Source organism: Burkholderia sp. FW306-1C-G01B (assembly GCF_058781685.1).
In genome coordinates this window covers 57672-115342 of record NZ_JBYSWZ010000008.1, presented here as the reverse complement: position 1 = coordinate 115342, position 57671 = coordinate 57672, and the positions used below count along the sequence as shown (strand labels likewise).

The window sequence follows — 57671 nt, the reverse complement described above, 5'->3', positions numbered from 1 at the left end:
GCGCGGCTCCTCGTGCAGCAGCGCGATCGCCTCGTCGGCCGCATCGGCCTCGACGAGCATCGCGCGGCAATGCGCGTAATAGGTCTGGCCGACGTCGGTAACCGTGAAGCGGCGCGTCGAGCGCTGGATCAGCCGCATCCCGAGCCGCGCCTCGAGCAGTGCGACGCGACGGCTCAGCTTCGATTTCGGCATGTCCAGCGCGCGCCCGGCCGGCGCGAAGCCGCCATGCTCGACGACCTGCACGAAGTAGTAGAGATCGTTCAGATCTCGTTCTTTATCGTTCATGAAATGGAACGCTGAGTGCGATTTTGGCAGTCTACCGGATCGGTCGTTCCACCTCTATATTCATGCTCAGGATGCGAAACACGTGTTTCGCCGCAATTTGGAGAGGGCAATGAAGAAGATCCAGGGTGTGTACAGTGCACCGCGCGGCCATTGGGTCGGTGACGGTTTCCCGGTGCGTTCGATGTTCAGCTACCAGTCTCACGGCGCGCACCTGAGCCCGTTCCTGCTGCTCGACTACGCGGGCCCCGCGACGTTCGAGCCGGCTTCGGCTCCGCGCGGTGTCGGCGAGCATCCGCATCGCGGGTTCGAAACGGTGACGATCGTCTATGACGGCGAAGTCGCGCACCGCGACTCGACCGGCGCGGGCGGCGTGATCGGCCCGGGCGATGTGCAGTGGATGACGGCCGCGAGCGGGATTCTGCACGAGGAATTCCACTCGGAGGCATTCACGAAGCGTGGCGGCCCGCTCGAGATGGTGCAGCTGTGGGTGAACCTGCCCGCTGCGGACAAGATGGGCGCACCCGGCTACCAGACGCTGCTGAACGCGGACATCCCCGTGGTCGAATTGCCGGACGGCGCGGGGCGTGCGCGGATCATCGCGGGCGAACTCGACGGGCGGCGCGGCCCGGCCCGCACGCACACGCCGATCGACGTGTGGGACGTGCGGCTCGTGGCAGGCGGCCATGCGCGGTTCCCGGTCGCCGACGGGCGCACGCTCGCGGTGGTCGTGCTGAGCGGCACGGTGCAGGTGAACGGCGAGACGGTCGCCCGCGAAGCGCAGTTCGTGCAGCTGGGTCGCGACGGCCGCGACGTCGAGATCGAAGCGAACGGCGACGCGAAGCTGCTGATCCTGAGCGGCGAGCCGATCGACGAGCCCGTCGTCGGTTACGGGCCGTTCGTGATGAACTCGCAAGCGGAGATTCGTACCGCGATCGAGGATTTCAACAGCGGCCGCTTCGGCAAGATGCCGGCATGACGGACCGACCCCGCGCAATGCGGGGCCTTTTTTGCGCGCGGGCGTTACGCGCGGGCGGACGGTCGCGCGTCGCGCGTGCTTCGAGGCATAATCAGCGGTTGCCGCGCGCCGGCCGGCGCGCCCGAATCAGGACCGCACATGAACGCATCCGCACCCGCCGCATCCCCGAGCGCCGCCGATCTCGACTGGCGCTGGAAATCCTTCGACGCGCTGACGGCGCGCGAAATCTATTCGATCCTCGAAGCGCGCAGCGCGGTGTTCGTGGTCGAGCAGAACTGCGTGTATCGCGACATCGACGATGCGGACCAGGCCGCGTGGCACCTGGCCGCATACGATCCGGCCGGCCGCCTGGCTGGCTATCTGCGCGTGCTGCTGCCCGATGCGCAGAACACCGACGTGCGCATCGGCCGCGTGCTGACGACCGCCGCGTTTCGCGGCGCGGGCCTCGGCAACGGGCTGCTGTCGCGCGCGCTCGAGCATATCCGCGCGCAGTGGCCGGATACGCCCGTGAGCCTGCATGCGCAGGCCCACTTGCAGCGCTTTTACGGCGCATTCGGCTTCACGCCGAGTTCGGACGTGCACGACGAGGACGGCATCCCGCACGTGTGGATGAGCAGCACGCGCGCGTGATGCGCGCCGCGCCGCGCGGCAGTCAGTGCGCGGTGCGCGCCACCGATGGCTGGTCCGCGCGCTGCACGGCCCGTTCGCCGATCAGGCGCCCGCGCGCGGACAGCCGCAGCCAGTGCCGCAGCGCGATCAGCGCGCCGATCACGCTCATCATCGAGCCGGGAATCCACAGCAGCAGGCCGCCGATCTGCTGGTCGCGCAGCGGGCTCAGCCACGTGAACGCGCGGCCGCAGATCGAGTAGATCGGATACAGCTCGTGCGGCGTGAAGAAGATCAGCGCGCCGAGCGCGATCTGCGGCGGGATCGCCGCGACGACGATCAGGATCCGGCGGCCGGGCGACAGCCGCGCGGGCGGCGCGGGGCGCGGATCGACGACGAGCCACCAGAACAGCAGCCCGTCGATCACCATGCTCCAGTTCATCACACGATAGAGGCGCCAGTCGAGCATCGCGATGAAGTGGATCGGCGACAGCAGCCAGAAATAGATCAGCCCGACGAACAGCACGACCGCGACGACGGGATGGAACACCACGTCGAGCGTCGCGCGCACGGGCGCCCACGCGAGCGCGGGGCGCACGAAGCGCTGCCGCCAGCGAAACGGGATGCCCGCGCGAATCGCCGCGCCCGGATAGGACAGCGCGATGAAGAACGGCCCGAGGTGGTGCAGCACGAGGTGCTGCGCGCGGTGCAGGAAGAACTCGTGCTCGAAGAAATAGTCGAGCCGCGTATGCAGCGCGATGTAGAGCGCCGTCAGCCCGAACCAGAACGAGAACTGCCGTAGCGGCGACACCTTCGCCTTCTTCACGCCGCGCGCGAACAGCACGGCGGCCGTCAGCACCGCGATGACGACGGTCGGCGACGGTTCCCACGGATCGAGCCAGTACAGGAGGTTCATCGCGCGCGCATCACTTCGCCTGGGCCGGCGACTTCACGGCGAACGGCGTGTCGACGGTTTCGCCGTCGGAGAATTTCAGGCGCAGGTGCACGGTGTCGCCCGGCTTGATCGCGTGCTTCGGCTCCTCGAGCATGAAGTGATAGCCGCCCGGCGCGATGTCGACCTTGCCGCGCGCGGGGATCGTCAGCTTGTCGACCATTTCCATCTTCTGCGTCGAGCCGTTCGAGACGGTCTGGTGCAGCATCGTCATCCCGTAGTCGGGGCTGTCGACATCGACGAGATCGACCGGCTTGTCGCCCGTGTTCACGAGCGTCACGTAGCCGCCGGCCGGCAGCTTGTTCGGCAGCCACCGCACCCACGCGTTCTGCGCGGTGATCGTGCCGGCGGCATAGGCCTGGGCGCTGGCGCACAGCGCAGCGAGTAGAGCGAACGTCTTGAGGGTCGTCTTCGTCTTCATGTCGGAATGCATTCAGGTAGTGGAGGCGGTGTCGATGATCCGGCGCACATCGGCGGCGATGGCGTCGGGCGAGTCGCGGTCGGTCGCGAGCAGGCGCGCGCGGCCGCTCGCGTCGAAGATGTAGACGGCCGAGCTGTGCGTGACTTCGTAGCCGCCGGACGGATCGCGTTTTTCCATCTGGTACGCAACGCGATAGCGCTTTGCGAGCGATTCGATCTGGCGGTCGGTGCCGGTCAGGCCGCGCGCATGCGCGGGGTCGAACGCGGCGACATACGACTGCATCGCCTGCGGCGTGTCGCGCGCGGGATCGACGGAGACGAACAGGATGCGCGCGTCGTTCGCCTGCGGGCCGAGCTTCGCGAGCACTTCCATCAGCCGCGCCATCGTTTCGGGGCAGACATCGGGGCAGTGCGTGTAGCCGAAGTAGACGAGCGCGACGCGGCCGCGGAATGCATCGGCTTCGACGGGATGGCCGTCGCCGCCCGTCAGCGTGAACGACAGGTCGGGCAGGTGGCCGGTGACGTTGGTCAGGTTCCAGCGCGGCTCGTCGTGCGTGCACGCGGCGAGCGCCGCGGCGGCGGCGAGGGCCGCGGCCGTGCGGATGAAACGGGAGAAGCGCCGGCGCGGCGCGGGACGGGCAGACGGCATCCTGGGGCTCGATCGGACGGAATGGTGTGGCCGGCCGGCGCGGCGCCATGCGTCGCGCGGCAGGCGGTTGCGACTGTAGCGCAATTCGCGCGCCTGCGTCCTTTCGAAACCGGTACGGCGCGGGCGAGCGGGGCAATATGTCGCAGTTGACGCGGCTGGCGGCGCGCTGCTTGCGATGCGCCGGTTTCGCCCAACTCGATGCGCAGGCGCGGTAAGATGCGCACAATTCCATTCGCGCAGCGGCAGCCCGGCGTTTGCCGGCCGCCCCTCACATTATCGAATCGATGCAATCCGTTCCGGCTTCCCTGTCCCTGACCGATACCGCGTTCTTCTTCGACTTCGACGGCACGCTCGTCGAACTGGCGCCGACGCCCGACAGCATTCACGTTCCGCCGTCGCTGCTGACGCTGCTCGACGAGCTGCGCCGCCGCTCGCACGGCGCGGTCGCGATCGTGTCCGGGCGCGGCATCGACAACCTCGACACGTTCCTGAAGATGCCCGGCCTGCCGATCGCCGGCCTGCACGGCGCGGAGCGCCGCGATGCGAACGGCGACACGCAGCGCATCGGCTTCAACGACGAACGTCTGCTGCGCATCGAGCGCGAGCTCGCGGCCGTCGTCGACCGTCATTCGGGCATGCTGCTCGAAATCAAGGGCGCGGCCGTCGCGCTGCACTATCGCAACGCGCCCGAGCGCGAGGCGGTTGCGCGCGAAGCGGCCGAGCGCCTCGTCGCCGAATACGCGGATGCGTATGTGCTGCAGCCCGGCAAGATGGTGTTCGAGATCAAGCCGAAGGGTGTCGACAAGGGGCGCGCGCTGGCCGCGTTCCTCGACGAGCCGCCGTTCGCGGGCCGCATGCCGCTGTTCGCGGGCGACGACCTGACCGACGAGAAGGGCTTCGCGGTGGTCAACGCGCGCGGCGGCCTGTCGATCAAGGTCGGCGCGGGCGAGACGTCCGCCCGCATGCGGCTCGACTCGGTCGACGCGCTGCACGAGCAGATCGCGTGCTGGCTTGGCGCGGGGCTGCCGCACGCATGAGCCGGCTCATCATCGTTTCAAACCGCGTCGCCCCGATTTCGGAAGGCGAACCGGCGGCGGGCGGCCTCGCGATCGGCGTCTACGATGCGCTGAAGGAGACGGGCGGCATGTGGTTCGGCTGGAGCGGCGAGGTCGTCGCCTCCGGCGCGCCGCAGATCCGCATCGAGGAGCGCGGGCCCGTGACGTTCGCGACCGTCGGCCTGTCGCGCCGCGATTACGACCAGTATTACCGCGGCTTCTCGAATGCGACGCTGTGGCCCGCGTTCCATTACCGCGCGGACCTGATCCAGTACGACCGCCACGAATTCGACGGCTATCGCCGCGTCAACGTGTGGCTTGCGCAGCAGCTCGTGCCGCTGCTGCAGGACGACGACGTGATCTGGGTGCACGACTATCACCTGATCCCGTTCGCACGCGCGCTGCGCGAGGCCGGCGTGAAGAATCGCATCGGCTTCTTCCTGCACATCCCGTTTCCGGCCGCGCAGGTGCTCGTCAACGTGCCGCCGCACCGCGAGCTCGTCGAGTCGCTGTGCGCGTTCGACCTGCTCGGTTTCCAGACCGAGCCCGATCTGCGCGCGTTCTGCGACTACGTCGAATTCGAGGCGGGCGGCGAAGTCGAACGCGACGGCCGCACGGTGCGCGTGCGCGCGTTCGGCCAGACGCTGCGCGCGGCCGCCTATCCGATCGGCGTATATCCGGACGAGATCGCGACGCTCGCGCAAGCGGGCGAGCACGGCAAGGCCGTACGCACGCTCGCGACGTCGTTGCGCGGGCGGCAACTGATCATGAGCGTCGACCGGCTCGATTATTCGAAGGGGCTCGTCGAGCGGTTCCGCGCGTTCGAGAAACTGCTCGAACACCAGGCGTCGATCCGCAACCGCGTGTCGTTCCTGCAGATCGCACCGTCGACGCGCGCGGACCTGCGCGCATACCAGGACATCCGCCTGCAGCTCGAAGCGGAGTCGGGGCGCATCAACGGACGTTACGCGGAGCTCGACTGGGCGCCGATCCTCTACATTCACCGCCAGTACGACCGCCAGGTGCTGGCCGCGCTGTACCGGCTCGCACGCGTGGGTTTCGTGACGCCGCTGCGCGACGGGATGAACCTCGTCGCGAAGGAGTACGTTTCCGCGCAGAATCCGGACGATCCGGGCGTGCTCGTGCTGTCGCGCTTCGCGGGCGCCGCGCGCGAGCTGACGGGCGCGCTGATCGTCAATCCGATCGATATCGACGGGATGGCCGATGCGCTGTCGCAGGCGCTGACGATGCCGCTCGCCGAGCGGCGCGCGCGTTACGCGGACATGATCGCGCAGCTTCGCGAGAACAACGTGTCGGTGTGGCGCGACAACTTCCTGCGCGATCTGCAGCATGGCTAGCCGGTAGGTCCGACGCATCGCGCGGCGCATTCCGCGTCATGCCGTGCGGTCGTTCCCGATGCAATGAAAAAAGCCGCAGTGCGTGAAGCACTGCGGCTTTTTTTATCGGCTGCGCGCAAACGCGTCAGGCCACGCGTTCGCCGGTCGGCGTGCTGCCGTCGGGTGCCGCGTGATGGCGGCCGTGCTGCTTCGCGAGCAGGTCGCGATACAGGCCGGGGCGGTTGCGCAGTACTTCGGGGCTGCCGTCGTCGATCACCTTGCCGTTGCTCATCACGATGATCCGGTCGAAGTTGCGCAGCGTCGACAGGCGGTGGGCGATCGCGATCACCGTGCGGCCGACCATCAGGCGGTCGAGCGCGCTCTGGATCGCTTCCTCGGATGCGCTGTCGAGCGCCGACGTCGCTTCGTCGAGCAGCAGGATCGGCGCATCCTTCAGGATCGCGCGCGCGATCGCGATGCGCTGGCGCTGGCCGCCCGACAGCTTGACGCCGCGGTCGCCGACGATCGTGTCATAGCCTTCCGGCATCGCCTCGATGAACTCCGCGCAGCGCGCGTCGCGCGCGGCGGCGAGCACTTCGTCGCGGGTCGCGTCGGGGCGGCCGTACGCGATGTTGTCGTAGATCGTCCGGTGCAGCAGCGAGATGTCCTGCGGCACGAGCGCGATCGCGTGGCGCAGGCTGTCCTGCGTGATCGCCTTCACGTCCTGGCCGTCGACCTTCACGACGCCGTCCTGCGTGTCGTAGAAACGCTGCAGCAGCGCGAGCACGGTCGACTTGCCGGCGCCCGACTTGCCGATCAGGCCGACGCGCTGGCCCGGTTCGATATGGAGATCGAAGTGGTCGAGGATCGCACGGCGGTGCGGATACGCGAACGTCACGCGCTCGAAGGCGACGCGGCCGCCCTTGGCCGACAGCGGCTGCGCATCGGAGCGGTCCTGCATCCCGTGCGGCTCGAGCAGCGTCTTCACGGCTTCGGACAGCCGTGCGACGTGCTGCGTGACGTCGACGAGCGCAACCGCGAGATCGCGCGTGCCGTGCAGGATCGTGAAGCCGAGCGAGCTGACGAGCACGATGTCGCCCGACGTCGCGCGGCCCTGGTCCCACAGCCACAGTGCCCAGCCGAGCAGGCCGGCGGACAGCATCGCGGTGATCACCGCGTGCAGCAGGCGCAGTTTCTCGAGATAGAGCAGGCTCTGCTGGCGCGCGTCCATCTCGGCCTTGACCGTCGCGCCGAAACGTTTCTGCTCGCGCAGCGTCATCCCGAACGCACGCACGAGGCCCATGTTGCCGATCACGTCGACGAGTTCGCCGTCGACCGCCGCGGCCTTTGCCGCGAACGCATGGTGGCGGGCCGAGCCGCGCCCGGCAAGTTTGAACAGGATGACGGACAGCACGGCCGAGCAGCCGAGCAGGCCGGCGGCCATCAGCGGATTGACGACGATGATCATCAGGATCGCGCCCATCACCGCGATGCACGGCGGCAGCACGTTCCACGCCATCGTGTTCTCCGACGTGTAGACCGCGTTCGACGTGGCCGTGATGCGGCTCGCGAGCGTGCCGGGCTGTTTTTCCGAGTAGTAGGTCGGCGAATGGCCGATCAGGTACTGGAACAGGTCGCGCCGCAGGTCGCCGGTGACCGCGACGAACGTGTGCGCGGCGACCCAGCCGCCGACCCGCCACAGCAGGTTGTCGGCCGCGATCAGCCCGACGAGCAGCGCGAACGCGCTCCACAGCGGGCCCGGGTGATGGCGCCCGGTCGCCAGCACGTCGATCAGGTGCTTGATCGCGTATTGCGAGCCGAGTGCGCAGCCGACGGCGGCCAGCACGCTGCAGAGCACGATGAGGTGTGCGACGGGATGCAGGCGGATGTAGCGGAACAGGAACGCGATCGGCCGGTGCGCGTAGCTCGACAGCTTCGCGTTGTGGGCGTTGCGCTGGGCAGGGGTGAGAGATTCCAAAATATGCGTGCGGTGATTCGGTGGTTGAGCGTTGCGGCTGGATCGCATGCCGGCGTTCGCCCGGACTGAATAATCCGGCATTGTAAACAACGCATGCGCTGCGCTGCGCGAATCTTGCCTTGGCCAGGGGCTCGCGATCGATTTTGAGATAAAATCCGGCATCCCGTCCTGCCTCATCTGCCGGAATCACGCTGCCGGCAGTCACGGGTGACCAGGATCGCCAAAAGGGCCTTCCACTCTAGAACGGACACCCAAGTCCGCGGGTTGCAAAGTGTTGCGCCTTTGTAACAAAGTAAAGTGTTTGAAATGTTGTGCGCCGTATCGGGATTAACCCTAGATAATCGGCTCCGGGTTCGATTCCAGGTTTTTTTACGAACCCCTGTCAACGGGTCTTCGTTTCAAACGTTCTATGCCTGTCGCGTCGCCGACGCTCCTTGAGCAGCGCGGGTTCGACGCCCCCGGCAGGCTGATTCGTCCGATTTTTCGGACGAAATGCATCCAGCCCGGACCGCCGGCAGGTTGCCGACCCAACCTGGTTTTTAGCCGATTTTTTAGGAGTTACGCATGCGAATCGCCCAAATCGCTCCGTTGCACGAAGCAGTTCCCCCGAAGCTGTACGGCGGTACCGAGCGAGTGGTGTCCTACCTCACCGAAGCACTTGTCGAGATGGGGCATGACGTCACGCTCTTCGCGAGCGGCGATTCGCAAACCTCCGCGAAGCTCGAAGCGTGCTGGCCGCAGGCGCTGCGCCTCGACCCGACGATCCGCGACGTGATGGCACCGCACATGCTGCTCCTCGAGCAGGTGCGCCGCCGCGCGGAAGAGTTCGATGTCCTGCACTGCCACATCGACTACTACCCGTTCTCGCTGTTCTCGCGCCAGCCGGTTCCGCATCTGACGACGATGCACGGCCGTCTCGACCTGCCGGAACTGCAGCCGATCTTCAACGCATTCAGCGACGTGCCGGTCGTGTCGATCTCCGACAACCAGCGCATCCCGCTGCCGCAGGCGAACTGGCTGTCGACCGTTTATCACGGCCTGCCGGAAAACCTGCTGACGCCGATCCCGAACGTGAAGCCGAGCTATCTCGCGTTCCTCGGCCGCATCTCGCCGGAGAAGCGCGTCGACACGGCGATCCGCATCGCCGAGCAGGCCGGCCTGCCGATCAAGATCGCCGCGAAGCTCGACAAGGCCGACCGCGCGTACTACGAAGAGAAGATCAAGCCGCTGTTCGCGCTGCCGCACGTCGAGTACATCGGCGAAATCAGCGAGTCCGAAAAGACCGAATTCCTCGGCAACGCGCACGCGCTGCTGTTCCCGATCGACTGGCCGGAGCCCTTCGGCCTGGTGATGATCGAGGCGATGGCATGCGGCACGCCGGTGATCGCGTTCAAGCGCGGCTCGGTGCCGGAAGTGATCGACAACGGCGTGTCGGGCTTCGTCGTCGAAGACGAACTGTCGGCCGTCGCGGCGCTCAAGCGCCTCGATACGCTGCCGCGCGAGAAGGTCCGCGCCGCGTTCGAAGCACGTTTCTCGTCGAAGGTGATGGCGCAGAACTACGTGAAGGGCTACGAGGAACTGCTGCGCCAGAAGCGCCGCACCGTGCTCCGCGAAGTCAACGCAAGCTGATTCGCCGGCCGCCGCCGCGCGGCCGTCATCGACGCCCCGTCCGGGTTCCCGGCGGGGCGTTGTCACATCTGCGGCGCGGATCTGTTGTATTCTCGCCGCGCCCGATGCCGCGAACGGCCCATGAAGCGGCCGGGCACGCCATCCGGCCGTCTGTCCAGACGGTAATGTCCCTATAATGGCCGTGCCGTGAAATCCGGCCCCGCACGATCATCCAGAGGAGAGCAGTCTTGGCGAGAACGAAAACCACGCGCGCAGCGCCGGCTCCCGGCGCCGGTGTGATCTTCGCGTTGCGCGCGATCGGTCTCGTGCTGCTCGCGCGCTGGCTGTTCTCGATGTCCCAGATGGGCTATCGGGCGTCGCTGTCGGCGATGGTGTCGTCGCCGTGGGCGTTCGTCTACCTCGTGCTGATCTTCCTGCTGCTCGCGTTGCCGGGTGCCGTCGCGCGCGCCGAGCGGCCGTTTCATCCGCTGCCGCAATGGCTGCGCCAGGCGCTGCGCGTCTTCGCGCTGATCGGCTTCCTGTTCGCCGTCTGGTCGATCGGCGCGTTCGCATGGGCGGCCGGCTGGCGCCGCGCGTTGCATGCGGTGACGGCGACCAACGGCTGGCTCGTCGCCGCGCCGGCGCTCTATGCGGCGATCGTCTGGATCTGCCGTCCGCGGCCGCTGTGGCGGACCAACGTGGCGGCACGCCGCTTCGCGGTCGGCCGCTACGCGATTTCGCTCGACGTGCTGACGCGTACCGCGATCGTCTGGATGGAAAGCCGCAAGGTCGGCCAGTACGACGCGCGCGAGCTGTCGGTGCGCTGGCCCGGCCGGGCGGCGCCCGTCGCGGGCGATCTGGGCGCGCCGGACGCGCAGCCGGCGGCCGTGCCGCCACGCCGCGGCGGCCTGTTCCGGCGGCCGAAGGTGGAGTTGCTGTGGGATTCGCCGGCAGCCGTCGGCCATAACCGGCAGATCGTGATGCGCGCGCCGCTTGCGACCGAGGGCGACCGCGTCGCGGTGCTCGCGCTCGACGCGGCGCTCAAGCAGATCGTCTGACACGGCTCGCGCACCGGGCGCGGGCGACAAGGAGGTGCAATGATCGTCCGTTGGTTGCTGGCTGCCGTTCACCTGAGCGCGTTCGCCGTCGCGTTTGCCGCGATCGCGGGACGCAACCGCGCATTTCGCCGGCTCATCGCGTCGGCGCAGGCGGCCGACTTGCCCGCCGTATTCAAGGCCGATGCTGCCTGGGGGCTGTCGGCGCTCGTGCTGATCGTGACGGGGCTGATGCGCGCGTTCGGCGGTTTCGAGAAAGGCACCGCGTACTACCTGCACGAACCGCTCTTTCATCTGAAGATGACCGCGCTCGTGCTGATCCTGCTGCTCGAGGTCGTGCCGATGCTCGGGCTGATCCGCTGGCGTGTCGCCGCGCGGCAGCAGCAGATGCCCGATATCGGCCGCGCACGCACCTATGTGCGGATCGGCCATTGGCAGGCCGTGCTGCTGGTCGTCATCGTGTTCGCCGCATCGGGGATGGCGCGGGGGATTGGGGCGGCCGGCTAGGGATGGCCGGGTAGCGGTAGCTGGATAGGTGCGGCCGGCCAGGTGCGGCCGGCGAGGTCTGGCTCGGCAGGTCCGGCATAGCCGCAAGCAACCGTCCGGATCTCGTTCCACCTGCACCGCCTCTCCAGCCCGACATCAGCCGGGCCGGCCTCGAACTGCACCATTCCTTCGGATTTCGTCCCGGCCGGGCGAGGCCGTCGCCCGGTCCGTCCACGCTCAGCGCACGAGGCAGGGGCGCTTGTTGTTGAACGTCCAGCCCGGAATCAGATACTGCATGGCCGCCGCGTCGTCGCGGGCGCCGAGTCCGTGCTGCTGGTACAGCTCGTGCGCGACCGCGACCGCATCCATGTCGATGTCGATGCCGAGCCCCGGCCGCTTCGGCACGTCCACCAGCCCGTTCTCGATCTTCAGCGGTTCGCGCGTCAGCCGTTCGCCGTCCTGCCAGATCCAGTGCGTGTCGATTGCGGTGACCTGGCCCGGCGCGGCGGCCGCGACATGCGTGAACATCGCGAGCGATACGTCGAAGTGGTTGTTCGAGTGCGAGCCCCACGTGAGACCCCAGTCGCGGCACATCTGCGCGACGCGCACCGAACCCTGCATCGTCCAGAAGTGCGGATCGGCGAGCGGGATGTCGACAGCCTGAAGCTGCACCGCGTGACCCATTTGCCGCCAGTCGGTCGCAATCATGTTGGTCGCCGTCGGCAATCCCGTCGCGCGACGGAATTCGGCCATCACCTCGCGGCCCGAGTAACCGTTCTCCGCACCACACGGATCTTCCGCATAGGCGAGCACGTGATGCTGGTCGCGGCACAGCCGCACAGCCTCGTCGAGCGACCACGCGCCGTTCGGATCGAGCGTCACGCGCGCGTCGGGGAAGCGTTCGGCGAGCGCCGTCACGGCCTCGATCTCGCTCGCGCCTTCGAACACGCCGCCTTTCAGCTTGAAGTCGTTGAAGCCGTAGCGCGCATGCGCGGCCTCGGCGAGCCGCACGACCGCCTCGGGCGTCAGCGCCGGCTCGTCGCGCACGCGGGTCCAGTCGTCGGTCGCACCGCTGCCGTCGCGATAGGGCAGCGCTGTCTTCGTGCGGTCGCCGACGTAGAACAGGTAGCCGAGCATTTCGACGCGCTCGCGCTGCTGGCCTTCGCCGAGCAGCGCGGCGACCGGCACGCCGAGATGCTGGCCGAGCAGGTCGAGCAGCGCGGCTTCGAGCGCGGTGACCGCGTGGATCGTCGTGCGCAGGTCGAAGGTCTGCAGCCCGCGGCCGCTCGCGTCGCGGTCGGCGAAGGTGCGCCGCACGTCGTTGAGCACCGCGTGGTAATTGCCGACCGGCTGGCCGACGACGAGCGCGCGCGCATCGTCGAGCGTGCGGCGGATGCTTTCGCCGCCCGGCACCTCGCCGACGCCGGTCCGGCCCGCGCTGTCCTTCAGGATCACGAGGTTGCGGGTGAAGAACGGGCCGTGCGCGCCGCTCAGGTTGAGCAGCATGCTGTCGTGGCCGGCGACCGGAATCGCTTGCAGGTCGACGATGCGCGGCGTGTCGTGGGAAGGCGAGGCTGTGACGGCGTTCATGGGCGGCGATGGCGAAAGGGTGGGCAATGCCGTGCGGCAAAAGCTTTGCCGCGCGCGGCGGGAGGTGCGATCATTCGACAACCGACGTGCGCGGCGCGCAAGGCCCGCATGTCGACAGCAAACCCGGAACGGGGTGGGAGCGACAACCGGACCAGCGAAGCGCAGAACGCGAACGCTGGCTGATCGAACGCATGGGACCGGGCAGGCGCCGGAACGCCGGCTTGAGTCGACAGGAGATCCATGCGCCAATCATCAGTCGTCGGATGACTTGTGACGCAGTATAATGAATCATCGGCTTTCGCTCAAACCCCGCGTAAACCCTCGGCTCACATTACGATCATTCTAAAAGGAACCGGCCTCATGTCCGTGCCTACGTTTCCCGCAGCGCCGCGCCGTCGCGCACGCAGCCTCGCACAAGATGTCGTCGACGCGCTGACCGCGCAGATCGAAAACGGCACGCTGCGTCCCGGCGACAAGCTGCCGACCGAAACCGAAGTCATGGCGGCGCAGGGTGTGAGCCGCACGGTCGTGCGCGAGGCGATCTCCCGGATGCAGGCGAGCGGCCTCGTCGAAACGCGCCACGGCATCGGCAGCTTCGTGCTGGAGCCGTCGCGCCGCCAGGCGCTCGGCATCGATCCCGCGACGATCACGACGCTGCGCGACGTGCTCGCGGTGCTCGAGTTGCGCATCAGCCTCGAGAGCGAGTGCGCGAGCCTCGCCGCGCAGCGCGCGAACGATACCGACCTCGCCGCGTTGCGGCGTGCGCTCGACGCGATCGCGACGGGCGCGGGCGGCGGCCGCGACACGGCGCAGCTCGACTACCAGTTCCACCTGCAGATCGCGCAGTCCACCGGCAACCGCTACTTCGTCGACATCATGACGCAGCTCGGCACGTCGATCATCCCGCGCACGCGCGTGAATTCGGCGCGCTTTGCCGGCGACGACCTCGAGCGCTACGTCGGCCGGCTGAATCACGAGCACGAGGATATCTACGAGGCGATCGCGCGCCACGACCCGGAGGCCGCCCGCGCCGCGATGCGCACGCACCTCACCAACAGCCGCGAGCGGCTGCGCCGCGCGCACGAGGCGGCCGAGGCCGAGCGCGACACACAGGCCAATTGATGCGCCGAGCAGTGCGGCCCGCGTTGCCGCGGGCCCGATTGCATCGCGCCAACATCAGTCGTCATATGAGATCGACGTAACTTCGCCGGTCTCCGGGGCCGGACGGCGTTTCCACCGCCGGCCGCCGACACCGCCGATCAGCCTCCCTTCGTCACGATCGTCTTCCACGCGCCGCTCTTCACCTGGTACAGCGTCGACATCCCGCTCTTCAGCGAGCCGTCGTTCGCGAACGAGATGCGGCCGGTGACCCCTTCGAAGTCGACCTTCTTGAGCACCGGGCGATAGACCTTCGGGTCGGTCGAGCCGGCCGCCTGCATCGCCTTGATCGCCGCCCAGGCCGCGTCGTAGCCGAACTGCGCGTACGACAGCACGTCGACGCCGAAGCGCTTCTTGAAGCGCTGTTCGAAATCCTTGCCTTGCGGCAGTTCGTCGAGCGGCCGGCCGTATTCCCACGCCATAGCGCCTTCGGCAGCCGGGCCCGCGATCTTGATGAACTCGTTGTCTTTCACACCGCCGCCGCCGACGAACTGCGCGTTCAGCCCGAGCTGGCGCATCTGCTTGACGAAGTTCGCGGCGAGCGAATCGAGGCCGCCGAAGAAGATCAGGTCGGGGTTCTTGCCCTTCAGGCTCGTGATCTGCGCGCGAAAGTCGACCGCCTGGTTGTTGGTGAACTCGCGGCCGATGATCGTGCCGCCGGCAGCCTTCACGGCCTTCTCGAACTCGTCGGCCTCGCCCTGGCCGAACGCGGTGCGGTCGTCGATGATCGCGATGCGCTTCGCCTTCGTCACGTCGACCGCATACTTGCCCGCGTTGCCGGCGTTCTGGCCGTCGGTCGCGATCACCATGAACATGTTCGCGAGCCCGCGCGACGTGAGCGTCGGGTTGGTCGCGGCGGGATCGATCACCGGGATGCCGGCCTTGTCGTAGACGACCGACGCCGGAATCGTCGTCCCCGAGTTGAAGTGGCCGACCACGACCGACACGTTCTGGTCGACGAGCGCCTGCGCGGCCTGCACGCCGATGCGCGGGTCGGCCTGGTCGTCCTGCACGACGAGATTGAAGTGCACGGGTTTGCCGGCGATCTGCACCTTCTGCGCGGCGGCGTCATCGAGCGCGAGCTGCACGCCGTTCTGCAGGTCCTTGCCGTAGCCGGCGTTCACGCCCGTGAGCGGCGCGGCGAAGCCGACCTTCACGTCGGTTGCGTCGGCGGCGCGGGCGGCCTGTTGCGAGAGGAGGGCAAGCGCGGATGCAATCGACACCGACAGCAGGGAATGACGGAATTTCATGTGGTTCCTCTTGTTCGATACCTGCGAGTGGGTACCGCACGCGCTCGGGCGGGCCGGGCGCGTGCGACGGGCGGGCGGTTCGACCGCTTCTCGGAATCGGGCGGGGAGGTCGGCATCGTGATCCTCGGAAGATTCTCCCGTCAGGCTCCGCAAAGAGCCCCGATCGCTTCGATATATAGGTCGCCGATATGCACGGGTCTTGGCAATTTGCCGCGCATTCGATGAGGATTTGCGCACAGCTTCCGCGCGTGCGGTGGCGGCCGGTATCGGGAGTTTCCCGTCGCGAACGGAACGGGCGGGGAGGAGGGAGAGCGGGGCAGGGCTAAGACGCGGCACGGCCCGCCGGGGCCGCGCCGCGTGTGGGACACCGTCAGTCGGACAGCGCGTCCGATGCGGCCTCGGCGTCGCTGTGCGACGACGTCGTGCGGATCGCCGGGTCGCTCGTGCTCGGGCGGCCCGTCTCGACGTGGCCGGCGAAGCGGCGCTGGAAGCCGAGCGGCTTGCCGTCGCTGACGGTCAGGTCGTACCAGCCATGGCTGCCGCGCAGGTCCCAGTAGTCGTCGACCCGCGCGCCCGGTGCGAGGTCGAACGTGCGCGCGTGGCCGTGGCCGTAAGCGTTCGTGACCTTGAGCCGCACGGCCTTGTGGCCGCGGTTCATCAGGCGCAGCGTGATGTTGCCGTTCGCGACGTCGTAGCCGTAGATCACCTCGGGGTTGACGCTCGCGGGGCCGACCGCCGACGCGGCGGGGCTGCGGAAGTGGCAGTAGAAGCCGTTCGGGCCGTACACGTCGAGGTCATACAGGCCGAGCGACGGCGCGGGGCTCCACGTGTCGGAGATCCGCTTGCCGGCGTCGACCGTGTAGGTCCACGGGCCGTCGACGCGGTTGCGCGCCTGGACCTGGAACGCCGCGCCGGCGGCGCCGGTGTTCGCGAAGGTCAGCCGGAACTGGCCGCTCGCGTTGTCGATCCGCCCGTGCACGAACAGTTCGTACGGCAGCGCGCGCGCCGGACGCAGGCCGTGCTCCTGCTTAGGCAGATGCTGGACGACCGGCGGCACCGGGATATAGTCGGGGTGACGATTGCGGTCGGGCGGCGCGTAGCCGGTCGTGTCCGGGAGTTGCGGCCAGCTTGCGTCGGGCGTCGAGAAGTCGAACGCGGACGTCAGGTTGCCGCACACCGTGCGGCGCCACGGCGACACATTGGCCGCGGTGACCGCATACTGCGCGCCGAACCGCGCCTCGATGAATTGCAGCAGCGACGTGTGATCGAAGGTCTGCGAGCAGACCCAGCCGCCCTTGGTCCACGGCGACACGACGAGCATCGGCACGCGCGGCCCGAGCCCATACGGGCCAGCCATGTGCGACGCGTCGCCGGCGAACACCTCGTTGGTCGTCTCGACGGTCGACAGCCCGTTGTCGCGCGATTGCGGCGCGAACGGCGGCGGCACGTGGTCGAAGAAACCGTCGTTTTCGTCGTACGTGATGAACAGCGCGGTCTTGCTCCACACGTCGGGATTCGACACGAGCGCCTTCAGCACCTGCTCGATGTACCACGCGCCGTAGTTCGCGGGCCAGTTCGGGTGCTCGGAATACGCTTCCGGCGCGCAGATCCACGACACCTGCGGCAGCGTGCCGTTCTTCACGTCCTGCTGCAGCACGTCGAACAGCGTGCCGCCCGCGCTGATGTTGGTGCCGGTGCGCGCCTTCTCATACAGCGGCGTGCCGGGCAGCGCGGTGCGGTACTGGTTGAAGTAGAGCAGCGCGTTGTCGCCGTAGTTGCCGATGTACGGGTTTTGCGTCCAGCCCCACGAGCCGTTCGCGTCGAGCCCCGTGCCGACGTCCTGGTAGATCTTCCACGACACGCCGGCCTGTTCGAGCACTTCCGGATAGGTCTTCCAGCCGTAGCCCTTTTCCTCGTTGCCGAGCACCGGGCCGCCGCCCGTGCCGTCGTTGCCGACGTAGCCCGTCCACATGTAGTAGCGGTTCGGGTCGGTCGAGCTCGGGATCGCGCAGTGGTACGCATCGCAGATCGTGAACGCGTCGGCGAGCTGGTAATGGAACGGGATGTCGTCGCGCTTCAGGTAAGCCATCGTCGTGGTGCCCTTGTTCGGCACCCACTGATCGTAGCGGCCCTTGTTCCACGCGGCGTGCATGTCCTGCCAGCCGTGCGGCAGGTCCTGCAGGAACTGCAGGCCGAGCTTGTCCGCGCCGGGGTGGAACGGCAGCAGCTCGGCCGGGCCGACCGGCTGGTGGAACACCGACTTGCCGTTCGCGAGACGCAGCGCGCGCGGGTCGCCGAAGCCGCGGACACCGCGCATCGTGCCGAAGTAGTGGTCGAACGAACGGTTCTCCTGCATCAGGATCACGATGTGTTCGATGTCGCGGATCGTGCCGGTGCGGCGGTTTGCGGGAATCGCAAGCGCATCGCGGATCACGGGCGGAAACAGGTTCAGCGCGGCGGCGCCGGCGGTGCCGGCGGCGACGCGCAGGAAGTCACGACGGTTCGATCGGGTCATGGTCGTTATCGTGCGGTAAAGAGGGGAGCCGATTGGCGGGACCTACGGGAAGGGCGCGTCCGGGTCGCAGGATGCGGCTGCGCGGGGGCGTGCCGACGCGAGCATAGCGAGGAATCGGTGTCATTCATGTGAAGTCCGGAATCGTTTGCACATGCATCGGGCCGGCATCGGGATGCGTATCGCCGGCGGTTATGGTGCAGCAGGGAAAGCAGGGAAAGCAGGGAAAGCAGGAAAGCAGGAAAGCAGGGCGGCGCGCATGCGCGCCGGCGAAGCGGAGGTCGGTGCGGGCGCGTCAGGCGTCCGTCACCCACGCGCCGAACCATTCGCTCGGGCGTGCGATCTCGTCCTGCGCGGCGACGAGTTCGAGTTCGTAGCGGCGCGCATCATAGGTGGCCTTCACGACCGCGTGCACGGCCGCGAGCGTATGCTCGAACGCGGCGCGCACGGAGTCGCCGCGCAGCCGGCGCGCGACGAACACCGCGCTGGTGAGGTCGCCGACGCCGACCGGATGGCGCGGAAATGCGTATAACGGACGCTGGCCGATCCACGCTTCGGTTTCAGTGACCGCGAGCATGTTGAAGCGGTCGGCCGGGCTGTTGCGGTCGTGCAGGTGCTTGACGAGGATGATCTGCGGGCCGCGGCGGATCAGCGCGCGGCACGCGTCGACGGCTTCGGCGACGGTCTCGATGCGCCGCCCGACGAGCTTTTGCAGTTCGGTGTGGTTCGGCGACATGCCGTCCGCGAGCGCGGGCACCTCTTGGACCATTAATTCCTCGACGCCCGGCTCGGGCCGGATGCCGCCCGTCTGGCCCATCGCCGGATCGCAGAAGTACCACGCGTCCGGATTCATCGCCTTCACCGTGCGGACGATCTCGACTGCCGCGCGCGCCTGCGGCGGCGAGCCGAGGAAGCCGGACAGCACGGCGTCGCAGCGCTTGAGCGCGCCGATCGCGGCGATCCCGTCGACGAGCTGCTCCATCTTCGCGGCATCGATCGCGCTGCCGGCCCAGTGGCCGTACTGCATGTGGTTCGACAACTGGACGGTATTGAGCGGCCAGACGTTGACGCCGAGGCGCTGCATCGGGAACACGGCCGCACTGTTGCCGGCATGGCCGTAGATGACGTGCGACTGAATGCTGAGGACGTTTTTCATGGGAATCCGCCTGCAGGCGTTCCAGGGTCACGTCACACGATACCCGAGTTCGTCGCGCACGCGGAAGTCGCGCGGCCACCGAGTGTTGCGCGCCGTCGTCAGCCGACCGCGTAGAATCGCGGGGCGCGGCGCCGTCCGGCTGCCCGCGTGCGTTTCCAATCACCGTGACCGCCATGCCTTCGATTTGCAAGATGTTGTCCGTCGCGCGCGCCGCCCTGCTCGGCGCCGGCGTTGCCTTCGCATGCGCGACCGCCGCCGCCGAGGCCACCCCGGTGCCCGCCGGCAACGACGGGCCGGCGTACGGCCCGCGCCTGGAAGGCTTCACCTACCCGGAACCCCTGCACCGCTACGCGTTCGCGTCGCAGCGTGAAACCCTCGAGATGATTTACATGGACGTGCAGCCGGCGCACCCGAACGGCCGCACCGTCGTGCTGCTGCACGGCAAGAACTTCTGCGCGGGGACCTGGGAAGACACGATCGGCGTGCTGAGCCGCGCCGGCTATCGCGTGATTGCGCCGGACCAGATCGGCTTCTGCAAGTCGTCGAAACCCGATCGCTACCAGTACAGCTTCCAGCAGCTCGCGCGCAACACGCACGCGCTGCTGGAATCGATCGGCGTGAAATCGGCGACGATCGTCGGCCACTCGACGGGCGGGATGCTCGCGATGCGCTACGCGCTGATGTACCCGAAGGCGACCGACCAGCTCGTGCTCGTGAATCCGATCGGCCTGGAGGACTGGAAGGCGCTCGGCGTGCCGCCGCTGTCGGTCGACTACTGGTATGCGCGCGAGCTGAAGACGACGGCCGACGGCATCCGCCGCTACGAGCAGAGCACGTACTACGCGGGCAAGTGGTCGCCGTCGTACGAGCGCTGGGTGCAGATGCTCGCCGGGATGTATCGCGGCGCCGGCCGCGACGCGGTCGCGTGGAACTCCGCGCTGATCTACGACATGATCCTCACGCAGCCGGTGGTCTACGAATTCGGCGCGATCCGCGTGCCGACGCTGCTCATGATCGGCGACAAGGACACGACCGCGATCGGCAAGGATGTCGCTCCGCCCGACGTGCACGCGAAGCTCGGCCGCTATCCGGAACTCGCGAAGCGCACGCAGGCGGCGATCCCCGGCGCGCAGCTCGTCGAATTCCCGGCGCTCGGGCACGCACCGCAGATCCAGGATCCGGACGCATTCCACAAGGCGCTGCTCGACGCTCTGGAGGCCGCGCACCCGCAGTGATGCGGCGCGCGTTCGCGCCGTCAGCGCGTTTCGTTCGCGAGTTCGTCGCGGATCTGCGCGGCCAGTTCGAACGAGCGCAGCCGCGCGGCGTGATCGTAGATCTGCGCGGTGACGATCAATTCGTCCGCCCCCGTCTGCGCGATGCGATCGCGCAGCTTGTCGCGCACCGTGTCGCGCGAGCCGACCGCCGCGAAAGACAGCGAATGCGCGACGTTCGCGAGTTCGAGCTCGTTCGCCTCGAGCACGTCGACGGGCGGCGGCAGCTTGCCCGGCGTGCCGCGCCTCAGGTTGATGAACTGCTGCTGCAGCGACGTGAACAGGCGCCGCGCCTCGTCGTCGGTATCGGCCGCGAACACGTTGACGCCGACCATCGCGTGCGGCTTCGGCCATGCGGCCGACGGCCGGTACTGCGCGCGGTAGATCTCGAGCGCGCGCATCAGGTAGTCCGGCGCGAAGTGCGACGCGAACGCGAACGGCAGCCCGAGCATCGCGGCGAGCTGCGCGCTGAACAGGCTCGAACCGAGCAGCCACACGGGCACGTCGAGCCCCGCGCCGGGCACCGCGCGCACGCGCTGGCCGGGCGCCGGCTCCGCGAAATAGCGCAGCAGCTCGGCGACGTCGTCCGGAAACGAGTCGGCGCTGCCGATCAGGTCGCGGCGCAGCGCGCGCGACGTGGTCTGGTCGGTGCCGGGCGCGCGGCCGAGGCCGAGATCGATGCGCCCCGGATACAGCGACGCGAGCGTGCCGAACTGCTCGGCGATCACGAGCGGCGCGTGGTTCGGCAGCATGATGCCGCCGGACCCGACGCGGATCGTCTGCGTGGCGCCCGCGACATGGCCGATCACGACGGCGGTCGCCGCGCTCGCGATGCCGGGCATGTTGTGATGCTCGGCGAGCCAGTAGCGCTGGTAGCCCCAGCGTTCCGCGTGCTGCGCGAGATCGACGGTGTTGCGGAAAGCCTGCGAGGCGTCGGCGCCGGTCGGAATGGGGGCGAGATCGAGTACGGAAAACGGAGTCATCGGGTGGCCTTCGAAAGGGGCGCGCGGTGATGCGCTTACGCAACAAATGCCAAGGATTTTGCCAAAGGGTTCCGGAACGTGCTGGGCGCGCGCCGATACCCATGCGCGTCGCAGGGATGCAGGGTCGGATTCGATGATTGTTGCAAAAATCAATCCAATCGTTGGTTAATTACCAATCTTTACGGTAATTGGACGTGAATCCGCATCGACCGACAAATTTGCACGAAACGTTTGATTTTCAAGACTGCAATACGCCTGCAAAGTGCTTACGCTAACGTAAACGCGGTTGCGCCTGAATGGTTCGCCGGCCGCCCAGCTTTGCTGAAATTGCACCAGTCCGTTTCTCGTAGTGCCGAGCGCGGGGTGCCGCAGGCTGATAAAATCCGGCGCCTGCCCATGTTGTGCCGACGGTAGCCATTCGAGTCTTCCCGCATGCCCGTCCGGGCGTCGCGCGGAGATGCGCCATACGAAGCCGGGCATGGCAACACCCGAAGGCGGGTCGTGCCTCCCCCATATACAGACGCTGCTGGAACAAGGAGTCGGGTCGTGCCCGCGTTCGTCGCTGTCCGAATACCGCATCACGCTCAATCACGCTCAAGCGTTCGCCGTGGCGTTCAGGTCGCCGGGAGGCGTCGCGCATGACGCCGACCGCAACGCTGCTCGACTGGCTCCTGATCGCGTTCACGCTGGCCGCGGCCGGTTATGCGCTCGTCGCCGCGTTCGCGCCGCAGCCGCGCATGCCGCGCACGGCCGCGCGCGACGGCTACGAGCCGGTCAGCGTGCTCAAGCCGCTGTGCGGCGCGGAGCCGCACCTGTACGAAAACCTCGCGACCTTCTGCGAGCAGCGCCATCCGCGCCATGAAGTGCTGTTCGGCGTCGCGTCGGCGGCCGATCCGGCCATTGCCGTCGTCGAGCGGCTGCGTGCCGACTATCCCGAGTGCGACATCACGCTGGTGGTCGACTCGCGCGTGCACGGCAAGAACCTGAAGGTCAGCAACCTGATCAATCTCGCCGAGCGCGCGAAGTACGGCCGCATCGTGATCGCGGACAGCGACATCGCGGTGAAGCCCGATTATCTGGAGCGCGTGACGGCGCCGCTCGCCGACGTATCGGTCGGCGTCGTCACGTGCTTGTATCATGCGCGCAGCGTCGGCGGGTTCTGGACGCGGATCGGCGCGCAGTTCGTCGACGCCTGGTTCGCGCCGTCGGTGCGGATCACGCACCTCGGCCGCTCGAGCCGCTTCGGCTTCGGCGCGACGCTCGCGCTGACGCGCGACACGCTCGACCGGATCGGCGGCTTTCTCGCGCTGAAGGACGAGCTGGCCGACGATTTCTGGCTCGCCGAGCTGCCGCGCCGCCTCGGGCGGCGCACCGTGCTGTCGGAGGTCGACGTCGCGACCGACGTGATCGAGCCGTCGTTCGGGCCGCTGTGGCACCGCGAGACGCGCTGGCTGCGTACGATCCGGTCGCTGAACCCGGCCGGCTTCGCGTTCCTGTTCATCACATTTACCGCGCCGTGGCTCGCGATTGGCGCGGCGCTCGCGCTGCGTCTCGACGGAACCTTCGCCGGCACGCTGGCGGGCGCGGCGGCCGCCGTCGGCGCATTCGGGCGGCTCGTGCTGCACGCGCGCGGCGAGGACGGCTGGCGCGCGTTCTGGCGCGACCTGCCGCTCGTCGCGGTGCGCGACACGCTGCTCGCGCTCGAGTGGCTCGCGGCGGTGTTCGGCACGCACGTCGTGTGGCGCGGCGCAAGGATGACGGTCGTCGGCGGCGAACGCGCGACGGCGGCCGTGGAAGGGGTGGACGGCCGCTAGGGCCGCTCCCGGACGAACCCGGCCCGAGGGCCGAGACGCGCTGTGCGGCGAAGCCGCGCGGCGCGACATGACAGAGAGGCGGGCGCCGGCAGGGCGGCCCGCGGTTTTTTGACTGAATCGTTGAATCGAATCGAACTATGCAGGCTACCGGAGCATTCATGAAAACGCTGTTCTTGCAGGCCCCTTCGTATGACGGCTTCGACGGCGGAGCCGGCTCGCGCTATCAGGCGAAGCGCGAAATCCGTTCCTTCTGGTATCCGACGTGGCTCGCACAGCCGGCCGCGCTCGTGCCGGGCAGCCGCGTCGTCGACGCGCCGGCCGACGGCCTGTCGGTCGAGGAGACGCTGAAGATCGCGAACGACTACGATCTCGTGATCATCCACACGAGCACGCCGTCGTTCCCGACCGATGCGATGTTCGCGCAGGATCTCAAGAAGATGAAGCCGTCGATGCTGGTCGGCATGGTGGGCGCGAAGGTGATGGTCGATCCGCACAACTCGCTCACGGCAAGCGAGGCAATCGACTTCGTGTGTCGCGAGGAATTCGACTACACGTGCAAGGAAATCGCCGAAGGCAAGCCGTTCCCCGAGATCAAGGGCTTGAGCTGGCGCGCGAAGGACGGCTCGATCGAGCACAACGAAGCGCGTCCGATCCTCGAGAACATGGACGAACTGCCGTTCGTCGCGCCCGTCTACAAGCGCGACCTGAAGATCGACAACTACTTCATCGGCTACCTGAACTACCCGTACGTGTCGATCTACACGGGCCGCGGCTGCAAGTCGCGCTGCACGTTCTGCCTGTGGCCGCAGACGGTCAGCGGCCATCGCTACCGCACGCGCTCGGTCGAGAACGTGCTCGCGGAAGCGAAGTGGATCCGCGACAACATGCCGGAAGTGAAGGAACTGATGTTCGACGACGACACCTTCACCGACGACCTGCCGCGCGCCGAAGCCATCGCCATCGGTCTGGGCAAGCTCGGCATGACGTGGTCGTGCAACGCGAAGGCGAACGTGCCGTACAAGACGCTGAAGGTCATGAAGGAAAACGGCCTGCGCCTGCTGCTGGTCGGCTTCGAATCCGGCGACGACCAGATCCTCGTGAACATCAAGAAGGGCGTGCGCACGGATTTCGCGCGCCGCTTCAGCGCGGACTGCAAGAAGCTCGGCATCAAGATCCACGGTACCTTCATTCTCGGCCTGCCGGGCGAGACGCAGGAGACCATCAAGAAGACGATCGAGTACGCGAAGGAAATCAATCCGCACACGATCCAGGTTTCGCTCGCCGCGCCGTACCCGGGCACGACGCTCTACAAGCAGGCCGTGGAAAACGGCTGGATGGAAGAGAACAAGACCATCAACCTGGTGAGCAAGGAAGGCGTGCAGCTCGCGGCGATCGGCTATGCGCACCTGTCGCGCGACGAGATCTATCACCACCTCGAGCAGTTCTATCGCGAGTTCTACTTCCGTCCGTCGAAGATCTGGGAGATCGTCCGCGAGATGCTGACGAGCTGGGACATGATGAAGCGCCGCCTGCGCGAAGGCGTCGAGTTCTTCCGCTTCCTGCGCGCGCACGAGGCCTGATTCGTGGCGACGCAGCGGGCGGCGCGGGCGCTGATCTTCACCGCGGACGACTTCGGGCTGCACCCGCGCGTCAATGCGGCGGTCGAGCGTGCGCATCGCGACGGCGTGCTGAACGCCGCGAGCCTGATGGTCGGTGCGCCCGCCGCGCAGGATGCGATCGAACGCGCGCGGCGGCTGCCGTCGCTCGCGGTCGGCCTGCACCTCGTCCTCGCGGACGGGCCGACCACGCTGCCCGCGCATGACATTCCCGCGCTCGTCGGCCCCGATGGGCGGTTCGGCGACGCGATGGCGAGGGACGGCTGCCGCTTCTTCTTCCTGCCGCACGTGCGTGCGCAACTGCGCCGCGAGATCCGCGCGCAGTTCGACGCGTTCGCGGCGAGCGGCCTGCCGCTCGACCACGTGAACGCACACAAGCATTTCCACCTGCATCCGACCGTGCTGTCGATGATCATCGAGATCGGCCGCGACTACGGGTTGCGTGCGGTGCGGCTGCCGTACGAGGCGAGTGCGCCCGCGCTGCTCAAGCCGTGGATCGCGCTCGTGCGCGCACGGCTCGACCGCGCGGGGCTCGCGCACAACGACTACGTGGTCGGGATCGAACACACGGGCGCGATGGACGAGGCCGTGCTGCTCGACGCGCTCGCGACGCTGCCGCCGGGCGTCGGCGAGATCTACTGCCATCCGGCCGAGGCCGGCGACGGCCCGATCACGCCGACGATGGCCGGCTACCGTCCGGTGGACGAACTCGATGCGCTGCTGTCGCCGCGCGTCGCCGCCGCGCTGAAGGCGGCGGGCGTCGCGACCGGAGGCTTTGCCGACGTGTTCGGCCAGCGTGCGGCCAAGCGCGGCGCATATGCACCGCGCGCACCGGGAGCGCGACCGTCATGACCAGGTGGATCAAGTGGCTCGGCTGGCCGATCGGCATCGGCATCCTGCTCGCGCTGGGGCTGCACGAAGGCGTCGGCGACGTGTCGCAGATGCTCGCGCGCGCCGGTTACGCGCTGCTGTGGCTCGTGCCGTTCCATGCGCTGCCGCTGCTGCTCGATGCGTATGCATGGCACCTACTGCTCGAGCGGCGCAGCTCGCTGCCGTTCCTGTGGTGGATCGCGACCGTGCGCGAGGCCGTGAACCGGCTGCTGCCCGTGGTCGGGATCGGCGGCGAGCTGGTCGGCATCCGGCTCGCGCGCTGGCAGGTGCCCGACGCGAGCCGCGTGACGGCGTCGGTGATCGTCGAGGTGCTCGTGACGATCGTCGTCCAGTATGCGTTCGCGGCGCTCGGCCTCGTGCTGCTGCTTTCGACGACGCACGACATGGGCGGCGGCGCGATCGGCCTCGCGCTGCTGCTGACGCTGCCGTTGCCCGTGCTCGGCGTCGTGCTGATGCGGCGCGGCGGAATCTTCCACGCGATCGAGCGTTTCGCGGGCCGCCTGCTCGGCGATTCGCACCGGCTGCTGCAGGGTGTCGACGGCCGCCGGCTCGATGCCGACATCGACGGGCTGATGTCGCGCACGGGCCTGCTGTTCAGCGCGTTCTTCTGGCAGCTGGCCGGCTACGTGCTCGGCGCGCTCGAGATCTACTGGGCGCTCGCGCTGCTCGGCCATCCGGTGTCGATCGGCGGTGCGATCGCGATCGAGGCGATGACGCAGGCCGTGCGGCATGCGGCGTTCATGGTGCCGGGCGGCCTCGGCGTGCAGGAGGCGACCGTCGTGCTGCTCGCGCAGATGTTCGGCGTCGATCGCGAGACGGCGCTGTCGCTCGCGCTGGTCAAGCGCGGCCGCGAGGTGCTGTTCGGCTGCGTGGCGCTCGGTTCGTGGCAACTCGCCGAACTCGTGCGCACGCGCCGCCGCATCAACGACGCGCCGCCGGCCGGGCCGCGCGGGCCGCATCCGGCGAGCCGCACGCCCGAAACCGAAGCTGAAACCGAAACGATGCATTGAACACGAGACGGGCCGCGCGCCCGTCTCGCGCTTTTGGCGTCGTGCGGGTATGCTTGCCGCGTGTTTTCTCGACGCGCATTTCTTCCGATGATTTTCCGTTTCCGGCTGCTTCCCGTGACGATGCTGGCCGCCGCGCTGGCGCTGACCGGCTGCGACGACAAGCAAGGTAACCTCGACGTGCAACGCATCAGGGACTTCTTCAACGCGATCAAGCCCGCGCCGCTGCTGCTGAAGGGGCTGAAGGTCGGCGAATCGACCGAGGCCGACGTGCGCGGCACGATGGGCAAGCCCGAGACCGAGCGCGTGTTCACCGACGGCTCGAAGCGTCTCGAATATCCGCGCGGCCCGATGGGCAACCAGACGTGGTTCGTCGATCTCGATGCGAGCGGCCGCTACACGGGCGCGACGCAGGTGCTGACCGCAGAGAATTTCGCGAAGGTGCGCCCCGGGATGAACGAGGACGAGGTGCGGCGCCTGCTCGGCAAGCCCGGCGACATCGCGCAGTATCCGCTGAAGCCCGAGACGGTCTGGAGCTGGCGCTGGCTCGAGGACGGCGTCAACACCGACGCATTCTTCAACGTCCATTTCGGCCCGGACGGGCTTGTCTATACGACTTCGCGCTCCGACATCCTGAAGGGACGGTGAGCCGGCCCGCGTTCGGCGCTATATCGAAAAAGCGACCGGAAAATTGCAAAAAGTCCGCTTCCCTGCGTGTCATCCGACTGTCAGGAAGCGGCTTTTTTCCTTTTGAAACAGCGGTGTAGGCCGGGGTCGCAAATGACCGGACGGGTTGCTGCGGCGCAGCAATCGCGTGCGAGGTGATTTGAGGCAAACAATTTCGCTTGCGACTATCCGCGTCAGCCCGGCGCGGGACAGGCATTCGCGTCGGCATCCATTTCAACTCTGGAGACGCGCGTGTTCCTTTACGGCTTTGGTCCTGTCCTCTGGGCCGGCACCGTGCAGACCATCGAGCTGTCGGTGCTGTCGCTCGCCACTGCGGTGGCGCTGGGGCTGATCGGCGCGGTGGCGAAGCTGTCGCACAACCGGGTGCTGCGAGCGATCGCGACCGGTTATACGACGCTGATCCGCTCGGTGCCCGATCTTGTGCTGATGCTGCTGCTGTTCTACAGCATCCAGATCTGGCTGAACCAGTTCACCGACCTCGTCGGCTGGAACCAGATCGACATCGATCCGTTCGTGGCCGGCGTGCTGACGCTCGGCTTCATCTACGGCGCGTACTTCACCGAGACCTTTCGCGGTGCGTTCCTGTCGGTGCCGCGCGGCCAGCTCGAAGCCGGTGCCGCATACGGGATGAGCGGCGCGCGCGTGTTCGCGCGGATCATGTTTCCTCAGATGATGCGCTTTGCGCTGCCCGGGATCGGCAACAACTGGCAGGTGCTCGTGAAGGCGACCGCGCTGGTGTCGATCATCGGTCTCGCGGACGTCGTGAAGGCCGCGCAGGACGCCGGCAAGAGTACGTTCAACATGTTCTTCTTCATCCTCATTGCGGCGCTGATCTACCTCGCGATCACGACCGTTTCCAACCTCGTGCTGATCCAGCTCGAGAAGCGTTATTCCATGGGCGTGCGGCACGCAGAACTATGATCGAGATCCTCCAGGAATTCGGCAAGGCGTTCCTTTACTGGGACGGCCAGCGCCTCTCCGGCCTTGCGGTGACGCTGTGGCTGCTCGTCGCGTCGATTTCGCTCGGCTTCGTGTGCGCGGTGCCGCTCGCGGTCGCGCGCGTGTCGAAGAAGAAGTGGGTGTCGATGCCCGTGCGGTTCTACACGTATGTGTTCCGCGGCACGCCGCTCTACGTGCAGTTGCTGCTGATGTACACGGGCATGTACAGCCTCGAGTTCGTGCGTTCGCATTCGCTGCTCGACGCGTTCTTCCGCAGCGGCTTCAACTGCGCGATTCTCGCGTTCGCGCTGAACACCTGCGCGTACACGACCGAGATCTTCGCGGGGGCGATCCGCGCGATTCCGCACGGCGAGGTCGAGGCTGCGCGGGCGTACGGGATGACGCCGTTCACGATGTACCGCCGCGTGATCCTGCCGTCGGCGCTGCGTCGCGCGCTGCCGCTGTACAGCAACGAGGTGATCCTGATGCTGCACGCGACGACCGTCGCGTTCACGGCGACCGTGCCGGACATCCTGAAGGTCGCGCGCGACGCGAATTCCGCGACCTACATGGCGTTCCAGTCGTTCGGAATCGCCGCGCTGATCTATCTTGCGGTATCTTTCGCACTCGTCGCGGCGTTTCGCCGCGCGGAGCGCCACTGGCTCGCGTATCTCGCGGCCGGCCGTCATTGATTTCACTTCGAGGAGAGCCAGATGGCCGAGATCACTCAAACGAGCGCTTCCGCTTCCACCAAGCTTGCGGCGGTCGACATCCACAAGCGCTATGGCGACAACGAGGTGCTCAAGGGCGTGTCGCTGAACGCAAAGGCCGGTGACGTCATCAGCATCATCGGCGCGAGCGGTTCGGGCAAGAGCACGTTCCTGCGCTGCATCAATTTCCTCGAGCGGCCGAATGCGGGGCAGATCGTCGTCGACGGCGAGACCGTCCGCACGAAGACCGACCGCACCGGTGCGCTCGAAGTCGCCGATCACAAGCAGCTTCAGCGTATCCGCACGAAGCTCGCGATGGTGTTCCAGCACTTCAATCTGTGGGCGCACATGAACGTGCTCGAGAACGTGATGGAAGCGCCCGTACACGTGCTCGGCATCCCGAAGAAGGAAGCCGAGGATCGCGCGCGCGCGTATCTCGAGAAGGTCGGCCTCGCGCCGCGCGTCGAGAAGCAGTATCCGTCGCACCTGTCGGGCGGCCAGCAGCAGCGTGTCGCGATCGCGCGTGCGCTCGCGATGCATCCGGACGTGATGCTGTTCGACGAGCCGACGTCGGCGCTCGACCCGGAGCTGGTGGGCGAAGTGCTGAAGGTGATGCAGAAGCTTGCCGAGGAAGGCCGCACGATGATCGTCGTCACGCACGAGATGGGGTTCGCGCGCAACGTGTCGAATCATGTGATGTTCCTGCATCAGGGGCGGACCGAGGAAGAGGGCGATCCGAAGGAAGTGCTGGTGCGCCCGCAGAGCGAGCGTCTCAAGCAGTTCCTGTCGGGCAGCCTCAAGTAACGCGACAGGGCGGGTTTCATACGTGGTACCGGTGTCTCGTCCCGCAGGCGCCACCCGCACGACGCAGGTGGTGATCGTTGCATTGCCGCCCGTGTCGATGTCGGGCGTGGGCCCGATCGTCGATGCGCTGAATCTTGCGAACGAGATCGACGGGCGGCTGCTGTATCGCTGGCAGGTATGTTCGTGGGACGGGCGGCCCGTGCCGCTCGCGGGCGGCGCGCAATGGCATGCCGATGCGGCGTTCAACGATGCGATCGCGTGCGACTGGCTGATCGTCGTGACCGAGCGGTTTCAGCAGTTTGCCGATTACCGGCTGTTTCTCGCGAGTCTTGCGCGGGTCGGGCAGCGTACGCCGCTCGTGACCGGCATTCATCACGGCGTGTGGTGGCTTGCGATGGCCGGGCAGCTTTCCGGTTATCGCGTGAGCGTGAACTGGGAGACGTATCAACAGTTTGCCGAGCAGTTCGAGCGGTCGATCGTCACGCAGCAGATCTTCGAGATCGATCGGGACCGCGCGACGTGCGCGGGCGGGCAGGCTACCGTGGATTTCATGCTGGCGATGATCGGCCGGGAACATGGGCCCGATCTCGGCGAGCGGATTGCCGATGCGCTTGGTGCGGGGACGTTGAGGAGTGGCGAGGAACGTCAGCGGATTCCTTTCGTTACCGCGCCCGGCGAGCGGCATCCGCGGCTGAACGATGCGTTGCTGTTGATGGAAGCCAATGTCGAGGATCCTTTGACTACCGATGAGATCGCCGAATTGGTCGGCGTTTCGCGCCGACAGTTAGAGCGGTTGTTTCGGCAGTATCTTGGGGCGATGCCCTCGAAGTATTACCTCAATCTCCGGTTGCTCAAGGCAAGGACGCAGTTGCAGCGCACGAGCAAATCGGTCGTGCAGGTTAGTCTTGCCTGTGGGTTTTCTTCTGCCGCGCATTTTTCCAATGCCTATCGCGAGAGGTTCGGGGTGACGCCTCGGGAAGATCGGCGAGCGTGGCTCGAAAAGCAGACTGGCGGCGGTGCGGAGCCTCGGGGCGGCGCGCTTGTTGAGCGCGATGGGAAGGAGTGAGTTTTGGGTGGTTTGCTTGCGGTTGTCGTGAAGCACCTGTGATCGTGTCGGTCTATTAGCGTCGCCCCTGCGCGGGGCGGCGGTTACTTTTCTTTGTCTTGCCAAAGAAAAGTAACCAAAAGAAAGGCGCTCGGAAAACGCATGACTTCCCGGTGCCGTGGCCGTCAGAGTGGATCGCACAAAAGTGTCCGCGCCAGTCAGGAGACCGGAGTGGTTCGAGCAATGGTTCTGACGCGCCACACCACCCCACAGAGCGGTATACCGCCCGCCAGCTCCATCCTCGCTTCGCTCGGCTGCAAGGTACTTCAGGTCGTGCGGCTTGCGCTCATGTGCTTCCAACCGCGAAGCATTGCCGGGGCCGACATTCCGGTCACTCATACCATTCGTGCGACCGGGCCGGTTGCCTGCCATCAGTGCCCAACTGCGGGGGCGCGCGTTTCCGCGTTCGTTGAGTGCGTCCCTTTTTCTGCAAGGGAGAGGTGCGCATCACGTGCGTAATGGGTTTGGGGCGTGGATTATTTCGATTGTGCTGCTTGAGCGGTGTGTACCTGTCGGCCGAGCGAAGCGAGGGCGGAGCTAGCGGGCGGTATACCGCTTTGTTGGGTGGTGTGGCGCGTCAGAACCATTGCTCGAACCACTCCGGTCTCCTGACTGGCGCGGACACTTAGGCGAGGGCCACTCTGATGACCATGGCACCGGGAAGTCATGCGTTTTCTGAGCGCCTTTCTTTTGGTTACTTTTCTTTGGCAAGACAAAGAAAAGTAACCGCCGCCCCGCGCAGGGGCGACGCTAATAGACCGACACGATCACAGGTGCTTCACGAAAACCGCAGGCCGACCACCCAAAAGCCGCAACCAAAAACACCAACCCCCGCCGGGAGGGCAAAATAAAGCGAACTATCCGCTTCCGATAGAACCCGTCGCAATTCCGCAAGACGCTTGCGTCACCCTTACCTAAACTTGATCCTGTTGAACCCTCTTACGAAACCGAAAGGAACGACCATGACGACCTCGACCGTGACCCGCCAGACATTCGACGAAGTGATGGTGCCGGTATTTTCCCCCGCCCCGTTCGTGCCGGATCGCGCAGAGGGCTCCCGCGTGTGGGACACGGCCGGCCGCGAGTACGTGGATTTCGCGTGCGGCATCGCGGTGACGTCGCTCGGCCACGGCCACCCGGAACTGCTGAAAGTCCTGGACGAGCAAGGCCGCAAGCTCTGGCACATCGGCAACGGCTACACGAACGAGCCGGTGCTGCGCCTCGCGAAGCGCCTCGAATCGCTGACCTTCGCCGATCGCGCATTCTTCGCGAACTCGGGCGCGGAAGCGAACGAAGCCGCACTGAAGCTCGCACGCCGCGTCGCATTCGATCGCCACGGCGCCGACAAATTCGAAATCATCTCGTTCGTGCAGTCGTTCCACGGCCGCACGTTCTTCACGGTCAGCGTCGGCGGCCAGCCGAAGTACTCGGAAGGCTTCGGCCCCGTGCCGGCCGGCATCAAGCACCTGCCGTACAACGACATCGACGCCGCGAAGGCAGCGATCGGCCCGCAAACCTGCGCGGTGATCGTCGAGCCCGTGCAGGGCGAAGGCGGCGTGATCCCGGCCGATCCGGCCTTCCTGAAGGCGCTGCGCGAAGCGTGCGACGCCAACGACGCACTGCTGATTTTCGACGAAGTGCAAACGGGCGTCGGCCGCACGGGCCAGTTCTACGCGTACATGGACACGGGCGTCACGCCGGACATCCTGACGACGGCCAAGGCGCTCGGCAACGGCTTCCCGATCGGCGCGATGCTGACGACGAACGAACTGGCCGCGCACTTCAAGGTCGGCGTGCACGGCACGACGTACGGCGGCAACCCGCTCGCATCGGCGATCGCCGACAAGGTCGTCGAACTGATCGGCGACCCGGCACTGCTCGAAGGCGTGCGCGAACGCAGCGTGCGCCTGAAGGGCGCGCTCGAACGCATCAACGCACGCTTCGGCATCTTCAAGGACATCCGCGGCAAGGGCCTGCTCGTCGGCGCGGAACTCACCGCCGCGTTCGACGGCCGCGCGAAGGACTTCGTCACCGCCGCAGCCGAGAACGGCCTGATCATGCTGATCGCCGGCCCGAACGTGCTGCGCTTCGTCCCGTCGCTGGTGATCCCGTTCGACCTGCTCGACGAAGGCGTCAAGCGCTTCGAGAAGGCGGTCGAACAAGTGCTCGCCGCACAGGAAGCCACCGCGCGCTGATCGGCGCACCCATCGCAGACAGGAACGACGATGCTATTTGTTCGCCCCGGCAAACTCACGGATCTCGATGCGCTCGCGCACATGGCGCGCACCGCGCAGCCGGTCCTGCACTCGCTGCCGCACGACCGCGCGGCGCTCGAAGCGCGCGTGGCGCTCTCCGAGGATTCGTTTCGCGCGGACGTCGACTTCGCCGGCGAGGAGTTCTACCTCTTCGTGCTCGAGGATTCGTCGACGGGCAAGCTGCTCGGCACGGCGAGCATCGTGGCCGCGGCCGGCTACTCGGAGCCGTTCTACGCGTTCCGCAACGACGCACTGATCCACGCGTCGCGCGAGCTGCACGTGAACCGCAAGATCCACGCGCTCACGATGTCGCACGAGCTGACCGGCAAGAGCCGGCTCGCCGGCTTCTACGTCGATCCGTCGCTGCGCGGCGACGCGGCCGCGCACCTGATCTCGCGCGCCCGGATGATGTACATCGCCGCGAATCGCCGCCGCTTCACGCCCGAAGTGTTCACGCTGCTGCTCGGCGTGAGCGACGGCAACGGCGCATCGCCGTTCTGGGAAGCGGTGGGCCGCAAGTTCTTCGGCCGCGACTTCACCGACGTCGACATCGCGTCGGGCGGCCGCAGCCGCACGTTCATCGCGGAAGTGATGCCGGCCTATCCGATCTACGTGCCGCTGCTGCCGGAAGCCGCGCAGCGCGTGCTCGGCGAGCCGAACGAGACGGCATTGCTCGCGTACGACATCCATCTCGAGGAAGGCTTCGAGCCCGACCGCTTCGTCGACATCTTCGACGCGGGCCCGGTGCTGACCGCGCAGGTCGACCGCACCGCGTGCGTGAGGCACGGCACGGAGCGCGTCGTGCGCGAGGCCGCGCACCAGCAGGGCGACGTCGCGTACATGGTGTCGACGGGCAGCGGCGAATCGTTCCGCTGCGTGCTGGCCGACCTGCCGGGCGATACGGCCGATGCACGGGGCCATGCACCGCTGGCCGGCGACGTGCGCGCGGCGCTCGATGTGAAGGATGGCGATGTCGTGCGCTGCGTGCCGCTGCACCGCCGCGACGATGAAGATTTGAAGGGGGACGCAGCATGATCGTCGTTCGGGTCGTACAAACGGGCGACGTCGACGCGCTCGTGTCGCTCGCGAAGGAAACCGGGCCGGGCCTGACCACGTTCAAGCCCGACCGCGACGCGCTCGCCGCGCGCATCGAGCGCACGCGCCGCACGCTGGCGGGCGAGGCCGCGCCGGGCGAAGCCGGCTACTTCTTCGTGATGGAAGAATCGAAGACGGGCGACATCGCGGGCGTGTGCGGGATCGAATCGCAGGTCGGCCTCGAACAGCCGTTCTACAACTATCGCGTGAGCACGGTCGTGCACGCGAGCCAGGAGCTCGGCGTGTGGACGCGGATGTCCGCGCTGAACATCTCGCACGACCTGACGGGCTATGCGGAAGTGTGCTCGCTGTTCCTGAGCCCGCGCTATCGCACGGGCGGTGTCGGCGGCCTGCTGTCGCGCTCGCGCTTCATGTTCATCGCGCAGTTCCGCGAGCGCTTCCCGGAACGCATCTGCGCGGAACTGCGCGGCCACTTCGACGAAGACGGCACGTCGCCGTTCTGGCGTGCAGTCGGTTCGCACTTCTACCAGATCGATTTCAACGCGGCCGACTACCTGAGCTCGCACGGCCGCAAGTCGTTCCTCGCGGAACTGATGCCGCGCTACCCGGTGTATGTCGACCTGTTGCCGCAGGACGCGCAGGACGCGGTCGGCCTCACGCACCGCGACACGCTGCCGGCCCGCAAGATGCTCGAGGCGGAAGGGCTGCGTTACCAGAACCACGTCGACATCTTCGACGCGGGCCCGGTGCTCGAATGCCACGTGAACGACTTGCGCACGGTGCGCGAGAGCGTCGTCGTGCCGGTCGCGATCGGCGTGCCCGATGCGCAGGGCGACCATCCGCCGACGTCGCTCGTATCGAATACGTCGCTCGCCGATTTCCGCGTCGGCGTCGCGCCGGGCGTGGTCGCGAACGGTTCGTTCGTGCTGTCGGCCGACGATGCCGTCGCGCTCGACGTGAAGGCCGGCGATCCGGTTCGCGTGCTGCCGCTCAAAGTCAAACAGGGATAAACGAATCATGACGGAACTCTTCATCGACGGCGCCTGGGTCGCAGGCTCGGGCCCCGTCTTCGCTTCGCGCAACCCGGGTACCGACGAGATCGCATGGCAGGGCGACAGCGCGTCGGCGGCCGACGTCGACCGCGCGGTCGCGAGCGCGCGCCGCGCGTTCGCCGGCTGGTCGGCGCTCGACTTCGAATCGCGCTGCGCGATCGTGAAGCGCTTCGCGGCCTTGCTCAACGAACGCAAGGAAGCGATCGCGACCGCGATCGGCCGCGAGACGGGCAAGCCGCTGTGGGAAGCGCGCACCGAAGTCGCGTCGATGGCCGCGAAGGTCGGCATCTCGATCCAGGCATACCAGGAACGCACGGGCGAGAAGCGCCAGGACATGGCCGACGGCGTCGCGGTGCTGCGCCACCGCCCGCACGGCGTCGTCGCGGTGTTCGGCCCGTACAACTTCCCCGGACACTTGCCGAACGGCCATATCGTGCCCGCGCTGATTGCCGGCAACACGGTCGTGTTCAAGCCGTCGGAGCTTGCACCGGGCGTCGCGCGCGCGACGGTCGAGGTGTGGAAGGAAGCCGGGCTGCCGGACGGCGTGCTGAACCTCGTGCAGGGCGAGAAGGACACGGGCATCGCGCTCGCGAATCATCGGCAGATCGACGGGCTGTTCTTCACGGGCAGCTCGGACACAGGCACGCTGCTGCACCGGCAGTTCGGCGGCCGTCCGGAAATCGTGCTCGCGCTCGAGATGGGCGGCAACAACCCGCTCGTGATCGGCGAAGTCGAGGACATCGATGCGGCCGTGCATCACACGATCCAGTCGGCATTCCTGTCGGCCGGCCAGCGCTGCACGTGCGCGCGCCGCATCTTCGTGCCGCAGGGCGCGTTCGGCGATCGCTTCCTCGCGCGCTTCGCCGACGTCACGTCGAAGATCACGGCCGACGTGTTCGATGCCGATCCGCAGCCGTTCATGGGCGCGGTGATCTCGGCGCGCGCGGCGGCGAAGCTCGTCGACGCGCAGTCGCGCCTGATCGGGCAGGGCGCGAAGCCGATCGTCGCGATGACGCAGCGCGATCCGCGTCTCGGTTTCGTGAACGCGGCGATCGTCGACGTGACGGGCGTGGCGAACCTGCCCGACGAAGAGCATTTCGGCCCGCTCGCGCAAATCGTCCGCTACGCGACGTTCGACGAAGCGATCGAGCGCGCGAACGACACGGCGTTCGGCCTGTCCGCCGGCCTGCTCGCCGACGACGTGCGTGCCTGGGAGCACTTCCGCCGCACGATCCGCGCCGGGATCGTCAACTGGAACCGGCCGACCAACGGCGCATCGTCCGCCGCGCCGTTCGGCGGCACGGGCCGCTCGGGCAACCATCGCCCGAGCGCGTACTACGCGGCCGACTATTGCGCGTATCCGATGGCGTCGGTGGAAAGCACGCAACTGACTTTGCCCGCGAGCCTGTCGCCGGGCCTGCACTTCTGATCGAGGGAACGACGATGAACGCACAAGAAGCCAATTTCGACGGGCTCGTCGGCCCGACCCACAACTACGCCGGGCTGTCGTTCGGCAACGTGGCGTCGCTCAACAACGAGAAGTCGGCCGCGAACCCGAAGGCCGCCGCGAAGCAGGGGCTGCGCAAGATGAAGCAGCTCGCGGATCTCGGTTTCGCGCAGGGCGTGCTGCCGCCGCAGGAGCGGCCGTCGCTGCGCCTGCTGCGCGAGCTCGGCTTCTCGGGCAAGGACGCGGACGTGATCGCGAAGGCCGCGAAGCAGGCGCCCGAGCTGCTCGCGGCGGCGAGTTCGGCGTCGGCGATGTGGACCGCGAACGCGGCCACCGTCAGCCCGTCGGCCGACACGAGCGACGGCCGCGTGCACTTCACGCCGGCGAACCTGTGCAGCAAGCTGCATCGCGCTATCGAGCACGACGCGACGCGCCGCACGCTGTCGACGCTGTTCGCCGATCCCGCGCACTTCGCGGTGCACGAGGCGCTGACGGGCACGCCGGCGCTCGGCGACGAAGGCGCGGCGAACCACACGCGCTTTTGCGCCGAATACGGCAAGCCGGGCATCGAGTTCTTCGTATACGGCCGTGCGGAATACCGCCGCGGCCCCGAGCCGAAGCGCTTCCCGGCACGCCAGACCTTCGAGGCGAGCCGCGCGGTCGCGCATCGCCACGGGCTCGCCGAAGAAGCGACGGTCTACGCGCAGCAGGATCCGGACGTGATCGACGCCGGCGTGTTCCACAACGACGTGATCTCGGTCGGCAACCGCGACACGCTGTTCACGCACGAGCGCGCATTCGTCAACAAGCAGGCGATCTACGACACGCTGACCGCCGCGCTCGACGCACGCGGCGCGCGCCTGAACGTGATCGAGGTGCCCGACGCGGCCGTGAGCGTGAACGACGCGGTGACGTCGTATCTGTTCAACAGCCAGCTGCTGTCGCGCGCGGACGGCTCGCAAGTGCTCGTCGTGCCGCAGGAATGCCGCGAGAACGCGAACGTCGCGGCCTATCTCGACCGTCTCGCGGCCGGCAACGGCCCGATCCACGACGTGCTCGTGTTCGACCTGCGCGAAAGCATGAAGAACGGCGGCGGCCCCGCGTGCCTGCGCCTGCGCGTCGTGCTGAACGAGGCGGAGCGCGCGGCGGTCACGTCGAACGTGTGGATCGACGACACGCTGTTCGCGTCGCTCGACGCGTGGATCGACAAGCACTATCGCGATCGCCTCGCACCGGAAGACCTCGCCGATCCGGCGCTGCTCGACGAATCGCGCACGGCGCTCGACGAGCTCACGCAGATCCTGCGCGTCGGGTCGCTGTATGACTTCCAGCGCTGACGCACCGATGTCCGCCGCCGCGCCGCTCGACGACTTTCTCGCGTTCACGCTGGCCGGCGGCACGCCGGCCGTGACCGACGGCGCCTGCGCGGGCGGGGCAGTCCGCTGGCAATGGCTCGGCGACGGGCTGCTCGCGCTCGAACCGGCCGCGGCTGACGGTGCGGCGCGCGCGAGCGTGCTCGTATCGGCGGGCGTGCACGGCGACGAGACGGCGCCGATCGAGCTGCTGTCGATGCTCGTGCGCGATCTCGCATCGGGCGCGCTGCCGCTCGCGTGCCGGCTGCTGGTCGTGCTCGGCAACGTGCCGGCGATGCGTGCCGGCGAGCGTTATCTCGACGACGACCTGAACCGCCTGTTCAGCGGCCGTCACGCGCAGGTGCCCGCGAGCCGCGAAGCGCCGCGCGCCGCGCAGCTCGAAGCGGCGGCTGCCGCGTTCTTCGCGGCGGCGCCGGCGGGCGGCGTGCGCTGGCACATCGACATGCATACGGCGATCCGCGCGTCGGTGTTCGAACAGTTCGCGCTGCTGCCGCATACCGGCACGCCGCCGACGCGCACGATGGTCGAATGGCTCGGCGACGCGCGTATCGCGGCCGTGCTGCTGCATACGGCGAAGGGCAACACGTATTCGCATTTCACGGCCGAGCACTGCGGCGCGCTCGCATGCACGCTGGAACTCGGCAAGGTGCGGCCGTTCGGCCAGAACGATCTGACGCGCTTCGCGCCGGCCGACCTGGCCGTGCGTCGACTCGTATCGGGTGCGCGGAGCGACGCCGGGGCCGCGTTGCCGCGCGTATTCACCGTGATCGACCAGATCACGAAGCAGAGCGACGCGCTCGAGCTGTTCGTCGCGGCCGACGTCGCGAACTTCACCGCGTTCGCGCGCGGCACGGTGCTCGCGCAGGACGGCGACTACCGCTACACGGTGACGCACGACGAGGAACGGATCGTGTTTCCGAACCCGACCGTGAAGCCGGGCCTGCGCGCGGGTCTGCTCGTCGTCGACACGACGCGCGAGACGCTCGCGGCACTTGTCTGAGCGCGTGTCCCGACCGATTGCGCGGCCGTGAAGGCCCCGGCCCCCGGCCTTGCATATTTGCGACATCGTCTTGCAAGTTCGGCGGCCGGCACGGCCGGCGCCGCGCGCGCACCGCAGCATCCCGCGCGGACGGCCGCTTTGCCGTATCGGGCCGCGCGGATTGGTACAATCGCGGCCTTGCGGCTGTTGCGCCGCATCACGGCGCGGCATCGACATTGTCGCGGCCATCCGGCCCTGCAATGATGCAAGCGCCCGTAGTTCCGGAACATTCGAGTATCGAGGAGAGCACCTGATGAAGTTGGATTGGCGTAAAGTGGCCGCGCACGCGGTGGTGGCGGCATCGGCCGTGGCGGCAGGCAGCGCGTTTGCCGCGGATCTGAAGGAGATCCGGTTCGGCGTCGAGGCCTCGTACGCACCGTTCGAATACAAGACGCCCGACGGCAAGCTGACCGGCTTCGACATCGATATCGGCAACGCGGTGTGCGCGAAGCTGAAGACGAAGTGCGTGTGGGTCGAGAACGACTTCGACGGCCTGATCCCCGCGCTGCAGGCGCGCAAGTTCGACGCGATCAACTCGGACATGACGATCACCGACCAGCGCAAGCACGCGATCGCGTTCACCGATCCGATCTACACGATTCCGAACCAACTGATCGCGAAGCAGGGCAGCGGCCTGCTGCCGACCCCGCAATCGCTGAAGGGCAAGCGCGTCGGCGTGCTGCAGGGCACGATCCAGGAAGCGTACGCGAAGAAGAAGTGGGCGCCGGCCGGCGTCGAAGTCGTGCCGTACCAGACGCAGGACCTGGCCTATGCCGACCTGAAGTCGGGCCGTCTCGACGCGACGTTCCAGGATTCGGAAGCCGGTTCGAAGGGCTTCCTGACCAAGCCGCAGGGCCAGGGCTTCGCGTTCGCGGGCGGCACGGTCAGCGACACCGAGATCCTCGGCTCGGGCGTCGGCTTCGGCCTGCGCAAGAACGACGCGGCGCTGAAGACCGCGCTCGATCAGGCGCTGAAGGACCTGAAGGCCGACGGCACGATCGACAACCTCGCGAAGAAGTACTTCAGCGTGCCCGTGACGCTCAAATAAGCGTTTCGTTCGATCGCACGATGCAAGCAAACCGGCCGCTTATGCGGCCGGTTTGCGTTCGGGAGGCTGGAAACGACGCGGGCAGGCCGCCGCTGGCCGCGCTACGCGGGAAAGAACCGGCCCAGTTCGCGCGCGAGCTCGTTGAGCACGCTCATCTCCTGCTGCGCGATCTTGCGCGCGGGCTGCGCACCTGCCCAGTCGCCATACAGCAGCGCGACGGTCGTCGTGCCGACCCGCACGGGCAGCAGCACGAACGCGCGCGCGTCGTCGAACGCGTCCAGATACCACGCGGGCAGGCGCTTGAGCATCTTCGGTTCCTGCGCCTGCTCGATGAAGATGCCGACCGAATTCGTGATCGCGAGATGAAACACGTCCGGCTCGAAGCGTTCGTCGAAGCGCAGCCGGCGGAGCGCCGTATCGACGCCGGGGCCGAAGCCGAGGCGCGCGGCGAACGTGCCGTCGTCGTGACGCACGAACATCACGGTGCGCGTGAACGCGAGGCCGGCCAGCAGGCTTTCCGACGCGAGCGCGAGCACCGGCGTCAGCACATGCTCGGACGGCAGCGCGCGCAGGTCCGCGAGGCCGGCTTCGAGGCATGCCTCGGGCTCGGCCTGCGCGCGCGCGATCGCATCGGCGTTCGCGCGCAGCTCGACGATCTCGCGCATCACGGTGTCGCTCGCTTCCTCGCGCGCGAGCAGCTCGGCGATCTCGACGAGCGCGTCGGACTCCATGTCGAGCTCCGTGCCGTAGTGCTGCGCGAGCGCCGCAATGCGCGCGTCGCGCTGCGGGCTCGCGGGCATCATGAGCGCGCTCGCGACCTCGGTCGAGCAGCGGCTCACCGCGCGCAGCCAGCGTACGCGGTCGGCCGGGCCGTCGTCGGCCACATGGCCCGCGTTGCGGTCGTCGTCGTATTCGTCGTCGAACGCGTCGGCGTGGGCCGCGTGATCGTCGTTGGCCATCCCCGCGCGAATCACGTCGGGCAGCCGCCAGCGCGCGGCCGCTTCGAGCCCGATCTCGTCGAAGCCGACGCCGAGCACGTCGATGCACGCGGCCGCTTCGTCGCCGTTCAGTTCGGCCGTGCGCCGGCGGATCCGGTCCCATTCGCTGTCGAGATAGCAGACCACCAGCAGCTTGCCGACCTGGCGCATCAGCGTGCAGACGACGGCTTCCTCGCCGCCGCGCAGCTCGGCGTGCTCGGTCAGCTTGCGCGCGACGCAGCCGGACAGCAGCGCGCGGTTCAGTTCGAGCTTCGCGTCGATGCGTCGCGGCGTGCTGTGGTGGAAATGGTCGACGAGCTTCAGCCCGACGACGAGATGGCCGACCGCGTCGAGGCCGAGCACCATCAGCGCGCGGGTGACGGTCGTGATGTTGCCGCCGAATGCCATGTACATCGCGGAGTTCGCGAGCCGCAGCACTTTCTGCGTGAGCGCGAAATCCGACAGCACGACGCGCACGAGCGCCGTGAAGTCGAGGTCGTCGTTCTTCATCGCGGCCATCGTCGCGCGCAGCGATTCCGACAGCAGCGGGAAGTCGCCCCGTTCGTTCATCCGGGCCCACAGCTTGTCGAGCAATGCGGTGCGGGGCAGGTGTTCGGTGATTGACATACGGATCTGTCCGGTTCGCCGCGCGCGTCAGGCGGCGGCGTGCAGGTGCAGTTGCTGCGCCTCGAAGCGCCGTGCGAGTTCCTCGGACGGCAGCGCCTGGCAGACGAGCCAGCCCTGGATGTGATTGCAGCCCATCTCCGTCAGCAGTTCGCGCTGCGCTTCGGTCTCGACGCCTTCGGCGACGAGCTCGAGATCGAGCGTCTGCGCGAGGCCGACCACCGCCGACACGATCGCGCGGTCGTTGCGCGACGTCAGCAGGTTCTCGACGAAGCTGCGGTCGATCTTCAGCTTCGCAAGCGGGAAGCGCTGCAGGTACGCGAGGCTCGAATAGCCGGTGCCGAAATCGTCGATCGCGAAACGGATGCCGAGATCGGTCAGCTCCTCGAGCAGCCCCTTCGCGTGCGCGGGGTCGTGCATCAGCAGGCTTTCGGTGATTTCGAGCACGATGCGGCGCGGGTCGATGCCCGTCAGCGCGATCGCCTCGCGCACGCTCTGCGTGAAGCGCGGGTCGCGGAACTGCTGCGGCGACACGTTGACCGCCACGTACTGCAGCGCGAGCCCCTGACGGTCCCATGCGACGAGCTGCATGCACGCGGCCTTGAGCACCCAGTTACCGAGATAGTTGATCAGGCCGATCGATTCGGCGAGCGGAATGAAGGTCGCCGGCGGCACGAGGCCGTGCACCGGATGGCGCCAGCGGATCAGCGCCTCGACGCCGACCACCGCGCACGACTGGCTGTGCGTGATCGGCTGGAAATGGAGCGAAAACTCGCCGTTGCGCACGCCGTCGTACAGATCGGCTTCGAGCTTCAGCCGTTCGGCGTCGGCCGGATCGTCGACAGGCGCATGGAACGCGAGCGCGTTGCCGCCCGATGCCTTCGCCTGCGCGAGCGCGTGATCGGCGCGGCGCAGCAGCGGGCTGTGGTGCTGCGCGCGATGCGGCGCGGCACGCTCGTCCGGATAGAGCGCGATGCCGATGCTGGCGGACAAGTGCACCGTCTGCCCCTGGTACACGTAGGGTTCGCGCACCGCGGCCTGCAGCCGGCGCGCGAGCGCGTCGGCGGCATGGCTCGCCTGCGCGCGGTCCGGCGCGCCGAGCACGATCGCGAACTTGTCGCTTGCGACGCGCGCGAGCCGTTCGTTCGGCGTGACGAGTGCCTTCAGCCGCTGCGCGGTTTCGCGCAGCAGCGTGTCGCCCGCGTCGTAGCCGAGCGCGCGGTTGATGCGCTGGTAGTCGTCGAGGTCGAGCAGCAGCAGCGCCGCGCAGGTGCCGTCCTCGTCGGCGGTCTGCTGCGCGCGCATCAGCGCGGGCACGAGCGCGGACAGGTTGTCGAGCCCCGTCATCGGATCGTGGTGCATTTCGTACGTGAGGCGAGCCTCGAGCGCGCGCCACGACGACACGTCGAACGCCGCGATCGCGAAGCCGTCGACCCCGAGGTGACGGCTCTTGAACGCGCGGATCTCGACGTCGAGCGGGTAGGTCAGCGACTTGACGATGCACATCGTCGCCTTCTCGACCTGGCCCGAATGCGCGGCGCGCGCAAGCAGGCCTTCGAGCGCCGCGGTATCCTGTTCGGCGATCAGGTCGCGCAGCGTCAGCGTGTGCAGGTAGTCGCGGTGGTAGCCGATGAAGCGCAGGCTCGCGTCGGACACGTACAGAAAGCGCAGCTCGCGGTCGACATGGGCGAGGAAATCCACCGTGCCGACCGTCTGTTCCAGCCAGTTGCGCACGGAGTCGTCGCGCCGCGGCGCGCCGGCGCGCGCGGGCATCAGCGCACCGCCCGACCAGGCGAAACGGCGCAGCGTATGCAAGGCGCTGCGCCAGGAGCCCTTGCGTGACGTCTGTTTCCTGTTGGCTTCCATGTTTCTCGCTGACGTGAAGGGCTGGAACCGGTTGTCCGGAAGGAATAACGGCAGACTGTGCGGAATCTTTAACGGGCCGGGCGCGGATGGCGCTGCCGCTGGACCGGATCATGCACGTGCGTTCGACAGGCGAACGCCAACGTGGCCTACATCGAGGCTGACTTTATAAGAAATGAGGACGCAGATGAAGCGAAAACTGTTGCTGGGCGCCGCGGCGGCGCTGGTGGCCTGCCATGCGCTGATGGCACAGGCGCAACTGAAGCCGGGCGCCGCGGCGCCGGACTTCACGACGCAGGCGTCGCTGGGCGGCAAGACTTACACGTACTCGCTCGCCGACGCGCTGAAGCATGGGCCGGTCGTGCTGTATTTCTACCCGGCCGCGTTCACGAAGGGCTGCACGATCGAGGCGCATGCGTTCGCGGATGCGGTCGACCGTTACAAGGCTTATGGCGCGACGGTGATCGGTGTATCGGCAGACAATATCGACACGCTGACGAAATTCTCGGTGAGCGAGTGCCGGAGCAAGTTCCCGGTCGCGGCCGACCCGGACGCGAAGATCATCCGCGAATACGACGCGAAGCTGCCGGCGCTCGACCGCGCGAACCGCGTGTCCTACGTGATTTCGCCGGAAGGGAAGATTCTGTACGAATACACGAGCCTGTCGCCCGACAAGCACGTCGAGAACACGCTGGCCGCCGTGAAGGCGTGGGCCGACGCGCATCCGAAGCAGTAAGCGGCAGGCCCACGCGTAAGCCGCCCGTCGTGCGGGCCGCGGGCACGGGAAAACGCGCCGCCTCGCGAGGCGGCGCGCGTGGAGCCGCGTTATGCGCGCAATGCCTGCTCGATCGGCACGCCGCCGCCGACGAAGCCGACGATCTTGCGCGAGATGCCGAGCTTGATCGCCTCGATCGCGGCCCAGGCGACATCCTGGCGCGATACCGGCGGCGCGGGCTCGACGCGCTCCTCGGTCAGCGCGATCTTGCCGACGCCCGGCGTGTCCGTGAGCGGGCCGGGGCGCAGGATCACGTAGTCGACGCCGGATGCGATCACGCGCTCGTCGCCTTCGCGCTTCATCTGCGAATAGTGGCGCAGCGCGTCGGGGCTCTGCTCGGGCCAGTACGCGGACAGCGAGCTGATCACGACGAGCTTCTGCACGTTGTACGCCAGCGCATACTCGGCCGCGCGGGCGACCGCGTCGCGGTCGATCTGCTCCTCTTCGGCCGCGCCTTCCGATTCGGCCGAGCCGGCCGTATAGATCACGTGCGTGATGCCCTGGAATGCGTGCGAGAAATCGTCCGTCAGATCGGCCTCGACGACCTTCGCGCCCGGCAGCGCATAGCCGTGCCGGCGCACCAGCGCCGTGACCTCGAACTCCGGCTGCTTGAGCAGCAGATCCGCGCAGGCCTGGCCGGTGCGGCCGGTCGCGCCAATCAGCAGTACCTTCGTCGTCATGAAACCGCTCCTTGCTCGATGCGTCATCCTCCCAGATAGGGACGGACGACCGATAACTCAAGTGTAATGTCGAATCGCGGCGGCGGCGTACAGGTAATAAGGGGCGTACCGGCGCGGGCTTCCGGTGCGGATACGCGGTCCCCGGCGACATGGCGCACGTTCGGGCGGTCATTCATTCACCCGGATTCGGGAATGACGCGCCGACCGGCTATCATGTGCGCGATGCATTTTTCGACGCTGCGTCCTATAACGCGTCGGCCAACCGGTTGGAGTACACATGGCATTACCCCTGGACAACGTCAGCATGGCCGTGTTCTGCGACTTCGAGAACGTCGCGCTCGGCGTGCGCGACGCGAAGTACGAGAAATTCGACATCCAGCCCGTGCTGGAGCGCTTGCTGCTGAAGGGCAGCATCGTCGTGAAGAAGGCCTATTGCGACTGGGATCGCTACAAAGGCTTCAAGGCGTCGATGCACGAGGCGAGCTTCGAGCTGATCGAGATTCCGCACGTGCGCCAGTCGGGCAAGAATTCGGCCGACATCCGGCTCGTCGTGGACGCGCTCGATCTCTGCTACACGAAGTCGCACGTCGATACGTTCGTGATCATCAGCGGCGACTCGGATTTTTCGCCGCTCGTGTCGAAGCTGCGCGAGAACGCGAAGAAGGTGATCGGCGTCGGCGTGAAGAAATCGACGTCGGACCTGCTGGTCGCGAACTGCGACGAATTCATCTTCTACGACGATCTGGTGCGCGAGCAGCAGCGCACGCTCGCGAAGCGCGAACAACAGCAGCGCGCCGGCAACGGCGGCGCGAAGCGGCCCGACGAGCCGTCGCGCAAGCACGACATGGACGCGCGCAAGGCCGAGGCGATCGCGCTGGCGGTCGAGACGTTCGACGCGCTCGCGTCGGAGCGCGACGACGTCGGCAAGATCTGGGCGTCGGTGCTCAAGAGCGCGATCAAGCGCCGCAAGCCGGATTTCAACGAGTCGTACTACGGGTTCCGCGCGTTCGGCAACCTGCTCGACGAGGCGCAGGCGCGCGGCCTGCTCGAAGTGGGGCGCGACGACAAGTCGGGCGCGTTCGTGTCGCGGGCACGCCAGCCGGCGGCTGCGGAGCACGTCGCGGCGGGCGGTGAAGGCGCCGCCGCGCACCACGGCATGCGCGCGGCGGAGCCGGCGCGGGCCGGGCGGGAATCGCGACGTCGCGGGCAGCGGGCGGAAGCGGTCGTGCACGAAAGCGTGCAGGTCGAAGCGCAGGAGGCGGTCGTTGCCGAAGTCGCCGACGCAGCGGCGGTCGCGCCTGCCGTCACGGCCGATGCGGCCGATGCGCACGGCGACGCGAAGGACGGCCGCAAGCGCGCACGCAAGAGTGCGGCGAAGAAGACCGGCGCGAAGAAAACCGCCGCCGCGAAGAGCGCCGGCCGTCACGAGGCCGGGAAGCCGGACGATGCCGCGCATGGCGCGGCGCAGCACGATGGCGACAAGCACGCGCACGGCAGGCATGCCGACGACGCACATCGCGATGCGGGGCAGGGCGACGACCGGCACGCAGCGGTGACGCACGCCGAGCCGGCGGCCGGCGATTTCGGCGGCGAGGTTGCCGCGGCGCAGCCGTCGCATGACGCCGCGCCGGTCGAATCGGCTGCCGAAGCACCGGCCGCTGCCAAGCCGAAGAAGCCGGCCCGCAAGGCGGCGCCGCGCGCGCGTCGGCCGCGCAAGACGGCGGCTACCGAGTAAATAAACCGCAGCCGGGCCGGGATCGTCCGAAACAGGACGGCACCCGGCCCGCGCAATACCGGCCGGCGCAACGCCGGCCGGCCTGCCGAGCTAACCGTTCAGCACATACGGCCGCGTCATCACTTCGAGGAAATGGCCGTCCGGATCGTCGAAATACACGCCGCGGCCGCCGTTGTGGCGGTAGATGTCGCCGGGTTGCCGCTTTGCCGGATCGGCCCAGTGCAGCAGCCCGCGCTCGCGAATGCGCGCGAACACGCGGTCGAAGCCTGCTTCGTCGGTCAGGAACGCGTAATGCTGCGCCGTGATCTCCCCCGTCTTTTCGTAAAAATCGAGCGACACGCCGTTGTCGAGCGCGACGACCAGCATCGCGCCGAACGGCGTCGGCGGCGGCAGTTCCAGAAGCTCGGTGAGGAAGCGGCTCGACGCGTGCTTGTCTCGGCACCAGACGATCGTGTGGTTCAACTGGACGTTCATGGCGTGTTCCCGTGAAGGGCGCCGCGGTGGGCATGGAAACACGATAGCCGATCGCCGCCGGTGTTCAAGCGCGGAAAGCGGCCGCCTGACGGGCAGCCGCTGCCATCATTCCCCGGCGACCGCCGGCCCGCCCGGATTCCGGCGGTTGCGCCGCTTCTCGGCCCACACGCGCAGCCGGTCCATGTACAGATAGACGACCGGCGTCGTATAGAGCGTCAGCACCTGCGACACGACCAGGCCGCCGGCGATCGCGATCCCGAGCGGCGCGCGCAGCTCGGCGCCGTCGCCGCTGCCGAACGCGAGCGGCAGCGCGCCGAGCAGTGCCGCCATCGTCGTCATCATGATCGGGCGGAAGCGCAGCAGGCACGCCTCGTGGATCGCGTCGAACGACGACTTCCGGTTGTTGCGCGTCTGGTCGATCGCGAAATCGACCATCATGATCGCGTTCTTCTTCACGATGCCGATCAGCAGGATCACGCCGATCAGCGCGATGATGCTGAACTCGGTCTTGAACAGCAGCAGCGCGAGCAGCGCGCCGACGCCGGCCGACGGCAGCGTCGACAGGATCGTGATCGGGTGGATGTAGCTCTCGTACAGGATCCCGAGCACGATATAGACGGCCAGCAGCGCGGCGAGGATCAGGATCGGCTGGTCGTTCAACGACTGCTGGAACGCCTGCGCGGTGCCCTGGAAGCTGCCGACGATCGTCGGCGGGACGCCGACCTGCGCCATCGTCTGGTAGATCACCTGCGTCGCCTGCGACAGCGACACGCCCGGCGGCAGGTTGAACGAGATCGTCGTCGCGACGAACAGCCCCTGGTGGTTGACCGACAGCGGTGTCGTGCTCGGCCCGAACGTCGCGATCGCCGACAGCGGGATCATCGTCGACTTCGACGTCGATACCGATGCGCCCGACGACGCGCTCGACTTGCCGCTGGCCGCGATCGAGTTGAGCGCCTGGTTGCGCGCGGAATCGGACGCGATCGCCGCGGCGCTCTGCGCGGCCGTGCCGGCGCTCGACGTGCCGGCCGACGTCGCGACGTAGGTGCCGGCCGCCGCGTTGGTGGTCTGCGAGCCGTTCGCGCTGCCGCCCGACGTGCTGATCCATACCTGGTTCAGCATCGCGGGGCTCTGCCAGTATTTCGGCGCGACTTCCATCACGACGTGGTACTGGTTCAGCGGGTTGTAGATCGTCGAGACCTGGCGCTGGCCGAACGCGTCGTACAGCGTGTTGTCGATCTGCGCGGGCTTGATGCCGAACCGCGCGGCCGTCGCGCGATCGATCGTCACCATCGCCTCGAGGCCGCCTTGCTGCTGGTCGGAGTTCACGTCGGTCAGTTCGGGGCGCTTTTGCAGCGCCTCGGTCAGGATCGGCCCCCACTTGTACAGGTCGGCGCTCGAATCGCCGAGCAGCGTGAACTGGTACTGCGCGTTGCTTTGCCGGCCGCCGACGCGGATGTCCTGCGCGGCCTGCAGGAACGTGCGCGCGCCCGCGACGTCCGCCAGCGGCGGGCGCAGTTGCTGGATCACCTGGTCGGCCGACAGCTTGCGCTCGGTGCGGTCCTTCAGCGTGACGAACATGAAGCCCGAGTTGGTCTGCGTGCCGCCGGTGAAGCCCGCGACGCTCTTCACGTTCGGATTGCTCTGCACGATCCGCATCATTTCGGAGAACTTCAGCTTCATCGCCTGGAACGACGTCGACTGGTCGGCCTGGATGCCGCCGATCATCAGCCCGGTGTCCTGCTGCGGGAAGAAGCCCTTCGGCACGACGATGTACAGGTAGACGTTCAGCCCGATCGTGGCGAACAGGGTCATCAGGATCAGCAGCGGCCGGCGCAGCGCCCACGACAGCGAGCGCTCGTAGCCGCGCTGCATGCGCGTGAAGCCGCGCTCGAGGAAGCGCGCGAAGCGGCCTTCGCTTCGCGGGTCGTGCGACTCGGGCAAGAGGCGCGCGCACATCATCGGCGTGACGGTGAGCGACACCGCGAGCGACACGGCGATCGCGAGCGACAGCGTTAGCGCGAACTCGCGGAACAGGCGCCCGACGATGCCGCCCATCAGCAGGATCGGCAGGAACACGGCGACGAGCGAGATGCTCATCGACAGCACCGTGAAACCGACCTCGCGCGCGCCGTCGAACGCGGCCTGCATCCGCGATTTGCCGTTCTCGATGTGCCGCGAGATGTTCTCGAGCACGACGATCGCATCGTCGACGACGAAGCCGGTCGCGACGATCAGCGCCATCAGCGACAGGTTGTCGATCGAGAAGCCGAGCAGGTACATCGCGCCGAACGTGCCGATGATCGAGATCGGCACCGCGACGCTCGGGATCAGCGTCGCGCGCCAGTTGCGCAGGAACAGGAACACGACCATCACGACGAGGCTGACCGCGATCAGCAGCGTGTGCTCGGTGTCCTTCAGCGACGCGCGGATCGTCGTCGACCGGTCGAGCACGGGCGTGACCGTGATGTCGGCCGGCAGCGACGCGGTGAGCTGCGGCAGCGCCGCGTGCACGCGGTCGATCGTCTCGATGATGTTCGCGCCGGGCGAGCGGTACAGGATCACGAGCACCGCTCGCTTGCCGTTCGCGAGGCCCAGGTTGCGCAGGTCCTCGACCGAATCGACGACGTCGGACAGGTCGGACAGCCGCACGGCCGAGCCGTTGCGGTACGCGACGACGAGGTCGCGGTATTGCGACGCGTCGGAGGCCTGGTCGTTCGTATAGAGCTGGTAGCGCTGCGGGCCGAATTCGATCGCGCCCTTCGGTGCGTTCGCGTTCGCGGACGCGAGCGCCGCGCGCACGTCCTCGAGGCCGATCCCGTAGTGGAACAGCGCCTGCGGTTCGAGCTCGACGCGCACGGCCGGGTTGGCGGAGCCGCTGACCGACACCTGGCCGATCCCGTCGATCTGCGACAGCGACTGCTGCAGCACCGTCGACGCCGCGTCGTACAGCTTCGCCGGCGACGAGGTTTCGGACGTGAGCGACACGACCATGATCGGCGAATCGGCCGGGTTGACCTTGCGGTAGGTCGGGTTGCTCTTCAGCGAGGCGGGCAGGTCGGCGCGCGCCGCGTTGATCGCGGCCTGCACGTCGCGCGCGGCGCCGTCGATGTCGCGGTTCAGGCCGAACTGCAGGATGATCCGCGCGTTGCCGACCGTGCTCGTCGACGTCATTTCGGACACGTCGGCGATCGAGCCGAGGTGCCGCTCGAGCGGGCTCGTCACGCTGGTCGCGACGGTCTCGGGGCTCGCGCCGGGCAGCGACGCCTGCACCGAGATGGTCGGGAAGTCGACCTGCGGCAGCGGCGACACCGGCAGCTTGATGAACGCGAACAGGCCCGCGAGCGCGACGCCGAGCGCGAGCAGCGTCGTCGCGACGGGGCGGGTGATGAAGGGGCGCGACAGGTTCATGGCTTAGGCATCCGTGCGCGTGCCGGCAGCGGGGCCGTGGCGTTCGAACCAGCCGCGCACGCGGCGCGCGAGCGAGTCGAAGCCGAGATAGATCACGGGCGTCGTGAACAGCGTCAGCACCTGCGACACGATCAGGCCGCCGGCGATCGCGATCCCGAGCGGCTGGCGCAGCTCGGAGCCCGCGCCGGAGCCGACGATCAGCGGCACCGCGCCGAGCAGCGCGGCGAGCGTCGTCATCAGGATCGGCCGGAAGCGCAGCAGGCATGCCTGGAAGATCGCCTCGCGCGGCGGCTTGCCTTCGTTGCGTTCGGCGTCGAGCGCGAAGTCGATCATCATGATCGCGTTCTTCTTCACGATGCCGATCAGCAACACGATGCCGATGATCCCGATGATGTCGAGGTCGTGCCCGGTGATCATCAGCGCGAGCAGCGCGCCGACGCCGGCCGACGGCAGCGTCGACAGGATCGTGATCGGGTGGATGTAGCTTTCGTACAGCACGCCGAGCACGATGTACATCGTGATGATTGCCGCGAGGATCAGGAAAACCTGATTAGACAGCGATGCCTGGAACGCGAGTGCCGCGCCCTGGAAGCGCGTCTGGAACGACGCGGGCAGCGCGATGTCCTTCTCGGCGGCCTCGATTGCCTTGACGGCCTCGCCGAGCGACGCGCCGGGCGCGAGGTTGAACGAGATCGTCGTCGACGGGAACTGCGACAGGTGCGCGACCAGCAGCGGCGACGGCCGCTCGTGGAACGACGCGATCGACGACAGCGGCACCTGGCCGCCGCCGGCCGACGGCAGGTAGATGTCGTTCAGCGATTTCGCGTAGTGCTGCTCCTTCGGTTCGGACTCGAGAATCACGCGGTACTGGTTCGACTGCGTGAAGATGGTCGACACGATGCGCTGGCCGAACGCGTCGTACAGCGCGTTGTCGACGGTCGCCGGCGTGATGCCGAAGCGCGCGGCGCTCGCGCGGTCGATCTCGATGTAGACGGACTGGCCGTTGCTCTGCAGGTCGGTCGCGACGTCGGCGAGCGACGGCTCCTGCTGCAGCCGTGCGACGAGCTTCGGCACCCAGGTCGCGAACTCGTCCGAATTCGGGCTCGTCAGCATGAACTGGTACTGCGTCGGGCTGACGGTCGAGTCGATCGTCAGGTCCTGCACCGACTGCATGAACAGCGAAATGCCCGTGATGTTCGCGACGCGGTGCTGCAGGTCGCGGATGATCTGCGCCGCCGTCTCGGAGCGCTCGTCGCGCGCCTTCAGGTTGATCAGCATCCGGCCGCTGTTCAGCGTGATGTTGCTGCCGTCGACGCCGATGAACGACGTGAGGCTTTCGACGTTCGGGTCCTTCAGGATCTCGGTCGCGAGCGCCTGCTGGCGTTCGGCCATCGCGCCGTACGAGATCGACTGCGGCGCCTGCGTGATCGCCTGGATCACGCCGGTGTCCTGCGCGGGGAAGAAGCCCTTCGGTATGTATACGTAAAGCAGGCCGGTCAGCACGAGCGTCAGCAGCGCGACGACGAGCGTCGAGCGCTGGCGGTTCAGCACCCATTCGAGCGCGACCGCGTAGCGCGCGATCACCCAGTCGATCGTCTGGTGCACGCGCGCCTCGAAGCGGTGGCTCTCCGGCGGCGGCGAATGGCGCAGCAGCTTCGCGCACATCATCGGCACGAGCGTGAGCGACACGATCGCCGAGATCACGATCGTCACCGCGAGCGTGATCGCGAATTCGTGGAACAGGCGCCCGACCACGTCGCCCATGAACAGCAGCGGGATCAGCACCGCGATCAGCGACACCGTCAGCGAGATGATCGTGAAACCGATCTGCCGCGAGCCCTTCAGCGCGGCCTCGAGCCCCGATTCGCCTTCCTCGACGTAGCGCGCGATGTTCTCGATCATCACGATCGCGTCGTCGACGACGAAGCCGGTCGCGATGGTGAGCGCCATCAGCGACAGGTTGTTCAGCGAGAAGCCGGCCAGGTACATCACCGCGAGCGTGCCGATCAGCGACAGCGGCACCGACAGGCTCGGGATGATCGTCGCGTAGACGTTCGCGAGGAACAGGTACATCACCAGCACGACCAGCCCGACCGCGAGCAGCAGCTCGAACTGCACGTCGCGCACGGCCGCGCGGATCATCGTCGTGCGGTCGGTGACGATCTGCACGTCGAGCGCGGCCGGCAGCGTTTCCTGCAGCTTCGGCAACTGCGCCTTGATCGCGTCCACCGTCTGGATCACGTTCGCGCCGGGCTGGCGCTGCACGTTCAGGATGATCGCGGGCTCCGAATTCACCCACGCGCCGAGCTTGGTGTTCTCCGAGCCGGCGACGACCGTCGCGACGTCGGTGAGCATCACCGGGCGGCCGTTCTTGTACGCGACGACGGCGCTGTTGTACTGGTCGGCGCTCGTGAGCTGGTCGTTCGCGTTGATCGTGTAGGCGCGCGTCGGGCCGTCGAAGTTGCCCTTCGGCGTGTTCACGTTCAGGTTCGAGATCGTCGTGCGCAGGTCGTCGAGGTTCATCCCGTACTGCGCGAGCGCGGTCGGGTTCGCCTGGATCCGCACGGCCGGGCGGTTGCCGCCCGACAGGCTGACGAGGCCGACGCCCGCGATCTGCGAGATCTTCATCGCGAGGCGCGTGTCGGCCAGATCCTGCACCTGCGTGAGCGGCAGCGTCTTCGACTTGACGGCGAGCGTGATCACCGGCGCGTCGGCCGGGTTGACCTTCGCGTAGATCGGCGGGGCAGGGAGGTCGGACGGCAGCAGGTTGCCGGCCGCGTTGATCGCGGCCTGCACTTCCTGTTCGGCGATGTCGAGCGGCAGGTCGAGCGAGAACTGCAGCGTGATCACCGACGCGCCGGCCGAGCTTTGCGACGACATCTGGTTCAGCGACGGCATCTGCCCGAACTGCCGTTCGAGCGGCGCGGTGACCGACGAGGTCATCACCTCCGGGCTCGCGCCCGGGTAGAAGGTCTGCACCTGGATCGTCGGGTAGTCGACCTCGGGCAGCGCGGCGAGCGGCAGGAAGCGCAGCGCGACGAGGCCGGCCAGCATGATCGCCGCCATCAGGAGGGCGGTGCCGACCGGCCGGAGAATGAAGAGGCGGGATGGATTCATCGAGCGGCCCGCGCGTTATCGGGCCGCTGCTTGCGACGCGCCGTGCTGGTGTCCGCCGCGATGGCCGCCGGCGCCCGATGCGCCCGACGCCGCGCCGGCGCCGCGCGCGCCCGACGCGCCTTTCGGCTTGTCGGCCGGGATCGAGATCTTCGCGCCTTCGCGCAGGCGGTCGGAGCCGTCGGTCACCACGCGCTCGCCGAGCGCGATGCCGCTGACGATGCTCGTGCGCTCGCCGTCGACCGGGCCGGGCTTGACCTTGCGCACCGTCACCGTGTTGTCGGGTTTCACGACGTAGACGAACTGGCCGATCGAACCCGTCAGCACCGCGGACGTCGGCACGATCGTCGCATCGCGCATCACGTCGACGAGCAGCCGCGTGTTCACGAACTGATTCGGGAACAGCATGCCTTCCTTGTTATCGAAGTTCGCGCGCAGCTTGACCGTGCCCGTGCTCGTGTCGATCTGGTTGTCGAGCGTCGCGAGCGAGCCCGTCTCGAGCGGCACCGTGTTGTTGCGGTTGTACGCGGTGACCGACAGTTTCTGGCCCGCGTTCACCTGCTTGAGGATCTGCGGCAGGTTGTCTTCCGATGTCGTGAAGATCACGCTCATCGGCTGCAACTGCGTGATCACGACGATGCCGGTGCTGTCGCCCGGCGTCACGTAGTTGCCGGGGTCGACCTGGCGCAGGCCGACGCGGCCCGACACGGGCGCCGTGATGCGCGCATACGTAAGGTTCAGCTTAGCGGAATCGATCGCGGCCTGGTCGGTCTTCACCACGCCTTCGTACTGCTTGACGAGCGATTTCTGCGTATCGACGGTTTGCGACGCGATCGAGTCCTGCGACAGCAGCGTCTGGTAGCGCTTCAGGTCGAGGCGCGCCGTCGCGAGCAGTGCCGAGTCGCGCGCGAACGTGCCTTCGGCGTTCTCGAGCGACACCTGGTACGGGCGCGGGTCGATCTGCGCGAGCACGTCGCCTTTCTTGACGATCTGGCCTTCCTGGAACGACACCGACTGCAGATAGCCCGACAACTGCGTCTTCACCGTCACGTTCGCGAGCGGCGTCACGGTGCCGAGCGCGGACAGCACGATCGGCATCTCGCCCTGCGTCGCGGTCGCCACCTGCACGGGCTGCGGAACGTTCGCCATCGCGGCGGGGCCGCCGCGGCCGCGATGGCCGCCGGCGCCGCTCGCGCCCTGGGCCGCGCTGCCGGCACCCGGCGTGGCCGCCGACGTGCGATTCCACGGGTGCCACCACAGCAGGCCGCCGATGACGACGACCGCGAGCGTCCCGATCATCAGCGTGCGGCGCGGGCGCCGTGCGGCGGGAGAGGCGGGATCTTTCGAAGGGGGCGTGGGATTTTGTTCGTTATCCATCGTGTTCTGTCGGGAAGACGGCGCGGCGTGCCGGGAATCGGACTGCGCTTGGCCGCGCGTGGGCGAGCGGTGCCGGGAGGGGCAACCCGGCTCGGTCCGGTGCCCACCCGACCCGCGCGGGAAAAGAGCTGTGCGCACCGCGAATGCGGCGCGACGATGGGCATGATCCTACGTGCCGTCCCCGTTACAGTCCAGTCGTCTATCTTTCAACGGGTTACGGTCGTTACAGAACGCGACGGAACGCGACAGGACGATGACGGAACGATTACACGCTGTTGCGCCGGGCCGGCGCGCCGCCGATCTCGCGGGTGATTTTCGCGATGCATTCGTGCAGTGCGGGTACGACATGTTCCCGTAGCCATTCGGGCGGACACTGGTGCGACGCGCCGCCGCAATTCACCGAATAGCGCTGGCCCGACGGGCCGACGAAACCGGCCGCGACCGCATTCAGGCCCTCGCGCCATTCGCCGATCGCGATCGCGTGGCCTTCGCGCATCGCTTCGTCGAGCGCGGGATTGAGTCTTGCGGACACGTGCGGCCAGTCGTCGCCGGCCGTCGTGCGCAGCGAATCGAGCAGCTGGCGCCGCTCGTCGTCCTCGAGTGCCGCGAGATACGCGCGGCCGACGGCCGTGCGGGCGATATCCATCCGCGAGCCGATTTCGAGGCGCGTGACGAGCACGGCCGAGCGCGGCCGGATCACGTCGATCGCGACCATGTCGAGCCGGTCGCGCACCGCAAGGTGCACGGACAGCGACGTGCGTTCGGCCAGCTCGATCATGAACGGCCGCGAACGCGCGCGGATGTCGAAGTTGCGCAGGAAGCCGTGGCTCAGTTCGAGCACCGACGCGGTGAGCACGAAGCGCTCGCTGTCGGGCAACTGGAACAGGAAGCCGGCGCTGACCAGCGTCGCGGTGATGCGCGACACGGTCGGCTTCGGGATGCCGGTCAGTTCGGTCAGCTCGCGGTTGCTGACGGGCGCGTCGGCAGCCGCGATGCGGCGCAGCACGGCAAGGCCGCGGGCGAGCGCGGTGATCTCGTCGGGCGACGATTCACGGTCCCGGGACGCGGAAGAGGTTACAGTTGTCGACACGAGGGATTCTCTCTATTTCCGAAACTCGATTTCAATTTTGTTGGTATTGTAGGATGATTGTCAAAGGATGCATGTTTCGCGGGTGAACTGGTCATTGGATGAGATTTTGCGGGTTCACCCTTGGTTTATTAGGAAAATGCTCAAAGGAGCATTGCCGGAAAGTGCATAAGCCGGTGCAAATACCGCTTGACTTGTCGGGCGGAAACGGAAAGAATGTCTCACGTTTTCGAAACATCGTTTCAGGAGTTTAACCGGCAACGGTGTTTCGCGCAGTCTCTCAGGTTCTAGCACGGCCCTCGGAATGGCTAGAACTTTTTTAGCGCCACGGTCTCCGTGGCGCTTTTTTTTGCCCGTTATCGGGGCACAACAAAGTCTGCAGCAACAAGGTAAAGCGGTTTCAGAGACACCAAAGTATGCAGCATCGCGAAAAAGTGTTGTTCGGTGCATCATTTTGAGCGTGTTTGGCTATTATATTTTGCTTGTCGATAGCCTGGCGTCGGATCGAAATGCTTCCGGAGTTTCGGACCTGCGACGTAAGCGCGACGTCTCGGAATAGCGGATATGAACCCAGTCTTCGGCAAACAGGGTGCAACGTCCGGCAATCGGCCACTCCGACGAGCCGATCAGGCATCCCTTAGATCACTTCATTGCAGCATTGCGATCGGCCCGCGGGTTACCCGCCGATGTGTCGTCCACGTATATCCCAACCGCGAGTTCCCTTGCTTACCTAGTCGTAGCGAGGGAGCGCGCGACACATGAAACGTAACCCTGCTAATACGAGTCATCGCGGTTAAAAGTGCCTGCGAACCGACGAAGATGTCGTGCTGCACGACTGTTCCCTCGAGAAATTCCACTGCTGTGGGTGCCCATGGGGGCAGGTGCGGTGGCCACCGGGTACCGATGGTCGTTCCCTCGGTCCGCGCTGGTAGCTGCGCCCGTTGCCACGAGTGGAAGAGTGCAGGTTCCGGCGGGTACTGGCTGCATTGCGCTCCTGCGGTTTGCGTGTTGACCGTTGGATACGGTAGGGGGCGACTTTGACTTTATGAGCCGGACAAGTCCATGAACAAACAGGAACTCATCGACGCAGTCGCGGCGGGCGCGGGCGTCAGCAAAAGCGACGCGAGTAAAACCGTCCAGGCGGTGTTGGATGCAATCATGGACGCGGTGAGCCGCGACGAAGCGGTGCAGCTCGTCGGTTTTGGGGCGTTTTCGCGGGGGCAGCGCTCGGCGCGTACCGGTCGCAATCCGACGACGGGCGAGGAGATCGCCATTGCCGCGGCAAATACTGTGAAGTTCGCGGCCGGCAAGGCGTTTAAGGACGCGGTGAACGGATCGTGACATCGTGCGAGTTGCGCCTGGCCGCCTATGCGGGGCCGCCCCC

Annotated in this window: 46 protein-coding genes (1 of these 46 only partly in view); 28 read left to right on the top strand and 18 right to left on the bottom strand. The window is 67.4% G+C overall.

The annotated features are described in order from the left end of the window. On the bottom strand, positions 1–285 hold the beginning of the coding sequence (locus AC3WLY_RS17420) for a LysR family transcriptional regulator (RefSeq protein WP_492309162.1). The gene continues 633 nt to the left of window position 1, outside the view; the window shows 285 of its 918 coding nt (coding positions 1–285); the start codon lies at positions 283–285; its stop codon lies beyond the left edge, outside the window. 109 nt (positions 286–394) lie between these two features. Between AC3WLY_RS17420 and AC3WLY_RS17415 the strand changes: the two genes are divergently transcribed. Both AC3WLY_RS17415 and AC3WLY_RS17410 read left to right on the top strand, forming a co-directional pair. Then, entirely contained in the window at positions 395–1261 is an 867-nt protein-coding gene (locus AC3WLY_RS17415; protein ID WP_072435977.1) for a pirin family protein, read from the top strand. 138 nt (positions 1262–1399) lie between these two features. Next, positions 1400–1891 (top strand): GNAT family N-acetyltransferase, encoded by a 492-nt coding sequence (locus tag AC3WLY_RS17410; RefSeq protein ID WP_034183122.1) that lies wholly within the window; start codon positions 1400–1402, stop codon positions 1889–1891. Positions 1892–1913: 22 nt separating this feature from the next. Here AC3WLY_RS17410 and AC3WLY_RS17405 read toward each other — a convergent pair whose 3' ends face one another. Genes AC3WLY_RS17405 through AC3WLY_RS17395 form a run of 3 tightly spaced genes read right to left on the bottom strand, consistent with a single transcriptional unit; the run spans position 1914 to position 3888 of the window. Further along, entirely contained in the window at positions 1914–2783 is an 870-nt protein-coding gene (locus AC3WLY_RS17405; RefSeq protein ID WP_111017504.1) for a cytochrome c oxidase assembly protein, read from the bottom strand. 10 nt (positions 2784–2793) lie between these two features. Further along, positions 2794–3240 carry a copper chaperone PCu(A)C gene (locus AC3WLY_RS17400; protein WP_492309163.1) on the bottom strand — a complete coding sequence of 149 codons (447 nt, stop codon included), beginning with the start codon at positions 3238–3240 and terminating at the stop codon, positions 2794–2796. A 12-nt stretch (positions 3241–3252) separates the two neighbouring features. Beyond that, entirely contained in the window at positions 3253–3888 is a 636-nt protein-coding gene (locus AC3WLY_RS17395; protein WP_425130313.1) for an SCO family protein, read from the bottom strand. A gap of 284 nt (positions 3889–4172) precedes the next feature. On the opposite strand from AC3WLY_RS17395, the gene otsB reads away from it, so the two are divergent. Together otsB and otsA are read left to right on the top strand one after the other, a co-directional pair. Further along, positions 4173–4925: a trehalose-phosphatase gene (gene otsB, locus AC3WLY_RS17390; protein WP_175962321.1), complete on the top strand. Its 753-nt coding sequence runs from the start codon at positions 4173–4175 to the stop codon at positions 4923–4925. Beyond that, positions 4922–6301: an alpha,alpha-trehalose-phosphate synthase (UDP-forming) gene (gene otsA / locus AC3WLY_RS17385; RefSeq protein ID WP_175962322.1), complete on the top strand. Its 1380-nt coding sequence runs from the start codon at positions 4922–4924 to the stop codon at positions 6299–6301. The genes otsB and otsA overlap by 4 nt, the downstream gene beginning before the upstream one ends. Before the next feature lie 124 nt (positions 6302–6425). Here the strand turns inward: otsA and AC3WLY_RS17380 are convergent, their stop codons facing one another. After that, positions 6426–8258, bottom strand: coding sequence for an ABC transporter ATP-binding protein (locus AC3WLY_RS17380; protein WP_175962323.1), 1833 nt, complete (start codon positions 8256–8258; stop codon positions 6426–6428). A 564-nt stretch (positions 8259–8822) separates the two neighbouring features. On the opposite strand from AC3WLY_RS17380, the gene AC3WLY_RS17375 reads away from it, so the two are divergent. From AC3WLY_RS17375 to AC3WLY_RS17365, 3 genes are all read left to right on the top strand, one after another. Beyond that, entirely contained in the window at positions 8823–9887 is a 1065-nt protein-coding gene (locus tag AC3WLY_RS17375; protein ID WP_006476459.1) for a glycosyltransferase family 4 protein, read from the top strand. 227 nt (positions 9888–10114) lie between these two features. Further along, positions 10115–10924, top strand: a complete 810-nt coding sequence (locus tag AC3WLY_RS17370; RefSeq protein ID WP_175962324.1) for a hypothetical protein — start codon at positions 10115–10117, stop codon at positions 10922–10924. A gap of 39 nt (positions 10925–10963) precedes the next feature. Continuing rightward, entirely contained in the window at positions 10964–11428 is a 465-nt protein-coding gene (locus tag AC3WLY_RS17365) for a DUF2214 family protein (RefSeq protein ID WP_175962325.1), read from the top strand. A 216-nt stretch (positions 11429–11644) separates the two neighbouring features. Here AC3WLY_RS17365 and gudD read toward each other — a convergent pair whose 3' ends face one another. Further along, complete coding sequence (gene gudD, locus AC3WLY_RS17360) at positions 11645–12997, bottom strand: glucarate dehydratase (protein ID WP_175962326.1); 1353 nt, start codon at positions 12995–12997, stop codon at positions 11645–11647. 360 nt (positions 12998–13357) lie between these two features. On the opposite strand from gudD, the gene AC3WLY_RS17355 reads away from it, so the two are divergent. Then, complete coding sequence (locus AC3WLY_RS17355) at positions 13358–14119, top strand: FadR/GntR family transcriptional regulator (RefSeq protein ID WP_034183131.1); 762 nt, start codon at positions 13358–13360, stop codon at positions 14117–14119. Between the two features lie 137 nt (positions 14120–14256). On the opposite strand, the gene AC3WLY_RS17350 is transcribed toward AC3WLY_RS17355, so the two are convergent. The 3 genes from AC3WLY_RS17350 to pdxY all read right to left on the bottom strand — a co-directional run bounded on the left by AC3WLY_RS17350 (position 14257) and on the right by pdxY (position 19073). Beyond that, the gene (locus tag AC3WLY_RS17350; protein ID WP_175962327.1) at positions 14257–15405 is read right to left on the bottom strand and encodes a branched-chain amino acid ABC transporter substrate-binding protein; all 1149 of its coding nucleotides are present in this window, start codon (positions 15403–15405) and stop codon (positions 14257–14259) included. Positions 15406–15775: 370 nt separating this feature from the next. Continuing rightward, positions 15776–17920: a phosphocholine-specific phospholipase C gene (locus AC3WLY_RS17345; protein WP_492332700.1), complete on the bottom strand. Its 2145-nt coding sequence runs from the start codon at positions 17918–17920 to the stop codon at positions 15776–15778. Between the two features lie 292 nt (positions 17921–18212). Further along, a complete protein-coding gene (pdxY, locus tag AC3WLY_RS17340; RefSeq protein WP_492309165.1) occupies positions 18213–19073 on the bottom strand; it encodes a pyridoxal kinase PdxY in 861 nt (286 codons plus the stop codon). 173 nt (positions 19074–19246) lie between these two features. On the opposite strand from pdxY, the gene AC3WLY_RS17335 reads away from it, so the two are divergent. Next, positions 19247–20308, top strand: a complete 1062-nt coding sequence (locus tag AC3WLY_RS17335) for an alpha/beta fold hydrolase (RefSeq protein ID WP_492309166.1) — start codon at positions 19247–19249, stop codon at positions 20306–20308. Between the two features lie 20 nt (positions 20309–20328). On the opposite strand, the gene AC3WLY_RS17330 is transcribed toward AC3WLY_RS17335, so the two are convergent. Next, a complete protein-coding gene (locus AC3WLY_RS17330; RefSeq protein ID WP_492309167.1) occupies positions 20329–21327 on the bottom strand; it encodes an LLM class flavin-dependent oxidoreductase in 999 nt (332 codons plus the stop codon). Between the two features lie 638 nt (positions 21328–21965). On the opposite strand from AC3WLY_RS17330, the gene hpnI reads away from it, so the two are divergent. The 16 genes from hpnI to AC3WLY_RS17250 all read left to right on the top strand — a co-directional run bounded on the left by hpnI (position 21966) and on the right by AC3WLY_RS17250 (position 40170). Further along, positions 21966–23141 (top strand): bacteriohopanetetrol glucosamine biosynthesis glycosyltransferase HpnI, encoded by a 1176-nt coding sequence (hpnI, locus tag AC3WLY_RS17325; protein ID WP_310136901.1) that lies wholly within the window; start codon positions 21966–21968, stop codon positions 23139–23141. Positions 23142–23299: 158 nt separating this feature from the next. Next, positions 23300–24721 (top strand): hopanoid biosynthesis associated radical SAM protein HpnJ, encoded by a 1422-nt coding sequence (gene hpnJ / locus AC3WLY_RS17320; protein WP_059774191.1) that lies wholly within the window; start codon positions 23300–23302, stop codon positions 24719–24721. 3 nt (positions 24722–24724) lie between these two features. Beyond that, complete coding sequence (hpnK, locus tag AC3WLY_RS17315; protein ID WP_492309168.1) at positions 24725–25609, top strand: hopanoid biosynthesis-associated protein HpnK; 885 nt, start codon at positions 24725–24727, stop codon at positions 25607–25609. Beyond that, complete coding sequence (locus AC3WLY_RS17310; RefSeq protein ID WP_492309169.1) at positions 25606–26658, top strand: HpnL family protein; 1053 nt, start codon at positions 25606–25608, stop codon at positions 26656–26658. The genes hpnK and AC3WLY_RS17310 overlap by 4 nt, the downstream gene beginning before the upstream one ends. An 87-nt stretch (positions 26659–26745) precedes the next feature. Further along, positions 26746–27303, top strand: coding sequence for a lipoprotein (locus tag AC3WLY_RS17305; protein ID WP_034183140.1), 558 nt, complete (start codon positions 26746–26748; stop codon positions 27301–27303). Between the two features lie 270 nt (positions 27304–27573). Continuing rightward, complete coding sequence (locus AC3WLY_RS17300; protein WP_492309170.1) at positions 27574–28263, top strand: ABC transporter permease; 690 nt, start codon at positions 27574–27576, stop codon at positions 28261–28263. Beyond that, positions 28260–28973, top strand: a complete 714-nt coding sequence (locus AC3WLY_RS17295) for an ABC transporter permease (RefSeq protein ID WP_006401214.1) — start codon at positions 28260–28262, stop codon at positions 28971–28973. The genes AC3WLY_RS17300 and AC3WLY_RS17295 overlap by 4 nt, the downstream gene beginning before the upstream one ends. A gap of 21 nt (positions 28974–28994) precedes the next feature. Further along, positions 28995–29795 (top strand): ABC transporter ATP-binding protein, encoded by an 801-nt coding sequence (locus AC3WLY_RS17290; RefSeq protein ID WP_175962334.1) that lies wholly within the window; start codon positions 28995–28997, stop codon positions 29793–29795. A gap of 22 nt (positions 29796–29817) precedes the next feature. Further along, a complete protein-coding gene (locus AC3WLY_RS17285) occupies positions 29818–30861 on the top strand; it encodes a GlxA family transcriptional regulator (protein ID WP_175962335.1) in 1044 nt (347 codons plus the stop codon). Between the two features lie 1001 nt (positions 30862–31862). Then, entirely contained in the window at positions 31863–33095 is a 1233-nt protein-coding gene (locus AC3WLY_RS17280) for an aspartate aminotransferase family protein (RefSeq protein ID WP_492309171.1), read from the top strand. A gap of 30 nt (positions 33096–33125) precedes the next feature. Continuing rightward, a complete protein-coding gene (aruF, locus tag AC3WLY_RS17275) occupies positions 33126–34190 on the top strand; it encodes an arginine/ornithine succinyltransferase subunit alpha (protein WP_175962337.1) in 1065 nt (354 codons plus the stop codon). After that, complete coding sequence (astA, locus tag AC3WLY_RS17270) at positions 34187–35221, top strand: arginine N-succinyltransferase (RefSeq protein WP_175962338.1); 1035 nt, start codon at positions 34187–34189, stop codon at positions 35219–35221. The genes aruF and astA overlap by 4 nt, the downstream gene beginning before the upstream one ends. A gap of 7 nt (positions 35222–35228) precedes the next feature. Continuing rightward, the gene (astD, locus tag AC3WLY_RS17265) at positions 35229–36692 is read left to right on the top strand and encodes a succinylglutamate-semialdehyde dehydrogenase (RefSeq protein WP_492309172.1); all 1464 of its coding nucleotides are present in this window, start codon (positions 35229–35231) and stop codon (positions 36690–36692) included. Between the two features lie 14 nt (positions 36693–36706). Next, a complete protein-coding gene (astB, locus tag AC3WLY_RS17260; RefSeq protein ID WP_310136888.1) occupies positions 36707–38047 on the top strand; it encodes an N-succinylarginine dihydrolase in 1341 nt (446 codons plus the stop codon). A gap of 7 nt (positions 38048–38054) precedes the next feature. After that, entirely contained in the window at positions 38055–39083 is a 1029-nt protein-coding gene (gene astE, locus AC3WLY_RS17255; RefSeq protein ID WP_175962449.1) for a succinylglutamate desuccinylase, read from the top strand. Between the two features lie 292 nt (positions 39084–39375). Further along, complete coding sequence (locus tag AC3WLY_RS17250) at positions 39376–40170, top strand: ABC transporter substrate-binding protein (RefSeq protein WP_111017476.1); 795 nt, start codon at positions 39376–39378, stop codon at positions 40168–40170. Between the two features lie 101 nt (positions 40171–40271). Here AC3WLY_RS17250 and AC3WLY_RS17245 read toward each other — a convergent pair whose 3' ends face one another. Together AC3WLY_RS17245 and cdpA are read right to left on the bottom strand one after the other, a co-directional pair. After that, on the bottom strand, positions 40272–41774 hold the full coding sequence (locus tag AC3WLY_RS17245; protein ID WP_492309173.1) for an HDOD domain-containing protein: 1503 nt from the start codon (positions 41772–41774) through the stop codon (positions 40272–40274). 27 nt (positions 41775–41801) lie between these two features. Continuing rightward, positions 41802–43544, bottom strand: coding sequence for a putative bifunctional diguanylate cyclase/phosphodiesterase (gene cdpA / locus AC3WLY_RS17240; protein WP_204426344.1), 1743 nt, complete (start codon positions 43542–43544; stop codon positions 41802–41804). Between the two features lie 277 nt (positions 43545–43821). On the opposite strand from cdpA, the gene AC3WLY_RS17235 reads away from it, so the two are divergent. Next, entirely contained in the window at positions 43822–44370 is a 549-nt protein-coding gene (locus tag AC3WLY_RS17235) for a peroxiredoxin (RefSeq protein ID WP_492309174.1), read from the top strand. Between the two features lie 89 nt (positions 44371–44459). On the opposite strand, the gene AC3WLY_RS17230 is transcribed toward AC3WLY_RS17235, so the two are convergent. Continuing rightward, positions 44460–45089, bottom strand: a complete 630-nt coding sequence (locus tag AC3WLY_RS17230; RefSeq protein WP_034183153.1) for an SDR family oxidoreductase — start codon at positions 45087–45089, stop codon at positions 44460–44462. A gap of 277 nt (positions 45090–45366) precedes the next feature. On the opposite strand from AC3WLY_RS17230, the gene AC3WLY_RS17225 reads away from it, so the two are divergent. Beyond that, positions 45367–46824 carry an NYN domain-containing protein gene (locus AC3WLY_RS17225; protein WP_492309175.1) on the top strand — a complete coding sequence of 486 codons (1458 nt, stop codon included), beginning with the start codon at positions 45367–45369 and terminating at the stop codon, positions 46822–46824. Between the two features lie 90 nt (positions 46825–46914). On the opposite strand, the gene AC3WLY_RS17220 is transcribed toward AC3WLY_RS17225, so the two are convergent. From AC3WLY_RS17220 to AC3WLY_RS17200, 5 genes are all read right to left on the bottom strand, one after another. Continuing rightward, complete coding sequence (locus AC3WLY_RS17220; RefSeq protein WP_492309176.1) at positions 46915–47298, bottom strand: VOC family protein; 384 nt, start codon at positions 47296–47298, stop codon at positions 46915–46917. 105 nt (positions 47299–47403) lie between these two features. Further along, positions 47404–50709 carry an efflux RND transporter permease subunit gene (locus AC3WLY_RS17215; RefSeq protein WP_492309177.1) on the bottom strand — a complete coding sequence of 1102 codons (3306 nt, stop codon included), beginning with the start codon at positions 50707–50709 and terminating at the stop codon, positions 47404–47406. A gap of 3 nt (positions 50710–50712) precedes the next feature. Then, positions 50713–53826: an MdtB/MuxB family multidrug efflux RND transporter permease subunit gene (locus tag AC3WLY_RS17210; RefSeq protein ID WP_492309178.1), complete on the bottom strand. Its 3114-nt coding sequence runs from the start codon at positions 53824–53826 to the stop codon at positions 50713–50715. Between the two features lie 15 nt (positions 53827–53841). Then, positions 53842–55200, bottom strand: a complete 1359-nt coding sequence (locus tag AC3WLY_RS17205) for an MdtA/MuxA family multidrug efflux RND transporter periplasmic adaptor subunit (protein ID WP_492309179.1) — start codon at positions 55198–55200, stop codon at positions 53842–53844. A gap of 265 nt (positions 55201–55465) precedes the next feature. Continuing rightward, entirely contained in the window at positions 55466–56290 is an 825-nt protein-coding gene (locus AC3WLY_RS17200) for an IclR family transcriptional regulator (RefSeq protein WP_175962349.1), read from the bottom strand. A gap of 1059 nt (positions 56291–57349) precedes the next feature. On the opposite strand from AC3WLY_RS17200, the gene AC3WLY_RS17195 reads away from it, so the two are divergent. Next, a complete protein-coding gene (locus AC3WLY_RS17195) occupies positions 57350–57628 on the top strand; it encodes an HU family DNA-binding protein (RefSeq protein WP_492309180.1) in 279 nt (92 codons plus the stop codon). Positions 57629–57671: the final 43 nt, after the last annotated feature.

What these genes read in the sequence shown, in the direction of transcription:
- AC3WLY_RS17375 (WP_006476459.1), top strand. Translation starts at nt 8,823, where the DNA reads ATGCGAATCGCCCAAATCGCTCCGTTGCACGAAGCAGTTCCCCCGAAG.
- AC3WLY_RS17355 (WP_034183131.1), top strand. Translation starts at nt 13,358, where the DNA reads ATGTCCGTGCCTACGTTTCCCGCAGCGCCGCGCCGTCGCGCACGCAGC.
- otsA (WP_175962322.1), top strand. Translation starts at nt 4,922, where the DNA reads ATGAGCCGGCTCATCATCGTTTCAAACCGCGTCGCCCCGATTTCGGAA.
- otsB (WP_175962321.1), top strand. Translation starts at nt 4,173, where the DNA reads ATGCAATCCGTTCCGGCTTCCCTGTCCCTGACCGATACCGCGTTCTTC.
- AC3WLY_RS17395 (WP_425130313.1), bottom strand. Translation starts at nt 3,888, where the DNA reads ATGCCGTCTGCCCGTCCCGCGCCGCGCCGGCGCTTCTCCCGTTTCATC.
- AC3WLY_RS17195 (WP_492309180.1), top strand. Translation starts at nt 57,350, where the DNA reads ATGAACAAACAGGAACTCATCGACGCAGTCGCGGCGGGCGCGGGCGTC.
- AC3WLY_RS17210 (WP_492309178.1), bottom strand. Translation starts at nt 53,826, where the DNA reads ATGAATCCATCCCGCCTCTTCATTCTCCGGCCGGTCGGCACCGCCCTC.
- AC3WLY_RS17405 (WP_111017504.1), bottom strand. Translation starts at nt 2,783, where the DNA reads ATGAACCTCCTGTACTGGCTCGATCCGTGGGAACCGTCGCCGACCGTC.
- AC3WLY_RS17310 (WP_492309169.1), top strand. Translation starts at nt 25,606, where the DNA reads ATGACCAGGTGGATCAAGTGGCTCGGCTGGCCGATCGGCATCGGCATC.
- aruF (WP_175962337.1), top strand. Translation starts at nt 33,126, where the DNA reads ATGCTATTTGTTCGCCCCGGCAAACTCACGGATCTCGATGCGCTCGCG.
- AC3WLY_RS17400 (WP_492309163.1), bottom strand. Translation starts at nt 3,240, where the DNA reads ATGAAGACGAAGACGACCCTCAAGACGTTCGCTCTACTCGCTGCGCTG.
- astD (WP_492309172.1), top strand. Translation starts at nt 35,229, where the DNA reads ATGACGGAACTCTTCATCGACGGCGCCTGGGTCGCAGGCTCGGGCCCC.
- AC3WLY_RS17295 (WP_006401214.1), top strand. Translation starts at nt 28,260, where the DNA reads ATGATCGAGATCCTCCAGGAATTCGGCAAGGCGTTCCTTTACTGGGAC.
- hpnI (WP_310136901.1), top strand. Translation starts at nt 21,966, where the DNA reads ATGACGCCGACCGCAACGCTGCTCGACTGGCTCCTGATCGCGTTCACG.
- AC3WLY_RS17215 (WP_492309177.1), bottom strand. Translation starts at nt 50,709, where the DNA reads ATGAACCTGTCGCGCCCCTTCATCACCCGCCCCGTCGCGACGACGCTG.
- AC3WLY_RS17280 (WP_492309171.1), top strand. Translation starts at nt 31,863, where the DNA reads ATGACGACCTCGACCGTGACCCGCCAGACATTCGACGAAGTGATGGTG.
- AC3WLY_RS17290 (WP_175962334.1), top strand. Translation starts at nt 28,995, where the DNA reads ATGGCCGAGATCACTCAAACGAGCGCTTCCGCTTCCACCAAGCTTGCG.
- AC3WLY_RS17250 (WP_111017476.1), top strand. Translation starts at nt 39,376, where the DNA reads ATGAAGTTGGATTGGCGTAAAGTGGCCGCGCACGCGGTGGTGGCGGCA.
- AC3WLY_RS17330 (WP_492309167.1), bottom strand. Translation starts at nt 21,327, where the DNA reads ATGACTCCGTTTTCCGTACTCGATCTCGCCCCCATTCCGACCGGCGCC.
- AC3WLY_RS17205 (WP_492309179.1), bottom strand. Translation starts at nt 55,200, where the DNA reads ATGGATAACGAACAAAATCCCACGCCCCCTTCGAAAGATCCCGCCTCT.
- AC3WLY_RS17230 (WP_034183153.1), bottom strand. Translation starts at nt 45,089, where the DNA reads ATGACGACGAAGGTACTGCTGATTGGCGCGACCGGCCGCACCGGCCAG.
- AC3WLY_RS17305 (WP_034183140.1), top strand. Translation starts at nt 26,746, where the DNA reads ATGATTTTCCGTTTCCGGCTGCTTCCCGTGACGATGCTGGCCGCCGCG.
- AC3WLY_RS17345 (WP_492332700.1), bottom strand. Translation starts at nt 17,920, where the DNA reads ATGACCCGATCGAACCGTCGTGACTTCCTGCGCGTCGCCGCCGGCACC.
- AC3WLY_RS17245 (WP_492309173.1), bottom strand. Translation starts at nt 41,774, where the DNA reads ATGTCAATCACCGAACACCTGCCCCGCACCGCATTGCTCGACAAGCTG.
- astA (WP_175962338.1), top strand. Translation starts at nt 34,187, where the DNA reads ATGATCGTCGTTCGGGTCGTACAAACGGGCGACGTCGACGCGCTCGTG.
- gudD (WP_175962326.1), bottom strand. Translation starts at nt 12,997, where the DNA reads ATGAACGCCGTCACAGCCTCGCCTTCCCACGACACGCCGCGCATCGTC.
- AC3WLY_RS17365 (WP_175962325.1), top strand. Translation starts at nt 10,964, where the DNA reads ATGATCGTCCGTTGGTTGCTGGCTGCCGTTCACCTGAGCGCGTTCGCC.
- AC3WLY_RS17235 (WP_492309174.1), top strand. Translation starts at nt 43,822, where the DNA reads ATGAAGCGAAAACTGTTGCTGGGCGCCGCGGCGGCGCTGGTGGCCTGC.
- AC3WLY_RS17220 (WP_492309176.1), bottom strand. Translation starts at nt 47,298, where the DNA reads ATGAACGTCCAGTTGAACCACACGATCGTCTGGTGCCGAGACAAGCAC.
- AC3WLY_RS17415 (WP_072435977.1), top strand. Translation starts at nt 395, where the DNA reads ATGAAGAAGATCCAGGGTGTGTACAGTGCACCGCGCGGCCATTGGGTC.
- AC3WLY_RS17225 (WP_492309175.1), top strand. Translation starts at nt 45,367, where the DNA reads ATGGCATTACCCCTGGACAACGTCAGCATGGCCGTGTTCTGCGACTTC.
- astB (WP_310136888.1), top strand. Translation starts at nt 36,707, where the DNA reads ATGAACGCACAAGAAGCCAATTTCGACGGGCTCGTCGGCCCGACCCAC.
- pdxY (WP_492309165.1), bottom strand. Translation starts at nt 19,073, where the DNA reads ATGAAAAACGTCCTCAGCATTCAGTCGCACGTCATCTACGGCCATGCC.
- AC3WLY_RS17335 (WP_492309166.1), top strand. Translation starts at nt 19,247, where the DNA reads ATGCCTTCGATTTGCAAGATGTTGTCCGTCGCGCGCGCCGCCCTGCTC.
- AC3WLY_RS17350 (WP_175962327.1), bottom strand. Translation starts at nt 15,405, where the DNA reads ATGAAATTCCGTCATTCCCTGCTGTCGGTGTCGATTGCATCCGCGCTT.
- astE (WP_175962449.1), top strand. Translation starts at nt 38,055, where the DNA reads ATGTCCGCCGCCGCGCCGCTCGACGACTTTCTCGCGTTCACGCTGGCC.
- hpnJ (WP_059774191.1), top strand. Translation starts at nt 23,300, where the DNA reads ATGAAAACGCTGTTCTTGCAGGCCCCTTCGTATGACGGCTTCGACGGC.
- AC3WLY_RS17410 (WP_034183122.1), top strand. Translation starts at nt 1,400, where the DNA reads ATGAACGCATCCGCACCCGCCGCATCCCCGAGCGCCGCCGATCTCGAC.
- cdpA (WP_204426344.1), bottom strand. Translation starts at nt 43,544, where the DNA reads ATGCCCGCGCGCGCCGGCGCGCCGCGGCGCGACGACTCCGTGCGCAAC.